This window comes from Rhodoferax sp. (assembly GCF_028688795.1).
Taxonomy (GTDB): domain Bacteria; phylum Pseudomonadota; class Gammaproteobacteria; order Burkholderiales; family Burkholderiaceae_C; genus Rhodoferax.
On the sequence record NZ_JAQTXM010000021.1, the window covers coordinates 1 to 57,671 of the forward strand.

50 protein-coding genes, 1 tRNA gene and 1 pseudogene (1 of these 52 running past the window's edge) are annotated in these 57,671 nt (G+C 59.8%); 20 read left to right on the top strand and 32 right to left on the bottom strand.

Translation table 11 applies throughout. From position 1 onward, the window contains the following. The 5 genes and pseudogenes from rpsL to PHQ58_RS15280 all read right to left on the bottom strand — a co-directional run. Positions 1–126, bottom strand: a pseudogene (gene rpsL / locus PHQ58_RS15260) (30S ribosomal protein S12); the annotation flags it as partial. Between the two features lie 121 nt (positions 127–247). Further along, positions 248–1,432: a D-alanyl-D-alanine carboxypeptidase family protein gene (locus PHQ58_RS15265; RefSeq protein ID WP_300112332.1), complete on the bottom strand. Its 1,185-nt coding sequence runs from the start codon at positions 1,430–1,432 to the stop codon at positions 248–250. Between the two features lie 106 nt (positions 1,433–1,538). Then, positions 1,539–1,922, bottom strand: a complete 384-nt coding sequence (locus PHQ58_RS15270) for a (2Fe-2S) ferredoxin domain-containing protein (RefSeq protein WP_300112334.1) — start codon at positions 1,920–1,922, stop codon at positions 1,539–1,541. Between the two features lie 10 nt (positions 1,923–1,932). Continuing rightward, entirely contained in the window at positions 1,933–3,027 is a 1,095-nt protein-coding gene (locus PHQ58_RS15275) for a VanZ family protein (RefSeq protein ID WP_300112336.1), read from the bottom strand. Between the two features lie 13 nt (positions 3,028–3,040). Then, a complete protein-coding gene (locus tag PHQ58_RS15280) occupies positions 3,041–3,469 on the bottom strand; it encodes a CopD family protein (RefSeq protein WP_300112337.1) in 429 nt (142 codons plus the stop codon). Between the two features lie 332 nt (positions 3,470–3,801). Between PHQ58_RS15280 and hemB the strand changes: the two genes are divergently transcribed. The 4 genes from hemB (at position 3,802) to groL (ending at position 8,436) form a co-directional block, all read left to right on the top strand. Beyond that, entirely contained in the window at positions 3,802–4,815 is a 1,014-nt protein-coding gene (gene hemB, locus PHQ58_RS15285; protein ID WP_300112339.1) for a porphobilinogen synthase, read from the top strand. 71 nt (positions 4,816–4,886) lie between these two features. Continuing rightward, positions 4,887–6,047 carry a magnesium transporter CorA family protein gene (locus tag PHQ58_RS15290; RefSeq protein ID WP_300112340.1) on the top strand — a complete coding sequence of 387 codons (1,161 nt, stop codon included), beginning with the start codon at positions 4,887–4,889 and terminating at the stop codon, positions 6,045–6,047. Between the two features lie 51 nt (positions 6,048–6,098). Beyond that, positions 6,099–6,719, top strand: coding sequence for a MarC family protein (locus PHQ58_RS15295; protein WP_300112341.1), 621 nt, complete (start codon positions 6,099–6,101; stop codon positions 6,717–6,719). A gap of 79 nt (positions 6,720–6,798) precedes the next feature. Beyond that, on the top strand, positions 6,799–8,436 hold the full coding sequence (gene groL / locus PHQ58_RS15300) for a chaperonin GroEL (protein WP_300112343.1): 1,638 nt from the start codon (positions 6,799–6,801) through the stop codon (positions 8,434–8,436). Here the strand turns inward: groL and PHQ58_RS15305 are convergent. The 3 genes from PHQ58_RS15305 to PHQ58_RS15315 all read right to left on the bottom strand — a co-directional run bounded on the left by PHQ58_RS15305 (position 8,433) and on the right by PHQ58_RS15315 (position 11,042). Next, complete coding sequence (locus PHQ58_RS15305) at positions 8,433–10,226, bottom strand: adenosylcobalamin-dependent ribonucleoside-diphosphate reductase (protein ID WP_300112344.1); 1,794 nt, start codon at positions 10,224–10,226, stop codon at positions 8,433–8,435. The two genes, groL and PHQ58_RS15305, sit on opposite strands and share 4 nt — an antisense overlap. Before the next feature lie 41 nt (positions 10,227–10,267). After that, positions 10,268–10,777, bottom strand: coding sequence for an Hsp20/alpha crystallin family protein (locus PHQ58_RS15310; RefSeq protein ID WP_300112346.1), 510 nt, complete (start codon positions 10,775–10,777; stop codon positions 10,268–10,270). A 175-nt stretch (positions 10,778–10,952) separates the two neighbouring features. Next, positions 10,953–11,042 (bottom strand) — tRNA-Ser (locus PHQ58_RS15315). A 102-nt stretch (positions 11,043–11,144) separates the two neighbouring features. Between PHQ58_RS15315 and PHQ58_RS15320 the strand changes: the two genes are divergently transcribed. Then, positions 11,145–11,528 carry a PilZ domain-containing protein gene (locus PHQ58_RS15320; RefSeq protein ID WP_300112348.1) on the top strand — a complete coding sequence of 128 codons (384 nt, stop codon included), beginning with the start codon at positions 11,145–11,147 and terminating at the stop codon, positions 11,526–11,528. Between the two features lie 8 nt (positions 11,529–11,536). Here the strand turns inward: PHQ58_RS15320 and PHQ58_RS15325 are convergent, their stop codons facing one another. The 8 genes from PHQ58_RS15325 to PHQ58_RS15360 form a co-directional block, all read right to left on the bottom strand. Further along, complete coding sequence (locus PHQ58_RS15325) at positions 11,537–12,754, bottom strand: hypothetical protein (RefSeq protein ID WP_300112350.1); 1,218 nt, start codon at positions 12,752–12,754, stop codon at positions 11,537–11,539. A gap of 26 nt (positions 12,755–12,780) precedes the next feature. Beyond that, complete coding sequence (locus tag PHQ58_RS15330; RefSeq protein WP_300112352.1) at positions 12,781–13,524, bottom strand: hypothetical protein; 744 nt, start codon at positions 13,522–13,524, stop codon at positions 12,781–12,783. Positions 13,525–13,575: 51 nt separating this feature from the next. Beyond that, positions 13,576–14,157 carry a hypothetical protein gene (locus PHQ58_RS15335; protein ID WP_300112353.1) on the bottom strand — a complete coding sequence of 194 codons (582 nt, stop codon included), beginning with the start codon at positions 14,155–14,157 and terminating at the stop codon, positions 13,576–13,578. Positions 14,158–14,184: 27 nt separating this feature from the next. Then, a complete protein-coding gene (locus PHQ58_RS15340) occupies positions 14,185–14,460 on the bottom strand; it encodes a DnaJ domain-containing protein (RefSeq protein ID WP_300112459.1) in 276 nt (91 codons plus the stop codon). An 80-nt stretch (positions 14,461–14,540) separates the two neighbouring features. Continuing rightward, entirely contained in the window at positions 14,541–15,077 is a 537-nt protein-coding gene (gene hemG / locus PHQ58_RS15345; RefSeq protein ID WP_300112354.1) for a menaquinone-dependent protoporphyrinogen IX dehydrogenase, read from the bottom strand. A 20-nt stretch (positions 15,078–15,097) separates the two neighbouring features. Next, positions 15,098–17,149 (bottom strand): elongation factor G, encoded by a 2,052-nt coding sequence (gene fusA / locus PHQ58_RS15350; protein WP_300112355.1) that lies wholly within the window; start codon positions 17,147–17,149, stop codon positions 15,098–15,100. A gap of 113 nt (positions 17,150–17,262) precedes the next feature. Further along, positions 17,263–18,609, bottom strand: coding sequence for an HD-GYP domain-containing protein (locus PHQ58_RS15355; protein WP_300112356.1), 1,347 nt, complete (start codon positions 18,607–18,609; stop codon positions 17,263–17,265). A gap of 128 nt (positions 18,610–18,737) precedes the next feature. Next, entirely contained in the window at positions 18,738–19,256 is a 519-nt protein-coding gene (locus PHQ58_RS15360; protein WP_300112358.1) for a flavin reductase family protein, read from the bottom strand. Positions 19,257–19,339: 83 nt separating this feature from the next. Here PHQ58_RS15360 and PHQ58_RS15365 point away from each other — a divergent pair, with 83 nt between their 5' ends. Next, entirely contained in the window at positions 19,340–20,155 is an 816-nt protein-coding gene (locus PHQ58_RS15365; protein WP_300112360.1) for a DUF2817 domain-containing protein, read from the top strand. Positions 20,156–20,374: 219 nt separating this feature from the next. On the opposite strand, the gene PHQ58_RS15370 is transcribed toward PHQ58_RS15365, so the two are convergent. Continuing rightward, positions 20,375–21,727: a chloride channel protein gene (locus tag PHQ58_RS15370; RefSeq protein WP_300112361.1), complete on the bottom strand. Its 1,353-nt coding sequence runs from the start codon at positions 21,725–21,727 to the stop codon at positions 20,375–20,377. A gap of 153 nt (positions 21,728–21,880) precedes the next feature. Here PHQ58_RS15370 and PHQ58_RS15375 point away from each other — a divergent pair, with 153 nt between their 5' ends. After that, positions 21,881–22,636, top strand: a complete 756-nt coding sequence (locus PHQ58_RS15375) for a dihydrodipicolinate reductase C-terminal domain-containing protein (protein ID WP_300112363.1) — start codon at positions 21,881–21,883, stop codon at positions 22,634–22,636. Positions 22,637–22,733: 97 nt separating this feature from the next. Further along, the gene (locus PHQ58_RS15380) at positions 22,734–23,195 is read left to right on the top strand and encodes a MarR family transcriptional regulator (RefSeq protein WP_300112365.1); all 462 of its coding nucleotides are present in this window, start codon (positions 22,734–22,736) and stop codon (positions 23,193–23,195) included. A 6-nt stretch (positions 23,196–23,201) separates the two neighbouring features. On the opposite strand, the gene PHQ58_RS15385 is transcribed toward PHQ58_RS15380, so the two are convergent. From PHQ58_RS15385 to PHQ58_RS15420, 8 genes are all read right to left on the bottom strand, one after another. After that, complete coding sequence (locus PHQ58_RS15385; RefSeq protein ID WP_300112367.1) at positions 23,202–25,190, bottom strand: bifunctional diguanylate cyclase/phosphodiesterase; 1,989 nt, start codon at positions 25,188–25,190, stop codon at positions 23,202–23,204. A 139-nt stretch (positions 25,191–25,329) separates the two neighbouring features. Further along, the gene (locus tag PHQ58_RS15390; RefSeq protein WP_300112369.1) at positions 25,330–27,306 is read right to left on the bottom strand and encodes an ATP-binding cassette domain-containing protein; all 1,977 of its coding nucleotides are present in this window, start codon (positions 27,304–27,306) and stop codon (positions 25,330–25,332) included. A gap of 44 nt (positions 27,307–27,350) precedes the next feature. Then, positions 27,351–28,523 carry a GGDEF domain-containing protein gene (locus PHQ58_RS15395; protein WP_300112371.1) on the bottom strand — a complete coding sequence of 391 codons (1,173 nt, stop codon included), beginning with the start codon at positions 28,521–28,523 and terminating at the stop codon, positions 27,351–27,353. 105 nt (positions 28,524–28,628) lie between these two features. Further along, positions 28,629–29,744, bottom strand: a complete 1,116-nt coding sequence (gene ald / locus PHQ58_RS15400; protein WP_300112373.1) for an alanine dehydrogenase — start codon at positions 29,742–29,744, stop codon at positions 28,629–28,631. Positions 29,745–29,881: 137 nt separating this feature from the next. Then, a complete protein-coding gene (locus PHQ58_RS15405; protein ID WP_300112375.1) occupies positions 29,882–30,775 on the bottom strand; it encodes a universal stress protein in 894 nt (297 codons plus the stop codon). Positions 30,776–30,789: 14 nt separating this feature from the next. Further along, on the bottom strand, positions 30,790–32,271 hold the full coding sequence (locus PHQ58_RS15410; RefSeq protein ID WP_300112376.1) for a SulP family inorganic anion transporter: 1,482 nt from the start codon (positions 32,269–32,271) through the stop codon (positions 30,790–30,792). Between the two features lie 193 nt (positions 32,272–32,464). Next, complete coding sequence (locus tag PHQ58_RS15415) at positions 32,465–33,172, bottom strand: class I SAM-dependent methyltransferase (RefSeq protein WP_300112377.1); 708 nt, start codon at positions 33,170–33,172, stop codon at positions 32,465–32,467. A 47-nt stretch (positions 33,173–33,219) separates the two neighbouring features. Continuing rightward, positions 33,220–33,360 carry a hypothetical protein gene (locus PHQ58_RS15420; RefSeq protein ID WP_300112378.1) on the bottom strand — a complete coding sequence of 47 codons (141 nt, stop codon included), beginning with the start codon at positions 33,358–33,360 and terminating at the stop codon, positions 33,220–33,222. Between the two features lie 191 nt (positions 33,361–33,551). Here PHQ58_RS15420 and PHQ58_RS15425 point away from each other — a divergent pair, with 191 nt between their 5' ends. From PHQ58_RS15425 to katG, 9 genes are all read left to right on the top strand, one after another. Beyond that, positions 33,552–35,837 carry a TonB-dependent receptor gene (locus PHQ58_RS15425; protein ID WP_367187332.1) on the top strand — a complete coding sequence of 762 codons (2,286 nt, stop codon included), beginning with the start codon at positions 33,552–33,554 and terminating at the stop codon, positions 35,835–35,837. Between the two features lie 76 nt (positions 35,838–35,913). Continuing rightward, the gene (locus PHQ58_RS15430) at positions 35,914–36,594 is read left to right on the top strand and encodes a Fe2+-dependent dioxygenase (protein ID WP_300112380.1); all 681 of its coding nucleotides are present in this window, start codon (positions 35,914–35,916) and stop codon (positions 36,592–36,594) included. Positions 36,595–36,623: 29 nt separating this feature from the next. Beyond that, positions 36,624–37,823, top strand: coding sequence for an alpha-hydroxy acid oxidase (locus PHQ58_RS15435; protein WP_300112461.1), 1,200 nt, complete (start codon positions 36,624–36,626; stop codon positions 37,821–37,823). A 141-nt stretch (positions 37,824–37,964) separates the two neighbouring features. Further along, on the top strand, positions 37,965–38,624 hold the full coding sequence (locus tag PHQ58_RS15440; protein WP_300112382.1) for an energy transducer TonB: 660 nt from the start codon (positions 37,965–37,967) through the stop codon (positions 38,622–38,624). 21 nt (positions 38,625–38,645) lie between these two features. Continuing rightward, the gene (locus PHQ58_RS15445) at positions 38,646–39,362 is read left to right on the top strand and encodes a MotA/TolQ/ExbB proton channel family protein (protein WP_300112384.1); all 717 of its coding nucleotides are present in this window, start codon (positions 38,646–38,648) and stop codon (positions 39,360–39,362) included. Between the two features lie 2 nt (positions 39,363–39,364). Further along, complete coding sequence (locus PHQ58_RS15450; protein WP_300112385.1) at positions 39,365–39,775, top strand: biopolymer transporter ExbD; 411 nt, start codon at positions 39,365–39,367, stop codon at positions 39,773–39,775. Continuing rightward, positions 39,772–39,981, top strand: a complete 210-nt coding sequence (gene hemP, locus PHQ58_RS15455; protein WP_300112387.1) for a hemin uptake protein HemP — start codon at positions 39,772–39,774, stop codon at positions 39,979–39,981. Before PHQ58_RS15450 ends, hemP begins: the two co-directional genes overlap by 4 nt. Positions 39,982–40,162: 181 nt before the next feature. Then, positions 40,163–40,666: a Dps family protein gene (locus tag PHQ58_RS15460; protein WP_300112389.1), complete on the top strand. Its 504-nt coding sequence runs from the start codon at positions 40,163–40,165 to the stop codon at positions 40,664–40,666. Positions 40,667–40,719: 53 nt separating this feature from the next. Further along, on the top strand, positions 40,720–42,900 hold the full coding sequence (gene katG, locus PHQ58_RS15465) for a catalase/peroxidase HPI (protein ID WP_300112391.1): 2,181 nt from the start codon (positions 40,720–40,722) through the stop codon (positions 42,898–42,900). 75 nt (positions 42,901–42,975) lie between these two features. Here the strand turns inward: katG and PHQ58_RS15470 are convergent, their stop codons facing one another. Both PHQ58_RS15470 and PHQ58_RS15475 read right to left on the bottom strand, forming a co-directional pair. After that, on the bottom strand, positions 42,976–44,502 hold the full coding sequence (locus PHQ58_RS15470) for a CoA-acylating methylmalonate-semialdehyde dehydrogenase (RefSeq protein ID WP_300112392.1): 1,527 nt from the start codon (positions 44,500–44,502) through the stop codon (positions 42,976–42,978). Positions 44,503–44,597: 95 nt separating this feature from the next. Continuing rightward, entirely contained in the window at positions 44,598–45,959 is a 1,362-nt protein-coding gene (locus PHQ58_RS15475) for an aspartate aminotransferase family protein (RefSeq protein WP_300112394.1), read from the bottom strand. Between the two features lie 92 nt (positions 45,960–46,051). Here PHQ58_RS15475 and PHQ58_RS15480 point away from each other — a divergent pair, with 92 nt between their 5' ends. Then, positions 46,052–47,023 (top strand): LysR family transcriptional regulator, encoded by a 972-nt coding sequence (locus PHQ58_RS15480; RefSeq protein WP_300112396.1) that lies wholly within the window; start codon positions 46,052–46,054, stop codon positions 47,021–47,023. On the opposite strand, the gene PHQ58_RS15485 is transcribed toward PHQ58_RS15480, so the two are convergent. Then, on the bottom strand, positions 47,004–47,210 hold the full coding sequence (locus tag PHQ58_RS15485; protein WP_300112398.1) for a hypothetical protein: 207 nt from the start codon (positions 47,208–47,210) through the stop codon (positions 47,004–47,006). The genes PHQ58_RS15480 and PHQ58_RS15485 overlap by 20 nt on opposite strands. A gap of 147 nt (positions 47,211–47,357) precedes the next feature. On the opposite strand from PHQ58_RS15485, the gene PHQ58_RS15490 reads away from it, so the two are divergent. Both PHQ58_RS15490 and PHQ58_RS15495 read left to right on the top strand, forming a co-directional pair. Continuing rightward, positions 47,358–50,621 (top strand): EAL domain-containing protein, encoded by a 3,264-nt coding sequence (locus PHQ58_RS15490; RefSeq protein ID WP_300112400.1) that lies wholly within the window; start codon positions 47,358–47,360, stop codon positions 50,619–50,621. Further along, positions 50,597–51,865, top strand: a complete 1,269-nt coding sequence (locus PHQ58_RS15495; protein WP_300112402.1) for an anion transporter — start codon at positions 50,597–50,599, stop codon at positions 51,863–51,865. Before PHQ58_RS15490 ends, PHQ58_RS15495 begins: the two co-directional genes overlap by 25 nt. Before the next feature lie 54 nt (positions 51,866–51,919). On the opposite strand, the gene PHQ58_RS15500 is transcribed toward PHQ58_RS15495, so the two are convergent. The 4 genes from PHQ58_RS15500 to PHQ58_RS15515 form a co-directional block, all read right to left on the bottom strand. After that, positions 51,920–52,312 carry a hypothetical protein gene (locus PHQ58_RS15500; RefSeq protein ID WP_300112404.1) on the bottom strand — a complete coding sequence of 131 codons (393 nt, stop codon included), beginning with the start codon at positions 52,310–52,312 and terminating at the stop codon, positions 51,920–51,922. 216 nt (positions 52,313–52,528) lie between these two features. Beyond that, the gene (locus tag PHQ58_RS15505; protein ID WP_300112406.1) at positions 52,529–54,850 is read right to left on the bottom strand and encodes a PAS domain S-box protein; all 2,322 of its coding nucleotides are present in this window, start codon (positions 54,848–54,850) and stop codon (positions 52,529–52,531) included. A 90-nt stretch (positions 54,851–54,940) separates the two neighbouring features. Next, entirely contained in the window at positions 54,941–57,100 is a 2,160-nt protein-coding gene (locus PHQ58_RS15510) for an ATP-binding protein (protein ID WP_300112408.1), read from the bottom strand. A gap of 26 nt (positions 57,101–57,126) precedes the next feature. Next, positions 57,127–57,671, bottom strand: the final stretch of a protein-coding gene (locus PHQ58_RS15515) for a two-component system response regulator (RefSeq protein WP_300112410.1). 643 nt of this gene lie beyond the right edge of the window; the window shows 545 of its 1,188 coding nt (coding positions 644–1,188); its start codon lies beyond the right edge, outside the window; its stop codon occupies positions 57,127–57,129.

The window sequence follows — 57,671 nt, forward strand, 5'->3', positions numbered from 1 at the left end:
CGGGGTTGTGGTGTAAACGCGGGTGCAAACACCGAGTCGTTGTGGATAATTTTCCATCGCAGGGCTCTTGCACTTGACGGTCTCAACCGCACGCCCCTGACGGATTAACTGATTGATGGTTGGCATTGAGCCTCCTAAAAACTAAACGTCCCTAAACGTTTGAAAAACAAAAAACGACGAAAACGTGACTCTCTCCGGAAATTCCGAAAAGCCCATGACTATATCAGGTCAATGACCGATCCACAAATCATTTGATCCAAAGGCGCAGCGCGTCCCATGCGCGACCCAGGATGCCAGCCTGCTCAACCGCTTGCAATGCCACCAGTGGCACCTCTGTCAACACCTGGCCGTTGTGGCTGATTTTGAGTGCGCCCACGGCTTGCCCCTTGGTAAAGGGGGCAACCAAAGGCTCTGGCCGAGCCACTTGCGTGGTGATTTTGGCGCCAGTGCCGACGGGCACAGCCACAACAATGGCGTGGGGTTGCCCGAGCGCCAGGGTAGGCGCCTTGCCTTTCCAGACCGCTGGCGACACCACGGGCTGATTGGCATCAAACAGCTTGACGACCTCAAACGCGGTGTAGCCCCAATTCAGCAGCTTTTGCGACTCATTGGCACGCGCGTTCTCGCTGGTGGTACCCAAAACAATCGACATCAGGCGCCTGGCACCCATCGACTCGGGCGAGCCTGGTACCGCGCCAGTTTTACCCAGTCCCGGCACATCCCGCTTGGCAGTGGCCACCAGGCAGTAGCCGGCGGCATTGGTATGACCTGTTTTTAGACCATCAACACTGGGATCGCGGAAAAGCAACAAATTTCGGTTGCTGTCGTTGGCTGCTGGCGTGCCCTCAAAGCGGTATTTCTTGATGGCGTAATACGCTACGTAGTCTGGAAAGTCTTGCATCAGGCGTGTCGCCAGAATGCTCAGATCACGGGCCGTGGTGGTGTGGCCGGCTTCCGTGAGGCCTTCCGGGTTCTTGTAGCCCGTGGACTTCATCCCCAACAATTTGGCCTGATCATTCATCATTTGCACAAACCGCTCTGCTGAGCCGCCAACACCTTCGGCCAAGGCCATCGTGGCGTCATTGCCACTTTGCACAATCATGCCTTTGATCAGATCTTCCACTGGTACTTTCATCTTGGGGTCGATGAACATGCGCGAGCCCGGCATCTTCCAAGCACGCTCGCTGACCGGAAAGGTTTGCTTGAGGTCGATTTTTTTGCTGCGCAATGCGTCAAACACCAGGTACGCCGTCATCAACTTGGTCAATGAGGCGGGCTCCACTGGCACATCAATGTCTTTTTGCGCGAGGATTTGGTTGGCAGTGACATCCAACAACAGGTACGAGCGCGCGGCTACTTCAGGGGGCAGCGGCACTTGTGCGGCGGCCGACAGACAGGCGGCAGTCGCCAAAAATAAAAGGATTTTTTTCATGAGTGATGCGTCCACCTAAGTCGGCAGACGACGCAAAGAATGCTACTTTATATATAGCTGCTAGCGCTTTATTTATAAGGGCTAGAGCACGAAAAGACGTTTAAAATTACCGACCTAGATGTTCTGGCGTCAGCAAGCGCTGAACCACTTGACCGTTTTTCAGATGCGACTCGACGATTTCATCAATGTCGCCGGCATCCACGTAGCTGTACCACACCGCGTCGGGGTAGACCACTGCCACTGGGCCTGCTGCGCAGCGGTCCAGGCAACCGGCTTTGTTGACCCGAACCTGACCGGGCCCAGCCAGGCCTGCCGCCTTGACCAGAGACTTGCACCGCTCGAACGCCGCCTGCGCATCATGCTGGGCACAGCATGCCTCGCCATTTGGGCGCTCATTCAGGCAAAAAAAGATGTGCCGCTGGAAGTAGCTGGCAGGTGCGGCAGCGGGCGGCCCACTGGCCAAAGGAGAAATAGGTATTGAATCAGTCATGCAAGGGATTTTAGTTTTTTACCTCTCTATCCCAGAGCAAACTCAATACATAAACCAGCGTTGAAAAAGGCCACAGCCAGCCTAGCCACTGTGCCAACCCGTGAAAGCGGATGAATTGCCCCTGTTCCCACGAAAAAAGAGTTTGCTCAAAATACGGGCCCATCGGGGTCTGGTTGATCAGACTCACGTCAATCCCCAGGGCCAGCAAAGCCAAAGCGGCACTGGCCCGGCGCGGCGTCCAGATCAACGCACCGGCCAACAGCACGGCACTGATCAGCGCGGCTTTCACCGGGACACTCAACCACACCCAAGCATGCTGCGGCCCAAAGCTCAAGGCGCTGCTGAGTGCCGTGGTGCCCATGCCCAACACCACCACCCAGCCCAAAAACCAGGCCCGCCTGGCTTTGGTGCGAATGATGCAATAACCGAGCAGGCACGGTATCAACACACCCAAAAACACACATAACCACTCGACGGCGGGCAACATGGGTTGCAACTCAAGGTCGCGTAGCGGCAACCATTCCAAAAACGGGCTGTCAGCAAGTGCGTCGGCCAACGCCACCTCCAGCCGCTCCAGAACCTGCCCCAAACCGAAAGGTACCACCGCCGGAAACAGCAAGGCCAGCGGCCATAAGGCCAACAGCACCAAGCCACCCCGTGCCTCCTCCACGAACCATTGGGCGCGAAAACGGCTCCAGCGCTGCAAAACCCCCAGTCGCTCCAGACTCCAGGCACTGCCGGCGCCCAGCGCAGCTCCGGCAATGTTCAACAACAAATCTAAATTGGAGGGAACCCGGCGGGGCAAATAAACCTGCAGCGTCTCCATGGCCAGCGACAGCAGCGATGCCGTCAGGATCGCCCAACGCAGTGCCAAGCGCTCACGGCCACTGCGCAGGGCACTCAGCGCCAGCAGAAAACCCAAAGGCATGTAGCCCAGCACGTTGGACACCACATCAAAGCCGGTCCAATACTTAGGCAACGGGGCACTCAGGTACCACCAGAAATCGACGCCTTGGTCGCGCCAATAGGTAAACGGGTACAGGCTGGCGTAGACGATCAGCCCGACGTATACCAGTGCCAAGGGCCATGCCGAGGTTTTATGCATCGGCATGCCAACGTCAGAATGGTTTCAGCACCACCAAGCACACAATGATCAGCATCAAAATCACAGGCGCTTCATTGAACCAGCGATACCAGACATGGCTGTGACGTTGCTCACCGCGAACAAACTTCTTCAGCATCACACTGCAGGCATGGTGATAACCAATGACCAGCACCACGCCAAACAACTTGGCATGCATCCAGCCGTTGCCCGGCCCCCAGCCAATGCCATAACCGGCCCAAAGCCAGATGCCCAATGCCAAGGCGGGAATGGCAATGATGGTCATGAAGCGCAGCAGCTTGCGCGCCATCAGCAACAAGCGATCGCGCTCTGCTACAGATCCCGCAGGCACCATGGCCAGGTTGACAAAAATGCGGGGTAAATAAAACAAGCCGGCGAACCAGCTGGCGACGAAAACAATATGAAGTGATTTGATCCAGAGCATGGTGTCAGTTTAGGTGAACCCATCAAAGGATGCACGCAACAAGGGTTCAGCAAACCCATAAGGCCCAAGCAGCCAACCACCAAACCTCAGCCAAAACGTCAAAATAACGGTATTGCGCAAATCTTGAGACAAATTTGGGACAAAAAAACCCCAGCACAAGGGCTGGGGTGGTAAGCCTATTTGCTGTCACACATCAAGGCCCCGCTCAGGGAGGAAAAGCGGGGAGCAGTAAACTGCCCGGGCGTAATTTAACAAATTAATTTCACTTTTACAACCCATTCCAAAAAAATTTGTCATTACGATGACAAATCTCAACTCTACCAAACGCAGTTATGACTAGTTATGCACCTTATCCCATGGGCCGCCCGCGCCGCCTGCGCCGCGACACCTTCACCCGCAACTTGGTGCGCGAACATGCGCTGACGCCCCATGATTTGATCTACCCGGTGTTTGTGGTGGACGGCAAGCAACAGCGCCAAGTTGTGTCATCCATGCCGGGCGTGGAGCGTCTGAGCCTGGACTTGCTGCTGCCGATGGCGCAAGACTGCGTCAAGCTGGGCATTCCGGTGATGGCGCTGTTTCCGGTGATTGACCAATCTCTGAAAACCCCGGACGGCCGCGAAGCCCTGAACCCCGAGGGCTTGGTGCCGCGCGTGGTGCAGGCCCTGAAAAAGGAATTTCCCGAGCTCGGCATCATGTGCGACGTGGCGCTTGACCCGTTCACCAGCCACGGTCAGGACGGCCTGCCCGACCCCGACCCGGCGCAAGACGGCTACATCATGAATGACGTCACCATTGAGGTGCTGGTGAAGCAAGCACTCACCCAAGCCGGTGCTGGCGCCGACATCGTTGCCCCCAGCGACATGATGGACGGGCGCATTGGTGCCATTCGCCAGGCGCTTGAGGCCAACCACTTTGTGCACACCCGCATCATGGCCTACAGCGCCAAATACGCGAGCGCTTTCTACGGCCCGTTCCGTGATGCCGTGGGGTCATCAGGCAACCTGGGAAAAAGCAATAAAAAGGTCTACCAGATGGACCCCGGCAACTCAGACGAAGCCTTGCGTGAAGTGGCGATGGACATTGCTGAAGGCGCGGACATGGTCATGGTCAAGCCTGGCATGCCCTACCTGGACATTGTTCGCCGCGTCAAGGATGAATTCAAGGTGCCGACCTTTGCCTACCAGGTATCGGGCGAATACGCCATGCTCAAAGCCGCTGCACAAAACGGCTGGCTCGACCACGACGCGGTCATGATGGAAAGCCTGCTGGCTTTCAAGCGCGCTGGGGCCGATGGCGTGCTGACCTACTTCGCCCTCGATGCCGCCAGATTACTACAAAAATAGTAGCTACTTGCGCTTATTAATAAAGGTCTAGAGGCCAATTACTCATATAAGTAGAGACGACCCAACCCGTCATGCGAATTTTCTCTATCCAGGGCACCAGCGTCAGTGAAGCAAAGGCTGATGCGCTGCCACAGTCGCTTGACAGCGTTCAACTGCCGGCCCAAGGCTACCTGTGGCTGAGTTGCACCCGCCAGGAGTTCGAGCAGCATCACTTGCCGATTCAAACCACGCTGCAGCGCCTGTGCACGCTGCAACTGGTTGACCTGCACGTGTCAGACTTGCTCAACGTGCAGCTGCCCTCGCGTTATGACTTCACCTCGCAGTACGACCTGCTGGTGTTTCGAAGGCTGGCCACGCGCAGCCTGGACAGCGACGCCTCAACCGCTCAGGGCTTGTCGACCAAACCGCGCGGAGGGCCGCCGATCTTGCGGCGCATTGACACCAGCCCGGTGGGGTTTGTGGTGTTTGACCGCGTGCTGCTGAGCGTGCACCCGCAAGATTGCAGCTTGCGTGACAGCTTTGCCCAGCGTTTGCTGGCATCCGGCAACCACACGGCGCAAGCCACTGTGGACGATACAACAGGCGACAACCGTTCAGCGGGTGCGCGTGGCGTGGCGAGTGACCCCGCTGACCTGATGCTGCGCATCATCAACCACGTGGTGGACGGCTTTTTGGCCCTGCGCCGTGACCTCACGCACCAGCTTGACCATTGGCAAGCCGAGTTGCTCAACCCCAAAACCCGCTTCAGCAATTGGGGCGCCCTGCTGGATGCCCGGCTGGCCTTGCACCAGCTCGATGAAATTTGTGACGACCAACGCAGTGCCATGCAAGACTGGCTGGAAGCCCTGAAAACCTGGCCGGAATCTGGCAGCTTGTCAGACCAGCACGCCCGCGACATGCTGCAAGTGCGCAGCCGTGACGTGTTGGAGCACATTGAGCGCGTGGTGCACCACGTGCGCCGGCTTGAGCAAAATGCAGAAACCGCAGTGCAAATGCACTTCAACGCGCAAAGCCACCGCACCAATGAGATCATGCGCACCCTCACGGTGCTGACCGCCATCTTTTTACCGCTGAACCTGATTGCGGGCATTTTCGGCATGAATTTTGAGTTCATTCCGCTGCTGCACCGCTCCAACGGGTTCTGGCTGGCCATGATGGCCATGCTGTCGATCGCCGCCGGGCTGGTGGCATTTTTCTGGCGTAAGCGTTATCTGGAACGCTCGGCCCACTGATTATTTATATAAAAACAGGCTCTAGCCCAATAAAATAAAGCGTAAGCTGCTATGGATTTTAAACCACTCGTCACCCTACTGGCCATCGTTAACCCCTTGGCGATCGTGCCATTTTTTATCCACTACACGCAAGATTTCTCGCCAGAGCAACTGCGCCGCACGATCTGGATTTCGTCCTTCAGCACCTTTGTGGTCATTGCCACCAGCGCGCTGATGGGCCTGCACATTTTGCAGTTTTTCGGTATTTCACTGGCCAGCTTTCAGGTCGGCGGTGGCATGCTGCTGCTCACCTCTTCCTTGTCCATGCTCAATGCACGACCCGTGGAAAGCAGAACCACTGAAGAAGAAGTGCACGATGCCGCCGCCCGCGCCAGCATTGCCGTGGTGCCCCTGACCATTCCGCTGCTGACCGGACCGGCCACCATGTCCACCGTGGTGATCTATGCAGAAAAGGCCAAGACCTTTCTGCAACTGGGCACGCTGGTTGGCTATGGCGTGGTGGTGGCACTGGCGACTGCAATGTGTTTTTCGTTGGCGCAACCGATTGCCCGCGGGCTGGGCAAAACCGGCATCAACGTCATGACCCGGCTGATGGGTCTGATTTTGGCGGCGTTGGCCGTCGAAGTGATGTCCGACGGACTGGTCAAGCTGTTCCCCATTTTGGGCAAATAGAGCGGGCTTGCGATTTCTCATCTCTGCCGCCGCATGACGTGCCTAGCATGTGCCCCAGTCACACATCAGGGCATGAACCATGGCAGCCAAACAACTCCTGTTCCACGATGCCGCCAGGGCAAAAATTCGCAGCGGGGTGGATGCGCTGGCCGAGGCCGTTAAAGTCACCTTGGGCCCACGCGGGCGCACTGTGATTCTGGAGCGCGAGTTCGGCCCGCCGCAAATCGTGAATTCGGGTGTGCTGGTGGCCAAATCCATCGAACTTGAAGACCGCTTCGAGAACATGGGCGCGCAACTGCTGCGCGAGGTGGCGGCACGCACCAGTGAAATGGCAGGTGACGGCACCACCACGGCCACGGTGCTGGCCCACGGCATGATTCAGGAAGGCCTGCGTTACCTGGCCGGTGGCATGAACCCAATGGACCTCAAGCGCGGCATTGAGCTGGCCATCGACACCGTGGTGGCCGAACTCAAGGCCATGGCCAAACCCTGCGCCACGTCACAAGAGATAGCGCATGTGGCAGCGATCTCGGCCAACAATGACCGCTCCATTGGTGACCTGCTCGCCAGCGCCATCGACAAGGTCGGGCGCGAAGGCGCTATTTCGATCGAAGACGGCTCAGGCCTGGTGAGCGTGCTGGAAGTGGTGGAAGGCATGCAGTTTGACCGGGGCTTTTTGTCGCCCTACTTCATCAACAACGCCGAACGGCAAAGCGCCGTGCTGGAAGACGTGGCCATTTTGATCTGTGAGGGCCGGCTGTCATCCCTGAAAGACCTGCTGCCCTTGCTGGAAGAAATTGTGAAGGAAGGCCGGCCCCTGCTGGTCATCGCCGAAGACATGGACAACGACTCTCTGGCGGCGCTGGTGATCAACACCATGCGTGGCACCTTACGCACCTGCGCCGTCAAGGCACCCGGATTTGGTGACCGCCGCAAAGCCATGGTGCAGGACATTGCGACGTTGACAGGCGGCACGGTGGTGAGCGATGAAGTTGGGCTGACGCTGGGCAAGGTCAAGTTGGCTGACCTGGGGCGAGCTACACGGGCGGAAATCACCAAGGAAGCCACCACGCTGATCGGTGGCGCCGGAAGCGCCCAAGCCATCAAGGACCGGATTGCCACCATCCGCAAGGAGCGCGAATTGGCCACCAGCGACTATGACCGCGAGAAACTTGACGAGCGTGCCGCCAAACTGTCTGGTGGCGTAGCCCTGATCAAGGTCGGCGCCGCCACCGAAACCGAGCTGAAAGAGCGCAAGCTGCGTGTGGAAGATGCCCTGCACGCCACACGTGCGGCCGTGGAAGAAGGCATTGTTCCCGGTGGCGGCGTGGCCTTGTTGCGCGCGCGTCGGGCGCTGCGCAACTTGACCGGCAAAACACTCGACGAAACCTCGGGCATTCAACTGGTGTCGCGTGCCCTTGAGGAGCCGTTGCGGCGCATTGTCAGCAACGCCGGTGACGAGCCTTCGGTGATTCTCAACCGGGTCGATGAATCGCCTGATCTCGCCTTTGGCTTCAACGCGGCCACCCGAACTTATGGCGACCTGCTACAGATGGGCGTGATCGACCCAGCCAAGGTGACCCGATTGGCGCTGCAAAACGCTGCGTCGATTGCCAGCCTGATCCTGACCACCGATTGCATGATTGCCACGGCACCAAAACCATCGTCCGAGGTACCAGCATCAGGCCCGATGACTGGTGCAGCGCCCATGTTTTAACGCTGAAATGCCAATACCGTCTCGCATCCGCGGCGGCCCGCACTGTAAACGGCAAAGCCCTTGAGACCAAGCTCCCAGGCCTGCAGCACGACCAGTTCCAGATCCAGCGGGCCGGCGTCTGGCGGTAAATGCACGGGTTTGGAGATGGCGTTGTCCACGCAGGTCTGCACCTGCGCCATCATTCGCAATTGCGCGTCAGTGCTGGTTTCGTCCCGCGTCATCAGTTGCGCTGGCAAAGCAGCTTTGGCACCGTGCAACTTTCGGTAGTGGCGCACAGCAGCGTCTTCGACCTCAATCGTCACGGTCTGCCCGTCCACACCGCGTACGACACGCGTGGCCTTAACAGCAAAGATGGGTTCAATGCCGCTCGACACATTGTTGGCCAGAAGGCTGATGGCACCGGCAGGCGCCACCGCCAGCAGGTGGCTGTTGCGAATGCCGTGCTGGGCGATGGCATCCTGGAGCTCGTGCGACAGGCCCAGCACAAACGGGCTTGCGCCATATTTGACCTTGTCAAACGCCGGAAAAGCGCCCTTCTCTTTCGCCGTTTCTATGGAGGTGAAGTAGGCCGTGTCGCGGATGGTACTCATAACCTCACGTGTCAGGTCAAGGCTGGCCTGCGACCCATAACGCAGGCCCAGCATGAGCAGCATATCGGCCAGACCGGTCACGCCAAGACCGATTCTTCGGCTGGCATGCACCGCCTTTTCCTGCGCCTTGAGCGCAAACCAGGAGATGTCATGCACATCGTCCAGAAACCGTGTGGCCACGGCGGCCACCGCTTTCAGGCCAGCCCAGTCCACCTTGGGATGTGCGGCAAAAGGATCCTGCACAAACCGGGACAAGTTGATGGAACCCAGGCTGCAACCACCGTACGGGGGCAGCGGCACTTCACCACAGGGGTTGGTGGTGGCGATGCACTCGTCGTACCAAAGGTTGTTGTCACGGTTGATACGGTCAATGAACAGAATGCCAGGCTCGGCGCTGGCAAGCTGTGCCGCCAGCAATTTGTCCCACAAGACACGCGCCGGAATGCGCCGGTGCACCAGGCAAAGCTGGGGCGTGGTGTCGCCAGACCAGACGCGCTCGCACACCTCGCCGCCCACGGGCACCGGGTGTTGGCCCAAGGGGAAAACCAGCGGCCAGGTGCTGCCTTGCTCAACCGCACGCATGAAGTCATCCGTTAACGCCACCGACAGGTTGACATGCGACAACGCACCCGGCACGAGTTTGGATTCGATGAAGGCTTCAATGTCAGGGTGATCGCAGCGCAGCGTGGCCATCATGGCGCCCCGACGCAGGTTGTTCGATGCCAGCACGCTGCTGGCCACCTCCCAGGTGCCCATGAACGACACCGGGCCCGAGGCCACACCAACACTGGCATGCGCCAGCGCGCCCATGGGCCGCAGCGTTGAGAAATCAAGCCCGACACCGCCCCCGGCTTGCAGTGTCAGTATGGTTTCGCGCAGGGCATTGAAAATGCCATTGATCGAATCTTCCAGCGGGCCCATCACAAAGCAGTTGAGCAGCGTGGTGTGCTGTGAGGTACCAGCACCAGCCAGAATGCGGCCACCCGGCAAAAAACGAAAGTCGCTCAAAATCGCCCGAAACCGCTCGCGCCAGTCATCGCGGTGATGTGCCTCGGCACCAGACACGGCCAGCGCCACCCGGTCAAAAATCGCCTCAATCGAGGGTTCTGGCACACGGCCTGGCTCGCACCAGCCATACCGGGTGCGCCAGACATGGTCTGAAATGGCCTCAGAGATGTGCGTGGTTTGCGTGGTAAACATGGTGCGTTGGATGATGTGGATGTCAGGGCAAGTGACCTCACTCATGTCACCGGAATGGACTTCCCCGCTTCGCCGTCTTCCTTGGGCAGACGAACCGTCAACACGCCGTTCTTGAAACTCGCTTCAGCTTTACCAAGGGCCACGTTGCGGGGCAGCGGAATGGCGCGCTCAAAGGCACCATAAGCGCGCTCCATGACGTGGTAGGTGCTGTCCTTGGTTTCACGCTCAAAATGCTTTTCGCCGCTCAGATAGAGCACATTGTCAGCAATCTCGATCTGGCAATCATTCTTATCCAGGCCAGGCAACTCAACCCGCACGATCAGGTCCTTTTCAGTCTCCTCCATCTCCCCGGCAAGCAGGCTCCAGCCCGGAAACCCGGTGAGTTCGGCGCTGCGCTCCTGATCGTCGTCTTTGTGTCGGGTGAAGTGCGTCAAGGCATGGCTGCTGCGATTCAACAATTCACGCCAACCTTCAGAGAGCGACTCCCAGGCGTGGCTGATCTCACTGCCAATGGTTTGACCGGTTTGTTTCAGGGAATTGAGCATGTCCATGATGTTTGTACAAGTAGTTCAACTTGAACCACACTTTATGGCGCGGCTCAAGTTGCATATTGACAATTCTCACGGGGCTGATCAGCGGCCAGCCAAACGACCAGGGTTAAGGCGTGGGTAGATATTTTCAGACAAGAAAAAACCCTAAGCAAATCAATTACTTAGGGTCAAATTCTGGCGGAAGCTGTGAGATTCGAACTCACGGAGGACTCACATCCTCGCCGGTTTTCAAGACCGGTGCCTTAAACCGCTCGGCCAAGCTTCCAAGCGTGAGATTCTAACCCGACGTTGCAGGCCTGCGCTTGGCCGGCCTTATCATTCAAGCATCGGTATTTGATCTTGTGAATGCACACCAAAGGAACCCACCATGAGCACCCCAGCGGCCGAAGGCCATCGTCTTTTTTCACGTGTCCCGTTTTCTGCCCAGGTCTCACTGCAGTTGGCAGATCAGACACTGAAAGTGGATTTGCTCGACATTGCCCTGAAAGGCGCCTTGGTGCGCACGCCAACACCCATGGCGGTGGCCTTGGGCGCCCCGTGTCACCTGGTCTTGCCCCTGACCGATGGCGGCGAATCGATTGAAATGAATGGCAAGGTCGCCCATTTGGAAAACCGCAACATCGGCGTGGCGTGTGACGAGATTGACTTGCAAAGCCTGACACGCCTGCGTCGACTGCTGGAACTGAACACGGGCGACGCTGACCTGATGGACCGTGAGCTTTCCCACCTGTTCACCAAACGCACCGAATAACGCTACAGTCAGCTGACGTTGCACTCCCGGCGCAGCAGTGCCAGCGCATCATTGAGCTTTGGGTCATGGTCACTGAGCAAGGTGCTGCGCGCCTCGCCCACAAAGTCTTGCCAAAGAGCGGCAAAGTCATCCTGATGCTGCTCAGGCGCATGCGCAACGAGGTAATCCGTTGCCGCGCTAGCTTGCAGACCATGTTTGCGGATTTTCCGCACCAACGCTGCCGCTGCTTTTTCTGACAACAAGGTTTTGGGGCTGCTGCCAGCGGCCACGCAAAGGCACAGCGTGAGCACCGTGCCGTCGTCACTGTGGCCTTGGGTGAGCTTGTTCCATGCGGCCGAGCGATTGTGGTCATGCTGGCTGACCTCACTTAACGCATCTTCTATCCAGAAATAGCGCCCCATGAAGGCGGGGGTCTGGTCAAACAGTTTGCGAGGGGGCAGGCGCACATCGAGCAGCTTGGGCCAATCGGCAATCACCGACTGGCGTACCGACTCCACCACCTGCTGGTAGTCTGCAGGCAGGTTCTTCGGCAGCTTCAAGGTGTCCGGCGCTGGCTGTTTCTGGCGCAATACCGTGATCAGTTTTTCAAAAGCCACCCAATCGGGCAACTCTTTACGCCGCATCGCGCCCAACAGCAGCGCGGTACGAATGACGGCTTCGGCATCAGGCTCAGCGTCTTGCAGCTCATCTGCAGAAAGACCCAACTGATCCGCCAACCAGAGTGCCGCCTCTACTGCCTGCACAGCGTGTTGGCGAGCGGCAAACTCGGCTTGATAATCAGCATAACTAGCCAGAGACCAGCGCGCCAGTTGTGGAATGTGCCGGTCGCTGAAACCGCCGCGCTCGTTCATGCCAAAGTGCGTGTTTTGCGGCATGACGATCAGGGCCTTGAGCATGTCTGAGCCCGCTTTGGAGCGTGACAGCAGCGAGTGGTCGCGCAGCAATTCGGCCGCCACGCGCAGATCGCCGCCACTGGCGTCTTCCAAATGCAGGCTGATGAGGTTAACCAGACGGTCACGGGCTTTTTCGAGCTCGGGGCGCAAATACTCGCTACCAAAGTAGCGGGCAATTTGCACCATGCCTTTGGGCGCCTCCTGCGCCATGGCGTCTCGCCTGGCGGCATCAATCAGACCATGCTGCAGGCCATAGATCAGGGCTTTTTCAAAGAACGGTCGCGCGTCGAACAGCGAGACGACGTGAACAGAGGCTGGCGCAGCTTGGGTCATGCGAGGGGCTTGCGGTTCGAGCGATATCAGATCGCAGACTCTTCGTCTGGGTCGATCGCGGCGGGTGTCGCCTTGCCGCGGTCGGTGTCACCGGTTTCGACCTTGTTGTCGTCATCAAGCATGTCGTCTTCATCCAGGCCCAACTCAAAGGCACGGGCTTTGGCGCGCAACACCAGCAGCATTTCAATGAACAGGTCGGGCAACTGGTAGCGCAGCAGCCAGGCCAGTTGCATCCAATCCGAATCTGCCACCTCGTCTTCATCCAGCCGCGCAGAGGCATAGGCGTTGGCGCGCAAGTCGTCTTCAGACAACATGTCGCCATCGTCTTCAACCGTGTCAAAGGTGCCGGTGCGGGCAAAGGCCTCGATGCGGCTCCACTTTTCTTCAAAATAGTCAGCCAGTGCTTCACTGCCTCCTTCCAAGTCGCCAATGGCTTCCAGAAACTCAAGCGGCTTGGCGCCATCCCGAAAAATCACCGAGTTCATCATGCCGCGCAAATGGGCGCGCGTCAGGTCACGGTATTGTTTTTCAATCACCACGGCGCGGGCAAATTGTTCGGGCGTGAGCATCAGATTGATGATGGACGCGCGCGAGTCGTCGTACTCCCGAATGATCGCCAACACGTCTTTGGGTGGCAATTGCTCCAGCACCTCCATCAACGCACCGTCACCCTCACGGTCAGCGAGCTCCACCAAGGCGTGTTCAGCGCCCACAATATCACCCGCCGCGATCAACGACTGGGTTTTTTCAATCAATGCCAAATGCTGCATGTAAGGTGGGCTCCTGTGTCACAAAAAAAGTCTGGGCAAGGCGCTTGCGCGTCATTCCTTGCGGTCAAAGCCTTGGCCTTCCAGCCATTGCCCGCTGGTTTCGTCATGGTCGGTGTCATGGTTGCGCTCGTCGTCCTTGTCGAAATCATGGCCGTGGTCATGGTCACGCCGATTGCCCGTGCGGTGTGCGTCGTCCGCGTGCTCGTCATGGCCTTCATGCGCGCCACCTTCATGGTGATGTGATGACGGTCGCTGGTACATGAATTCAAGCGCCGCGGCCACTGTCATGAACCACTCGCCCTGAGGCTCAGCCAGGAAACCATCGGCCAGCTCTTGTGCCCAGGGCGTGAGTTGCACGGCTTCATGCAGACTGGCCCAGTCGGGGAACTCATCGGATTCAAGGGTGAGCACATGCTCCATCACCGCCGGCAATTCAAAATGAAAGCCGCCGTGGAACACCACCGCCACCATTTCGGGGCTGAGCTCCATCATTTGGCGCAAGAAAACGATTTGCCCACGCTTTTCGAGCAGGCGCTGGCGCAGCACGTTGCGGCCTTCCGAGTCAAAGGTGAGGTCGTCGATCTCCGCCTGATAAGAGGTGCGCAAAGTGCGAAAAAAAGCAGACATGCTCATAGTGTTCTCTTGTGTGGTGGGGGGCATTCAAGCCAAACGATTGAAGTACTCAAGCCAGATGGCACGGGCGGTGTCGATCGGGCTGTCAAGCAGGTTGCGTTGGCGGTTGTCGTCATAAGCCTTGCGTTTGGCGGCATCCGACAGCACATCATAGGCCTCCTGCACCGCCCTGAACCGTGCTGCAGCGTCCAGCGCCGCATTGCGATCCGGGTGGTGAATGGACGCCTGCTGGCGGAATGCTTTTTTGATGTCCGCCAGTGTGGCCGAACTGCGCAGGTTCAATACAGCGTAATGGTCTTTCATACTACTCACAGTCAGTACATGGGGGCGCAGCCGCAAAATGGCAAGCGATTTGATTATCGGTGAAGCAACGCCTGTGCACTTCACGCCTTCAGGGCACACATCTCGCGGCCAAAGGCTTCCACTTTTGCCCAATCGGTGAACTCCACCACGGCTTTTGTGTCAGTCGGGCCGTGGCTCATCCACATGATCAGGCGGATCATGTGGCGATCAAAAAAACCATACCGCGGGTAATCCAGCTTACCGGCAAACACAGCCGCCAGTTGCGGCTTCCAGGCAATGCCTTGCAAAAACTTGCGCGCATACGGGTTGGTCTCAGGCGTGTTTTTGTCGGGCTTGCGGGCCACAACGTTGACACTGAAAAACGCGCTGGGGCGGCTTTCCAGCACCGCTTGGTGCTTGGCAATGAACTGCGCCACCTGCGGCTGATGGTGACCGTAACGGATGCTGGCACCAATCACGATGCGCTCAAAGTTTGCCAGGTTCAGCGCACTGGCCTGCTCAATAGGCACCAGCGTCACCCGCTGGCCCTGTGCCGTCATGAGGAACTTCAACCGCTCACAAATGTGCAGCGTGTGGCCATCGGTGGTGGCATAGATCAGCAGAAGGCGTTCAGCCATGACCACGCTCCCTCAAAAAGTCAGTCATCCAGGTTGGCGGGTTTGAACGCGCTGGCCAGCCGCACCTGGGTCTCAGCGTTAACCTGCGCGTAATGCGAAAACGCCAGACTGTAAGACCCCTGGCCGCCGGTCAGCGACTTCAAACGGCTCTGGTAATCACCCAACTCGGCCAGCGGCATCTGCCCGGTAATAGCCACTGCACCTGCCGGACGGGGTTGTGTGCCGGTGATGTGGCCGCGCTTGGCGGCCAAGTCGCCCGTCAAATCACCAATGGCGGCCTCGGGAGCCACCACTTCAACATTAACCAGCGGCTCCAGCACGATCGGGCTGGCCGCGCGCACCGCATCCAGCGTGGCTTTGCGGGCAGCGGCCACAAAAGCCACCTCTTTGCCGTCGACCGCGTGGGTCTTGCCGTCATACACCGTCACGCGCAGGTCATGCAGCGGGAAACCGGCCACAGCACCCTCGGCCAAGGCTTGGTGCACGCCCTTTTCTACCGCCGCCATGAACACGCCCGGAATCGCGCCGCCCTTGACCACGTCAACAAATTCAAAGCCAGCCCCACGCGCCAGCGGCTCCACACGCAGCATCACCTCGCCAAACTGGCCCGCCCCGCCGCTTTGTTTCTTGTGGCGGCAATGGCCCTCAGCCTTGCCCAAAATAGTCTCAATATAGGCAATTTGGGGGGTGCTGGTGTCAAGCTCCAGCTTGAACTGCTGCTGCATGCGCAGCAACTTGGCGCGCAGGTGCATGTCGCCTAGGCCGCGAATCACCGTCTCATTGGTGCCGGGGTGGCGCTCGACCTTGAAGCACGGGTCTTCAATTTCGAGCTTGTGCAAAATCTCGAACAGGCGCTGCTCGTCACCCTTGCGCTGGGTCTGCACCGCCAGGCCTTGCATGGGCTGCGGCAGCGTCAGGGGTTTGAGGTGAATCTGGTCTTCATCGTGCGAGTCATGCAGCACGCAGTCAAATTCAATTTCGTCGACCTTGGCCACCGCACCAATGTCGCCCGGCACCAGCGCGTCCACCTCCAGATAGTCCTTGCCCTGCAACTGGTAAAGGTGCGCCACCTTGAACGGGCGTTTGCCAGAGCCGACAAACAGCTGCGCGTCTTTGCGCACGGTGCCTTGGTGCACCTTGAAAACGCCCAGTTTGCCGATAAAGGGGTCCATCACCACCTTGAACACATGGGCCAGCACATGCAGACTGGCGTCAGGCTGGGCGACAAACGCTTGCGCCTCTGCCAGGGTGTCACCTTTGTAGAAGGGCGGCGGGTTGCCTTCTGCCGGGTTCGGGGCCAATTTGACCAGCACGTCAATGAGTTGCGGCACACCGGCACCGGTTTTGGCCGACACAAACAGAATTGGAATCAAGTGCCCGGCACGCAGGGCCGCCTCAAATGGCGCATGCAGCTCGGCGGCACTGGGCTCCACACCGTCTTCCAGGTAACGCGCCAGCAGCTGCTCATCTTCTTCAATCAACTGGTCCAACAAGGCCCGGTGCGCCGTGGCCACCGAGGCAAAGTCGCTCTCGCCGTCGTCATGCCCGAGCAGTTCTACCACGCCTTGCCCGTGCGCGGTGGGCAGGTCCAGCAACAGGCACTGCGGGCCAAAGCGGGCGCGAATGTCGTCGACCAAGGCACCGAGGTCGGTGTTGTCGGCGTCAATCTTGTTGATGACAATCATGCGGCACAGGCCACGCTCACCGGCCTGCGCAAACATGCGCTCGGTGTTGAGCTCAATGCCGGTTTGCGCGCTGATCACAATCAGCGCCGTGTCGGCACCCGCCAGCGCGCCCAGCGCTTGCCCGGCAAAGTCGGGGTAGCCGGGGGTGTCGATCAGGTAAATGTGGGTGTCGGCCGTTTGCAAGCTCACCACCGCGCTCTGCAGGGAATGGCCCAGTTGCTTTTCAACTGGGTCAAAGTCGCACACGGTGTTGCCTTTTTCGACCGCGCCGCGGCTGGCAATGGCACCGGTGGCGGCCAGCAGGCTCTCGGCCAGGGTGGTTTTACCCACCGCCCCGTGGCCTACCAAAGCGACGCTGCGGATGTGTTCAGATGCGTTGTTGTTCATGACAATCCCTTGGAATGAAGACAGTGACATCAAGTCTACGTCGACGCCGAACGCAAATATTGACGCATGTCATACATCCGCGCCAAGCGGCAAGCCTTACGTCGGCTCACGCTTCACCCAGGAAACAGCTCCGGGCTTTGGGCAATGATCTGCTTCAGGTGCTCAAAACAGGCAGCGTCAATCGCCGTGCCCACGGTGTCGGCCATGATGGCCAGGGTTTTGTCCACCGGCACGGCGCCACGGTAAGGCCGCTCGGCCGTGATGGCGTCAAAAATGTCGGCCGTGGTGATGATGCGGGTTTCCAGCGTGATGTCGGCCGCCATCAGGCCTTTGGGGTAGCCCTTGCCGTCCAGGCGCTCGTGGTGCGCAGCCGCGACCAGCGCCAGTTCGTCAAAAATGCGCACCCGCCCCAAAATGGCTTCGGTGTAGCTGGCGTGGCGCTGCACGGCTTGCCACTCGGCATCATCAAGCTTGCCGGGTTTGTCCAAAATGCTGTTGCTGACACCCAATTTGCCCACGTCGTGCAAGAGCGCGCCGCGCTTGAGCCAGCGCCGGCGTGCCTCAGGCACGTTCATGGATTCGCCCAGCAAAGCGGTGTACAACCCAACCCGCGCGCTGTGTCCCGCCGTGAAGGGGCTTTTGGCGTCCACCACCTGACCAAAAGCTTCGGCGATGTCGTCGAGGTAGTCCTCGTCCACCATCACCTCATGGCCGCCCGGCTCCAGCGCATACACCGCAGGCTCCAGTTGGGCCGAGCCAAGCATTTCCCAAAACACGGGTGTCTGGCTGACCGCAGCAAACGCATCGACCAGTTCCGGGTCAAACCAGCTACCCCGGCGCGCCAGCACTTCGGCCAGCGCAGTGGCCTCGCCACTGGCGGCGTGGTGCACGTCAATCACCTGGGCCAGCAGGGCAATGCGGGCGTTGATGGGAATGGCGGTACCAGCCAGCTGGTCGGGGCGACCTTGGCCGTTCCAGTGCTCATCGAGCGCATGAACCCCCAGCGCCACGCTTTCCGGAAAGCGCAGCTGGCGGGCAATGTCAGCACCCCGCGTGCAACGCGTCTGGATCAGTTCCTGGGCAATGTTGTCGCCGTTTTTCAGAATGCCGCCAAGCGCTTTCAGCCGTTCCATCAGACCGACCTGAGGTCCGGTGTGGCGCAGCACAAACCGCAGCACCTGCGGCAAGCTGCCGTCGACCCATTTGAAGTCGCGCTTGAAACTTAAATCGTCCCCGACATAGAGTTCGCAAATGCGAGCGGCATTGCTGGAGCACCCCAGGTCTTTGAGCAGCAGCGTGTAGTACAGCGTCCAGAGGTCATCGTTGTCCAAACCGATGCGTTGGCCAATGTGCATGCCAATCCAGCAGCAACGCACGCAGTGACCTTCAGGCTGGCCTTCGGTGATGTCGAGCGCGTGGCTCAAGGCGCCCATGAGTTCGGAGAGTTTCAGGGACTGCACGCTAGGCTCCTGTCTGGCGGGCACATGACTGCACGCGTTGATGCGACTTCGGGCATGGTTCAATATTTATATGGAAAATAAGCCTCTAGCCCTTATAAAACAAGCGTAACCAGCTATAAATAATAGAGCTATAACGGATGTTCTGTGTAGAACTTGCCGCCATGGTAGAGCAGCGGTGCGGCCCCCACGCGGTGCATGCAGTGCTCAACTTCACCGACAAAAATCACGTGGTCACCTTCCACATAACGGCTGCGGTTAAAGCACTCAAACGTGGCCACCGCACCCGCCAGCAGCGGCGCCCCACAGGGGCCTTCGACAAAATCCACATCGGCAAAGCGATCCACCCCGCGGGTAGCAAAACGCTGTGCCAGCAGCTGTTGGTCGGCACCCAGAATGTTGATGGCGTAGTGGCTGCCGGTGCGAAACGCGTCCATGGACGTGGCCGCCTGGGACAGGCTCCACAGCACCAATGGTGGTGTCAGAGACACCGAGTTGAATGAGTTGGCGGTCAGACCAACCAGGGTGCCGTCGCTGGCGCGCGCGGTGACGATGGTCACCCCGGTGGCGAACATGCCAAGGGCGGTGCGAAATTCAGTGGCAGAAAAATGGGGTGGGCGAGCACGCGCGCTGGTGGGGATCAAAGACATAGCAAGAAATTTAACCGATATTGCGCAGGCGCAGGCAACAGCGGGATAAAAGACCAAGGCACACACCCTTCTAAAATTGGCCGATGCGTCATTCGATTTTGTCCATCTTCTTTTTTGCTACATATTTAGCAGCTACTAGCGCCTATGCAAAAAGGGCTTGCGACGAGTTTTATAAAAAACTTCCCAACGTGTCACAAGCTTTTTGCGAGCAGGCCCAACTCAAACCGAGCGGCGCCCGCAGTGTGCAGGGCCGCCCGCTGCTGGTGCGAGACATTCGCCCACAAGCGCCCAAGCTGCGCGTACTGGTAGTGGCTGCCATGCACGGCGACGAGTTTTCCGCCGCATCGGTGGCGCTGCACTGGCTAAATTTGGCGCAGAACTCGCCAGAAGCCACACACTGGCGCTTCATTCCTGTGCTTAACCCGGACGGCTTGCTGCGCCAACCGGCGCGACGCATGAACGCCAACGGCGTGGACTTGAACCGCAACTTCCCTACCCCCAATTGGCAACGCGAGACCAAAAACTACTGGGAAAAACTGACCAGCAAGGACCCGCGCCGCTGGCCCGGAAAAGCGCCACTGAGCGAGCCAGAGTCTAAGTTTTTGTTTGACCAGATGGCCAGCTTCAAACCGGATGTGATCGTCAGCATTCACGCCCCCTACGGCGTGCTGGACTTTGACGGCCCGGTGCTGCCGCCCACCAAGCTGGGCCGCCTGTACCTGGACCAGGTGGGGGTGTTTCCGGGCTCGCTGGGCAATTACGGCGGTGTGCAAAGCGCCATGCCAGTGATCACGGTGGAGTTATCCAGCGCGCTGCGCACCCCCACCGATGCCGAGATGCTCAAAATGTGGCGGGATTTGCGCAGCTGGATGGACCAGACGCAACTGGCACGGCAGTAGCCGGGTAATGCAGAGCGCTTGATTGCCCAAACCATGGCCGGCCAGGCCAGCGTGCTGCTGCGCTGACGGAGACAGAAATGGCATGAGCACCAAGAGAAATGCCAACTTAGGGGTAATCCCTGAGCCTGCATTGCATTTGCTCAAATACAATGCAGGCTTGCAGTTCTTATTTAGCGATCAGAGCAGCAAGCGAGTTCGGAGCCCTTCGGGGCTCCTTTTTTATGCCCGATCGCCCGGGGAAGGTGCAGCCACTTTTGGCAGGCGCTGCAACTGCAGCTGGGCCAGTGCACTGTAAAGCGGCACACACAGCAGGCGCGACACGCCGCTGGCGACCATGGCCGTGGCCATCAGGCTCAGCACCAGGCCATGGCCATCGACCATTTCCATCACGATGATGAAAGCCGTGAGCGGCGCTTGCGTCACCGCCGCCAAAAACCCCGCCATTCCCAGCGCAATCAGGGTCGGCGCATTCGGGTAACTGATGAGCAGGGCAATGTCGTTGCCCAAGGCACCACCAATCGACAAGGCCGGCGCAAAAATACCGCCGGGCACCCCGGCCCAGGCAGTGATCCAGGTGGCCATGAATTTCAGCAACACATACAGCGGCTGGGTTTCGTTGTTGCCTTCCAGCATGGCACGGCTATGGGCATACCCCGTGCCAAAGGTGTGACCGTGGCTCACCAATCCGATCACCGCCACGGCCAAACCGCAGGCCGCAGCAAACGCCACCGGGCTACGCAGGCGCCAGCGACTGAAGCGGTCGGCTGACTGGCCCCGCATCGACACCAGAAACACGCGTGCAAACAAGCCACCCGCCAAGCCACTGAGCACTGCCACTAGCAAACCCGGCAACAACAACGCCATGCCCAGGTTCTCGACACGAATCACACCAAAATACGTTGAATTGCCATAGATCGACACGGCCATCAAGCCACTCAAGACAATCGCCGCCAGCAGCAAACCGCTGGAGCGCTGCTCGGGCTTGCGTGACAGCTCTTCAATGGCAAACATCACGCCGCCCAGCGGAGTATTGAAGGCCGCCGCTATACCAGCTGCGCCACCCGCCATCATCAGACCGTGCTCGGATACCTGGGATTTGTCGGGCAACCAACGCCGGGCGTGGTGCATCACCCCTGCTGCAATTTGCACCGAAGGCCCCTCGCGCCCCAACGACAGGCCAGCCAGCAGACCCCAGGTGGACAACGCCATTTTGGCCACGGTGAGCTTGAGCGACACATACAAATTGCGGTTGCTAGGTGCCACACTGGGGTCCAGCGCAGCCATGACCTGCGGAATGCCAGAGCCCGCGCTGCCCATGGCATAACGCCGCGTGACCCACACAATGGCACCGGTGCACAGCGGAGTCCACAGCAGCGGCGACCACCAGTAAAGCTGCTGCACATGCTCAAACGCGCCAAACGCCAGTTCGGTCATCCAGGTGAAGGCCACCACGGTCAAGCCCGCCAGTGCGGCAAAGGCCATGACCAGCACACGACCAGCCCAGGCCCGCCAATCCACCACCTGCTTATGGATAGCATGCAGGATCTCGTCGCTGTTCAGGTTGGAATTCATGGACTGGGTATGGCGTATTGGCACGCGCTGAGCAATGGTATGTCAGGGTAGATTGTGAGGATTAAATACATTTAATCAAATATATTGCGGATAATGCCCACACGTGGATGCCGTGTTGGACAGACACCACAGTCAACAAAAAGGGGACGCATCATGATCAAAGTCGGTTTGGTGGGGTTTGGCAAGGCCGGCCAAGCGGTGGCACAAGTGTTACAGGACGACCCACGCTACGAATTGTGCTGGATTGCCCGGCGCTCTGCTTCAGCGCCAGTACAAATCAGTCCCGAGGTCAGCGTGCCGGTGGCGGCACTGGCCACCCCCGATGACTGGAACGCCTGGCTGGACGCCCACCCGGTGGACGCGTTGGTGGACTTCTCCAACCCCGAAAGCCTGCATCTTTATGGCGAGGCCATGCGCGCTCGGCGACTCATGCTGGTCAGCGCCATCTCGGCTTACAGCCCGGCTGATCTGGACTACGCGCACGGCCTGGCAGCCGACACGCGCGTGCTGTGTTCGCCCAACATCACGGTGGGCATCAACTTTTTAATCATGGCGGCGCGTTTGCTACGCAAAATTGCACCGTTTGCCGATGTCGAAATTGTCGAGCAGCACTTTCGCGACAAGCCAGAGGTGTCGGGCACCGCCCGCAAGATTGCCCAAAGCATCAATGTCGATGAAGACCGCATCACCTCGCTGCGGTTGGGCGGCATTGTGGGGCACCATGAGGTGATTTTTGGCTTTCCGTACCAAACCGTGCGGCTGATCCACAACTCGATCGAACGCCGCGCCTTTGGCACCGGCGCCGCCTTTGCGCTGGCAGAGCTGCAAAAATGCGAGAACGGTTTTTACACATTTGACGACCTGATGATGCGCATGGTGCGCCATGAGTTGCTGACCGAGCAGGCCTGAACCCGGCCGCCAAGGCCAGTCGTGGCATTCGGCTCTATGATTCGGTACCTCTTCCCAGCCTGCCACCCATATGCCGCGCAACAAATCAAACACCGCCTTGCAAACCCAACCCAGCCTGGTGCTGCGACGTTTTCGCGTGGTGTTTAACGCGGTGCGCAGCCATTTCAAGGAAATCGAAAAGCAGGTTGGACTGGGCGGCGCGCAGGTGTGGGCGTTGAGCGTGATTCGCGACCAGCCCGGCATTGGCATGGGGGAACTGGCCAAGTGCATGGACGTGCACCAGTCCACCGCCAGCAACCTGGTACGCAGCTTGCAAAAAAAAGAGCTGATCCGTATGGCAAAAGACACCGCTGACAAACGCCATGTGCATTTGCACATTACCGACCAGGCCGTGTTACTGCTGGCCGATGTGCCAGGGCCGTTTGAGGGCGTGCTGCCGGCTGCGTTGGCAGAGCTTGACCCCGCCACACTGCAGCGGCTGGATCAAGACTTGTTTGCACTGATTGGCCTGCTCAAGGTCGATGAGTCCGCGGCCACCATTCCGCTGGCCCAGTTATAGCGCGGTTTAGCTGGAAAACTGGCTGGCGACAAGCGCGCCATGCCGGGACACCACCAGGGTTTCAAGCTCGGCACATTCGATTGGCCGGGCGATCAGGTAGCCCTGCAGCAGGGTGCAGCCCATGGACAACAAGCGGTCTTTTTGCGCCCGGGTTTCCACCCCTTCCGAGACCACGATGATGCCCATGCTGTGTCCCAGCGAAATGATGGCTTTCACAATCGCCTCAGACCGGTGGCTGGTGGTGAGGTCGTTGACAAACGCCTTGTCAATTTTCAACTCGGCCAGCGGCAGCATTTGCATGTAAGACAGCGACGAGTAACCGGTGCCGAAGTCATCAATCGAAAAGCTCAGCCCCAGGGCACACAGTTCGCTCATTTTGGCGATCACCTCCTGCGTGTCCTGCATCACGATGCCCTCGGTGACCTCCAGTCGCAGGTATTTTGGCCGCGCGCCAGTCTCAGCCAGAATGCCCGCCACGCGCGCCACAAAATCTGACTCGGCAAACTGGCGCGGGCTCACATTCACACTCAGGGTGAGCTGGCACAAGGCGCGGTCACAGGCCCAGCGCGCCAGCGTGATACAGGCACTTCGCATCACCCAGTCACCCATGGCCACAATCGCACCCGATTCTTCGGCCAGCGGGATGAACTCAACCGGCGACACCGTACCGCGGCGCGGATGCTGCCAGCGCAGCAGGCACTCGGCGCCCACAGCCTGATCATGGGCGTCAACCTGCAGCTGGTAAAGCAGCTTAAGCTGGCCGTCGTGCAAGGCCACATTCAGGTCGTGACTCAGAGCCATGCGGTCATTGAGGGACTTTTGCGCCACCGGGTCGTATTGGCGAATCAGGTTGCGCCCGTCTTGCTTGGACTGGTACATGGCGACATCGGCGCGTTTGAGCACCTCCGTCAGCGGCTCGTCAACCAGGCCAAACAGCGCCACGCCAATGCTGCCGCTGCAGGTGTAGCGCAACGCCTGCGCGTGAATGCCAAAGTTGCTCGGGGTGTCCAGCTCAAAAGGCGCCAGCAGCGCCTGGTGAATGCGCTCCGCCAACAGCATGGTTTGGGCCATGGCGCGTTCTTCACCCGTGTCGAGGTGGGGCAACATGACCACAAATTCGTCGCCACCCAAACGCGCCGCCAAGTCATCCGGGCCCACCAGCAGTTGCAAACGCTGGGCCATCAGGGTCAACAGCTGGTCCCCCACCGAGTGGCCATGCGCGTCATTGAGGTTCTTGAAGTGGTCAAGGTCGATGAACATGACACCTGCCAACGTGCCGTTTTGCAGCGCTGTGCGCATGGTGGTGCGCAAAGCTTCCAGAAACATGCGCCGGTTGGGCAACAGCGTCAGGGGGTCGTAGTAGGCCAGTTGCCGGATTTCCTCCTGCGCTTTCTTCTGCCTGGAGATGTCTGCGAATGAGCCCACATAGCCGTGCAAGCCAATCGCCGGGTTGCGCACCGAGGCCACCGTGACCATGCAAGGCACGTCGTGTCCGTCGCGATGGCGGCACGTCAGTTCACCCTGCCAGCGGCCATGGGATCGCACCTCGGCCCAGATCGCGCGCAGGGTGCCTTTTTCTATCGCTGCGCTGCGCAGCAACAGGGTGGATTGGCCGACCAACTCGTTTTGGGTGTAGCCCAGCAACGTGGCCATGGCCGAGTTGGCACGCCGGATGCGGGTGAACTCGTCGGTGACGACCATGCCCACTTCGCTGTTGAAGGCGGCGGCTGCAAGCTCCAATGAGGTTTGGGCCTCGCCGCTGAGTTGTGTCAGATGGCGCAATCGGCGGTTGGTACGCCACAAATAAACCACAAAGCTCAGGCCAAGCAGCAGCAACGCCAGCGCGATGACAGCAATCTCGGATGACCAGTTTTGCCAGATGGCACGCCAAATTTGCGGCCGGTCTGCGGACAACAACACTGCAACGTCCTGCGCCTGCTCGGCCCATGCACTGCGGGTGCAGCCCAGGCCACACAAAAAGATGATTTGTCTCAAGTTTTTCAGCATTGACCGCATTAAATCACGTGTGCTTACATTTCCAGATCACGCCGGAGCGGTTGAGCTGTGCGGCAGTGCAACAAGGCCTTGCGACAACAACAGGAATGATTTGGGCAGTAAGACAACGCGCATGAGGTCAAGGGGTGGGTGAACCCAGTGTTTCCCAGCGCTCCAGTGCCAGCAGCAGTTCGTCGTCAATCTGCGCACTGCGGGTGGCCAGCTTGAGGGCGCGAGCGTTGTCAATGGCGTACAGGCTGCCGTCAGCAAGCAGGTCGCTGATGTCTTTTTGCTCGCTCTCCAGCCGGGCGATCAGGTCGGGCAGACCATCAAGCTCGCGCTGTTCCTTGAAGCTGAGCTTGCGGGTCTTGGCAGGCGCAACAGAAGCGATGGCAGGTGCCACAGCGTCTTGCACGGGGCTTGATGACTGCTGTGTTTTTAATAGCTGCTCACGCTCATATTTAAAGGGCTGAGCGCCTTTTTGACCACTATTTTTGGCGATTTCATTGGCACGCTTGGTTTGCGTCAGCCAGTCTTGCACGCCGCCTTCAAACTCGCGCCAGCGGGCGTTGCCCTCGTAGGCAATGGTGCTGGTGACCACGTTGTCCAAAAAGGTGCGGTCGTGACTGACCAGAAACACCGTGCCGTCAAAGTTTTGCAGCAGTTCTTCGAGCAGCTCCAGCGTGTCGATGTCCAGATCGTTGGTCGGCTCGTCGAGCACCAGCACATTGGCGGGGCGGGCAAACAGGCGCGCCAGCAGCAAGCGGTTGCGCTCGCCACCACTCAGCGACCGCACCGGCGAATTGGCGCGCGCGGGACTAAACAAAAAGTCGCCTAGATAGCTTTTGACGTGCTGGCGGCGGTTGCCGATTTCGATCCACTCGCTGCCCGGGCTGATGAAGTCTTCAAGCGTGGCGTCCAGATCGAGCGCGTTGCGCATCTGGTCAAAGTAGGCCACGGTGATGTTGGAGCCCTGACGCACCGTGCCCCAGGCGCTTTCGCCTGGGCCGGGCTTGGGTGCATTGGCGGGAGCTGGGTCGGCCTTGAGCTCACCCAAGATGAGTTTGAGCAGCGTGGTTTTGCCTGCGCCATTGGGGCCGAGCAGGCCAACCTTGTCGCCGCGCAGGATCACGGTCGAGAAGTCGTCCACAATTTTGTGGTCGCCAAAACTCTTGCTGACATGCGTCAGCTCGGCCACCAGCTTGCCGCTGACACCACCACTGGCCACGTCCAGCTTGACGCTACCCAGCGCGTCGCGGCGGGCTTCGCGGTTGGCGCGCAACACGTCCAGCTGGTTGATGCGCCCTTGCGCCTTGGTGCGGCGCGCTTCCACGCCGCGGCGAATCCAAATTTCTTCTTGCGCCAGCAGCTTGTCAGCGCGGGCATTGATCACAGCTTCTTGCGCGGCTTGCTCTTCTTTTTGCACCAGGTAGGCGGCAAAGTTGCCTGGGTAGCTCAGCAGGCGGCCACGGTCAAGCTCAACGATGCGGGTGGCCACGTTGTCCAGAAAACTGCGGTCGTGGGTGACGGTAACGATGCTGCCCTTGAAGTCGCACAACAAGCCCTCCAGCCACTCGATGCTGTCCAAATCGAGGTGATTGGTGGGCTCGTCAAGCAGCAGCACATCGGGTGCAGCCACCAGCGCCTGGGCCAGTGCCACGCGTTTTTTGTTGCCGCCTGAGAGGGCGCCAACCTGCACATCAGGCTCCAGGTGCAGGCGGTGCAGGGTTTCCCCCACGCGCTGCTCCCAGGTCCAGCCATCCAATGCCTCGATCTCGCTTTGCATGGCATCCAGGTCGCCATGGCCCAATGAATATTCATCAATTAGGGCTCTAGCCCTTGCCATACCTGCGCTAACAGCTACAAATACTGTAGCATCAGGATCAAGCTGAGGCTCTTGCGCCACGTAGGCGATGCGGATGTTGCCCTGGACTTGCAGAATGCCGTCGTCGGGCTTTTCAAGCCCACCGAGGATTTTGAGCAGCGAGGATTTGCCCGCGCCGTTGCGGCCAATCAGGCCCACGCGTTCTTGCGATTCCAGGGAAAAAGTGGTGTGGTCAAGCAGCGGTACGTGTCCGTAAGCCAGCTGCGCGTCAAGTAGTGTGATAAGTGCCATGTGGCGCGGATTATCCCTTGCGGGCCGCCCAAACTGGCCGCCGGCTAGACCACCCGGTTGCGCCCAAGGGCTTTGGCGCTATAGAGCGCCTTGTCGGCCGTGCCGTACAGGTGGTCAAAGTCATGCTGCTGCGCCGCCGTGGTGCTGGCCACCCCGATGCTGACCGTGGTGGTGATGCTGCTTTTCTCCCAGGGTGTGGGGCTTTGCTGCATGTGGGCGCGCAGTTTTTCTGCCAAGCGGCGCGCGGCGTCCAGCGAGGTATTGGGCAGCAAAATGATGAACTCTTCACCCCCCAGGCGGCCCACCAGGTCGGTGGCGCGCACCGCGCTATTGGCCACCGTGGCCACGTTTTTCAGCACCGCATCGCCAGCCGGGTGGCCCCAGGTGTCGTTGACGTGTTTGAAAAGGTCCAGGTCAAGCAGGAGGATGGCGGTGGCTGAGCCCTGGCGCTGCGCCCGCGCCAGCTCTTGGCGGGTGAGCTCGGCAAAGGTGCTGCGGTTGTACAGGCCGGTCAGGCCGTCAAGCCGGGTCAGACGCTGCAGCTCACGCTGTTTGGTTTCAAGATCGACGTTGATTTTTTCAAGCAAGGTCTGCTGGCGTGTGATCACGGTGAACTTGCGCCAGAGCAGCACCGACAGCGCCCACGCCATGGCCACCGCCGCCAGACCGTTCAAGCGGTTCGACAGCAGCAGTGCCGCATCTTGCTGCGTGTGTCCGATGGCATAGGCAAACAAACCGTAGGCGCTGGCAAACAGCACGGCCGAGGTGCCCGGGCGCAGGTAAAGCACCAGACTGGTGGCCATGGCACCGGTTAAAAAAGGCGTGATATTGGGACTGACCCATTGATCGAAAGTGACAAAACCGACGACAAACACCAAGCTCAGGCAGGCCATCAGCAGGGGCAGGCTTGCGCCCATCCAGTGGTCACGGGCATAGCGCAAATGCCAGGCGCCCCAAGCCATCAGCCCAAAACTCAGGCCCATCAGCAGGTGCGTCAAAAACAGGCCCAGCTTCCATTGCGTCACCAGATCGCTGTCCTGGCGACTGAGCAGGCTGACCGCCAGCCACAAGACAAACACCCCGTTGATGACCGCCACCAGCGGCGCCACGGTGCGGGTGCGCGACAAATTTACTTGGTGCGCCGCGGACGCCACTTCGGCATGCTCGACACGCCAGAGGGCGACGCGGCGTTGGAGGTCAGAGATGAGGGCGTGCATGGATGCTGGAGACTTTAACGCGAAAAAACGCCGTCATTGCCAACAAAATGAAGCCATCCGTGACTTCCGGACGGCCTGGACTGCCGCGCTTGGGGCTCGAAGAAGTTAGCCCAGCAGCGCGTCGGCGTTCACATACGCGTAACCCAGCGTGTTGGCCACGGCTTCATAAGTGACGTGGCCCAGCGCCACATTCAGGCCGTGCTTCAAATGCTCGTTGTCTTTCAAGGCCTGCTGCCAGCCCTTGTCGGCCAGCGCCAAGGCGTGGCCAATGGTGGCATTGTTCAGCGCGAATGTTGACGTGCGAGCCACGGCACCGGGCATGTTGGCCACGCAGTAGTGCACCACGCCGTCCACCAAGAAGGTCGGCTCGGCGTGTGTGGTGGCGTGGCTGGTCTCAAAACATCCACCCTGGTCTATCGCTACGTCCACCACCACCGCGCCTTGCTTCATGCGCGAGATCATGCTGCGGGTCACCAGCTTGGGCGCAGCCGCACCCGGAATCAACACGCCCCCCACCACCAGGTCAGCGTCCAACACGGCGTCTTCGACACTTTGCGCGTTGGAGAACACGGTGTGGATGCGGTTGCCAAAAATCAAATCCAGCTGGCGCAGGCGGTCCACGTTTTTGTCCAGCACGCTGACCCGTGCGCCCATGCCCACCGCAATTTGCAGCGCGTGCGTGCCGACCACGCCAGCGCCCAAAATCACCACGTGCGCCGCTGGCACCCCGGGCACACCACCCAGCAAAATACCCATGCCGCCCTTGGATTTCTCCAGGTGAGCGGCACCGGCTTGCACTGCCATGCGGCCTGCCACCTCACTCATCGGCGCCAGCAGCGGCAAGCCGCCACCGGGTCCGGTGATGGTTTCATAGGCAATGCACACTGCGCCCGACTTGACCAGTGCCGCCGTTTGCTCAGGGTCGGGCGCCAGGTGCAAATAGGTGTAAAGAATTTGGCCGGGGCGCAGCATGGCGCATTCCTGCGGCTGTGGCTCCTTCACCTTGACGATCATCTCCGCCTGGGAAAACACCTGCGCCGCATCGTTGGCCAACTGTGCACCAGCGGCCAGATAGTGCTCATCAAGCAAGCCAATGCCGACACCGGCGCCACGTTGCACCAGCACCTGGTGCCCGTGGTGCGTGAGCTCGCGCACGCTGGCCGGGGTCAGGCCCACACGAAATTCATTATTCTTGATTTCTTTGGGTAGACCGATCAGCATGGCGTGTCTCCAGTGGTGTTTTGAAGATCGGCAGTGTGTGCCAAGGCGCGCTGCCTGGCTACAAAGATCAGTGTTTTCAGCGGATCATTCTTGCGGCTAATCCACAGACCGGCCAAGCTTCAATCACACGTTAACCCTCAACGCAGTAGCAGCATGGCGAGGCTGGCGCTTTTCAGCAACTCTGAGGTCTTGCTGCCCAAAAACAGCTGGCGCAGTGGTGAGTGGCTGTAGGCGCCCATCACCAGCAGGTCATGGGCGCGCGTTTTCAGAACCTCCGCTATCACCTCTTGCGGTTGGCCGGGCTGCAGGGCTGACGAGACGACCATGCCGGCCTGTGTCAGGGTTTGCACCGCCCACGCCAGTGGCCGCTGGTTTTGCGGGGTGGCGTCACCCGACATCAGCAGATGGATGGGCAAACCTTTGAGCAAGGGGCTGGCCGCCAGCATCTCGACGCCCTTGCGCGTGACCGCGCTGCCGTCAAAGGCAAAAAGCACCCGGCTGGGCTCGGTGTAGGCCTTGGTCACCACCAGCACCGGCCGTTTCACCGAGCGAATCACCCAGGTCAGGTGTTTGCCCAAGCCGGGCTCGCCCGTGGTGGAGACGTTGGCAGAGGCGTTGGCGGAGGTGGTGCCAGCGCCTGCGCGGCCCAGCACCAGAAGCCGTGTGCCCTCTTGTTGCTCAGCCAAGGTTTCTTCCACGTCGCCATGGCGCAGCCGGGTGTCGACCGTGGCAACACCTGCTGCCAGCGCGCGCTCACGCCAGCGGTTCAGAAAGACCCGGCCCGTCTCGCGTGCGGTCCGGGTGCGCAGCGCGTCTTCCTGGCTAAGTTGGGTCAGCAGCTTTTCTTGCGCGTCCAGCCCGATGGCCCCGCTGTGGTCCTGCCCTTGAGGCAGCGCAGCGTGCCGGTCCAGCACATGCAGAAACTCCAAGGGCGCCGCAAGCCTGCGTGCAGCCCAGGCGGCGTAATCAGCCACCACTTCGGCCACCGGGGAGGCGTCCACACAGGCCAGGATTTTTGGTTCGTTGGTCATGGCAAGTATCTCCTTCAGTGGCCCAACAGCACGTCGTCAGCGCCGTCTTTGTCGTGCACGGCAAATTTGTCCACCAGGGTGGCACTGGCCTCATTCAAGCCCAGCACCTCCACCTCGGTGCCTTCGCGGCGGAACTTCAGCACCACCTTGTCGAGCGCGCTGATGGCCGTGATGTCCCAGAAATGGGCGCGGCTGACGTCAATGCGCACCTTGTCCAGCACCTCCTTGTAGTCAAAGGCGTTGGCAAACCGGTCGGCCGACGCAAAAAACACCTGGCCTGCCACAAAGTAGGTGCGCATGCGCCCCTCATCGCCAGACTGGGAGCGCATGTGCAAAATCTTGCCTACCTTCTGCGCAAAGAAAAAGCCCGACAGCAACACCCCGGTCAACACGCCCTTGGCCAGGTCATGGGTGGCCACGGTCACGATCACCGTGGCGATCATGACCACGCTGGAACTCTTGGGGTGCTCACGCAAGTTGCGGATCGACCCCCAGTTGAAGGTGCCGATCGACACCATGACCATCACTGCCACCAGCGCCGCCATGGGAATTTGCTTGACCCAGTCGCCCAGAAACACCACCAGAATCAGCAGCACCACACCCGCCACCAGGGTCGACAGGCGCCCGCGCCCACCCGACTTCACGTTGATCACGCTCTGGCCAATCATGGCGCAGCCCGCCATGCCGCCAATGAAACCGGTGGCCATGTTGGCCACGCCTTGGCCCACACATTCACGCTGCTTGTCGCTTTTGGTGTCGGTCAGGTCGTCCACGATAGTGGCGGTCATCAGCGATTCGAGCAGACCCACCACCATCAGGGTCAGCGAGTACGGCAGGATGATCCACAAGGTCGCCAGGTTGAAGGGCACGTTGGGGATAAGGAACGCGGGCAAGCTGTCAGGCAACTCACCCATGTCGCCCACGGTGCGAATCTCCAGGCCCAGCGCGATCGACACCCCGGTCAGCACCACGATGGTCACCAGCGGTGACGGCACGGCTTTGGTCAGGTAAGGCAGGCCGTAAATGATGCCCAGGCCAGCCGCCGTCATGGCGTACACATGCCAAGTCACGTTGGTGAGCTCGGGCAATTGCGCCATGAAGATCAAAATGGCCAGGGCGTTGACAAACCCGGTGACCACCGAGCGCGACACAAACTGCATCAGGGTGTCGAGCCTGACCCAGCCCGCCAGCACCTGAAACACCCCGGTGAGCACCGTGGCGGCCAGCAAATAGTCCAGCCCATGCGACTTGACCAGCGACACCATGACCAGCGCCATGGCGCCGGTGGCCGCTGAAATCATGCCGGGCCGGCCGCCCACAAAGGCCATCAAGGTGGCGATGGAGAACGAGGCGTACAGGCCCACTTTGGGGTCAACACCGGCGATGATGGAAAAAGCAATGGCCTCGGGGATCAGCGCCAGCGCCACCACAAGGCCCGCCAGCACGTCGTTTCGGACATTGGAAAGCCAGTCCTGGCGAATAGAATTTATTGACATTAGTTTCGTCCCGTCGGTTGACGGAATGCTTTTAAAAATGGAGGGGCGTGCGGCCACTTGTGGGGCGCACAGGTATGGTGAGAACGGTCCGAGGGTTTACAAGCAGCGTCGCAACCCTGGCCCAGATTGATGGCCGTTTGAGCTTCGGCCATGCGTCGCAGTGGCTAATGAATCCAGCCGCCAATATTGCCGTTCAAATCGCTGCCCCACGGGGCTTGTGCAACAAGCGCACATGCATGGGCCGCGTCAAGCTCACCCCTTGCGGGCCCATGAGTGCATCAAAGCGCTGGCGAATGATGTGGCGGGTTGGCTCATCCATGCGACGGTCGGCGTAAGTGACTTGCAGCATGCGTTGCTCAAAATTGGCAAAGTCGGCAAAGTGCACCGGCATCTCAAACCGGTGTTCGCCCGCAGCTTCCCATGTGCCTTGGGCCAGGGCAATGTCCAGCGCCTGTTGCGCCGCCAAACGCACCTCGCCTTCGTCATGGACCAGGCGCATGATGTCGTTCAGCGGGCCGGCGTACACCGGTTCAGACACATAAAACCAGCCACCCGGGCGCAGCACGCGGGCCACTTCACACAAGGCCTGGTCCATCAGGGGCAAGGGCACGTGGTGCAGCGTTTTCAGCATCATCGCACCGTCAAAACACCCATCAGCAAACGGAATGGCCTGTGCGCCGGCCTGCACAAAGTTCAGCCGGGGCTGCGGCGCCGCCAGGTTTTTGGCATGCTGGCGTTCGTCCACTTCAAGGGCAGTGACCTCGGTTTGTGGATATCGCGTCAGCAGCGCACTGGCCAGCCGGGCCTTGCCGCAGCCCAGTTCAATCAGGCGGATGCCTTGCAAGGGCACAAGTGTGGCAAGCAGGTCAAGTTCATCGTGAATCAGGGGGGTGTCGGACATGGGCATTCAGGCAAGTTGGATGGAGGGCTTGAGCGGGTTGCAATTGGCTAACCCTGAGATCGTAGCGGGTAGACCCGCTTGGCGCACTGCGCCACCAAGGCGGCGTGCGTGACCGCAGCTTGGTGAGTTGCAGATGCTGGCTTGGCTTGGTCTGAGCCCTGACTGATGGACTGGGAATGAAGTTTCAAGGAGCGCCCAAATAGGTTGATGCGTGTTTCACCACCCAACAAATAAGAATGATTCGCATTTGATGCTAAACTAAAGTCTCTGCCAAGCGCCACCCGTACGCTCAGCAACACGCAGCCAGTCAAGTCACGCAGCCGTTCGCGGTGGCCGTGTCGTAGCCAGCCAATGTCCTCCCAAGCCCATTCCGCACGCCATGACACATTCACGCCAAAAATTTACAATAAATACGCCTCTAGCCCATATATCAATTGCGCAAGTAGCTACTAACAAAATAGCAAGCAGCCGCCTGCTCCCAATCGGTGCCATGTTGCTGGCGGGCTCCATGAGTGCACTGGCGCAACAAGCCACACCCGCCGCCGACAAAACCCTCAAAGCCGTGGTGGTGAAGGAAAAAGCCGAGGCGCCCGAAGGCCGCGATGCGGTGCGGGCGGTGGACACCTCCATCGGCAAGGGCAAGCAGCAGTTGCGCGACATTCCCCAGTCGATCACCGTGGTGACCGAGCGGCTCATGGACGACCGCAACCTCGACACCGTGAAAGAAGCTCTGAAGGCCACCGCCGGCATCTCGTTTCAGGCCGCCGAGGGCGGCGAGGAAGACATCAAACTGCGCGGCTTTTCATTGACTGCCACCGGCGATATTTTTGTAGACAGTATGCGCGACCCGGCGTTTTACGAGCGTGACACCTTCAGCCTGGACCGCATGGAAGTGCTGCGCGGCTCGGCCTCGATGTTGTTTGGCCGGGGTTCCACCGGCGGTGCGGTCAACCTCGTGACCAAGGTGCCGCGTTTGATGGACGAGCACCAGGTGGACGTGACTGTGGGCAGCCACAGCTACACACGCGTGGTGGGTGACTTCAACCTCAAAACCGGTGAGAGTGCGGCCCTGCGCATCAACGCCATGGCGACGGACGCCGACAACAACGGTGCGGGCAGCAGCCTGGACAAAAAAGGGGTGGCAGCCACGTACCGCTGGGGCATTGGCGAGCGCGATGAGTTTTCTGTGGGCATCAACCACCTGGACAACAACAATGGCATGAACTACGGCATGCCGTGGATTCGCCCGACGGCGGCGCAGTCTGCCACCAACCCGAACGGGTCTCCCGCCAGCGCGACGACAACCTTGCCACTTGATCCGACGGCCTACTATGGCATGGCCAGCGATTTCAACGCGGGCACCGCCACCACGGCCACCTTGTCGCACCTGCACCGCTTTGGCGATGGCAGCGAACTCAAGACCCAGATTCGCCAGGGTCAATACACGCGTGACCAACGCGCCGGCACGGTGCGCCTGGCCACCGGCACATCTCTGAGCAACTTCGGCAACAGCAGCGCGGTCAACCGTGGCACGCAACTGAAGATTCAGGACATGGACACCTTGTACGTCCAGAGCGACTACCAGACCAAGTTCAAGGCCTGGGGGCTGCAGCATGAAGTGTTGGCGGGCGTGGACATCGCCAACGAGAAAAAAACCGTTTATGGCGCACGCACCGCCACTCAGGGCGGTGTGGTGCCGGTTAAGCCGACCACCACCATTGGCACACCAAACGATGGGGCTTCCATCGACGAGGCATCACGTGTGCTTCGCACCACCAGCGACTACGAGTCCACGGGTTGGGGCACCTACATTCAAGACATGGTGCAAGTGGCGCCGCACTGGAAACTGCTGGCCGGGTTGCGTTATGACAACCTGAGCGGTGACTACACCAGCTACGGCCTCTCCAACACCAATGTGGCCTCAAATGCCAGCTACCAGATGAAGGTGTCGGAGCTGAGCAAACGTCTGGGTGTTTTGTACCAACCCAACGAGCTGCGTTCGTACCACTTCTCGGCCGCCACCTCGTTCAACACCTCGGGTGATGCGTATTCGCTGGGGGCCAGCAATGCAGACACGCCGCCCGAGCAAAGCATCAACATTGAACTGGGTGCCAAGCTGGACTCTGCCGACAAGCGCTTCACCACCCGCGTGGCGCTGTTCCAGTCGACCAAGCTGCACGAGCGCAACACCGACCCGCTGGTGAACCTGGTGACCTTGTCGGGCAAACGCCATGTGGTGGGGGCCGAGATTGACATCTCGGGTCGCTTGACGCCCAAGTGGGAAATCTACGGCTCTTACATGTGGATGCCCGAGGCCAACATTGACATCGGCGTGGCAGGTTCCGAGGGCGAAGGCACACGCCCGTCCAACACGCCCTGCCACAGCGGCTCGCTCTGGAACACTTACCAGCTCACACAGCAATGGCGCATTGGCGCCGGCATTAACTTCCGTGGCCGCCAAACGCCCATCCGCAACCCTGGTTGGGAAGTGCCCGCCTGGGTTACGGCAGACGTGATGGCCGAGTACCAGATGAACGACAAGTTCACCCTGAAGGCCAACGTGAGCAACATCACCAATGAGCTTTATGCCGACCAGCTGTATTCGGGGCATTACATCCCTGGTGCAGGCCGCGTGGTGCAGCTCACAGGCAGCCTCAAGTTTTGATCTTTCCCCAGGTTGGTCACCTCTGCCCAGAGGTGGCTTTTTGGGCCCTTGCGGGCCGACTTCACCCACACGTTCCATGCTGCTGACCCTGCCCCACCTTTTAACGCCCGACGATGTGCTGGCCGCCCGCCGCCTGCTGGCCAACGCGCCCTGGACCGATGGCCGCGCCAGTGCCGGCGAGCAGGCGGTGCGGGTCAAGAACAACGAACAACTGCCGCACGACTGTGACGCCGCCGGGCACATCCGCGCCATGGTGTTGCGCGGGCTGGACAACAGCCCCACGTTCTTTTCTGCAGCCTTGCCCAAACGTGTGTTCACACCCCGCGTGAACCGCTACGGCGGCGACAGCAATTTTTATGGCAAGCACATCGACAACGCGGTGCGTTCCCTGCCCAACGGCCAGCGCGTGCGCACCGACATCTCCTGCACGGTGTTTCTGAACGACCCCGCTGATTACGAGGGTGGCGAACTCACCGTGGCAGACACCTATGGCGAGCAAACCGTCAAACTGCCCGCAGGCCACGCCGTGCTGTACCCCGGCACCAGCCTGCATCAGGTGAAACCGGTCACGCGCGGGCAACGCATCGCCTGCTTCTTCTGGGTTGAGAGCATGGTGCGCAGTGACGAGCAGCGTCGCCTGTTGTTGGAGCTGGACATGAACCTGCTGGCCCTGCGCCAGCAGCGCGGCGAAAGCGACGAGACCACGGCACTCACCGGCGTCTACCACAACCTGTTGCGCATGTGGGCCGACACATGAGCACGTCCGCCAAACCACCTGAGCCAACGATGGTTGTGCCGCCTGCACCTACCCATGCACAAATTCCCGCCGGTGTGGTCACGCTGGCCGACCACGAAGCCTGCGCCCAAGCCCGCCTTGATGCCAACGCCTGGGCCTATTTCAGCGGCGGTGCGGCAGACGAGATCACGCTGCGCGGCAATCACAGCGCCTGGCAGCAATGGCAACTGCACCCCCGTGTGTTGCGCAACCTCTCGGGCGGGCACACCTGCACATCACTGCTCGGCCGCAAGCTGGCGCACCCCATTTTTCTGGCTCCGGTGGCCTACCAATGCATGGCCCACCCGGACGGTGAGCTGGCCACCGCCTGCGCTGCCTCGGCACAAGAGGCGGGCATGGTGCTCAGCACGCAATCCAGCACACTGCTGGAAACCGTGGCGAAAGCGGTGACGGGCGACGCCGACCGTGGGCCGTTGTGGTTTCAGCTTTACATGACGCATGACCGCGGCTTTACCCGTGAGCTGGTGCAGCGCGCCGAGCGCGCCGGCTTTGAAGCGCTGGTGGTCACGGTGGACGCCCCAGTGAACGGCGCCCGTGACCGTGAACGGCGCGCCGGGTTTTGCCTGCCACCAGGCGTGTCTGCCGTCAACCTGGCAGGCCTGCCACCGGCACCGGCCAGGGCACTATCACAGGGGCAAAGTGCGTTGTGTGACGGCTTGTTACACAGCGCCATCACCTGGGCAGACATCGCGTGGCTGTTGTCACAGACCCGGCTGCCGGTGTTGCTCAAAGGTGTCATGCACCCGGACGATGCACTTCAGGCGGTGCAGTTGGGCATGGCGGGGCTGATCGTGTCCAACCACGGCGGCCGCACGCTCGACACCGCTCCCAGCAGCGCCGCCGTGTTGCCACGCATCCGCCAGGCTGTGGGGGCGGACTTGCCGCTGCTGGTGGACGGCGGCATCCGCCGCGGTACCGATGTGCTGAAAGCCGTCGCCCTGGGTGCCAACGCGGTGCTGATTGGCCGACCCTACATCTACGGACTGGCCAACGCTGGCGCCCTGGGTGTGGCGCATGTGCTGCGTTTGCTGCGTGACGAGCTTGAAATCGCCATGGCCTTGTGCGGCTGCTCCACCTTGGCGGACGTGACATCCGATTGTTTGTTTGATGGTGGTCCTGAATTCAAGCCGAATTTCCACCAGCAATCACTGCGGACTCATGCAAATAAGAATTATTCGCATTTACAATAACACCATCTTTCTTCTCAATAAGGCAACACACATGATCGCATTCTGGGTACTTGGCACAAGCATGGCGCTGGTGGTTGGCTCTGCCATCTGGGTGTGTCGCAAGTGACTTCGTCGGATCTTCAACCTGGTAGGCCTTTCCACATGGCACCTGAAACCCGGCGCAAGTTGACCGTCGTCAGTGCGGTGCTGCTGTTTCATGTGGCCCTGCTGTGGGCCATGCAAAGTGGCTTGCTCAGAAAAGCTGTGGAACTGGTGGTGCCGGTACAAATGCTCAGCGAGTTCATTGAACCGCCCGCGCCCAAGGTGGTGCCACCGCCTCCAGCGCCACCGGTGCCAGTGGAACAGCCCACGCCAAAAAACAAGACCCCCAGCGTGCCACCCACACCGCAACCACTTGCGATTGTGGACAACACGCCAGCGCCCGATGCCCGCCAAGTGGAAGCGGCGCCGCCAACACCTGTGGCACCCGTCGCTGCGCCGGTGCAGCAAACCGCTGCGGCGTCGCCCGCGCCACCCCGAATGGAGTTGCCGTCCAGCGATGCCACCTACCTGCAAAACCCCAAGCCCGTCTACCCGCCCTTGAGCAAGCGCATGGGTGAGCAGGGCCAAGTGATCTACAGCGTGCTGATTGGCACGGATGGCCTGCCAGTCAGCGCGCGACTGGTGAAGTCAAGCGGGTTCGACCGCCTCGATGTTGCCTCTTTCAATGCCGTGATGCGCTGGCGCTACACGCCGGGCAAACGCAATGGCGTACCCACAGCCATGTCTTTTAACGTGCCCATCAACTGGGTGCTTGAGTAATTTTTATCTAGGAGTTTTTCAATGGAATCGCAATTCGGAATCGTCAACGTCTGGACCCAGGGCGACCTCGTCACCAAAGGGGTGGCTGTGCTGCTGCTGATCATGTCCCTGGCCAGCTGGATCGTCATCGCGCTCAAGGCGCTGGACATCGTTAAACACAAAAAACAGGCCAAAAACGCCGCCAATTTCTGGCACAGCGAGGACTTTGCCAGTGGCCTGGAAAAACTAGGCAGTGACGCCACTGACCCTTTTCGCCAAATCGCGCTGGAAGGCTGCGAGGCCACCGCCCACCACCGCAACACCAAGGTGCACCTGCATGACACACTGGATGTGAGCGACTGGGTGACGCGCTGCCTGCGCAACGCCCTGGACGAGTTCACCGCCCGGCTGCAGTCTGGCCTAGCGATTTTGGCCTCGGTAGGCTCTACGGCCCCGTTTGTGGGGCTGTTTGGGACGGTTTGGGGCATTTACCACGCGCTGCTCGCCATTGGCTTGTCGGGGCAATCGACCATCGACAAAGTGGCCGGCCCGGTGGGTGAGGCCCTGATCATGACGGCGCTGGGCCTGGCCGTGGCGATACCGGCGGTGCTGGGCTACAACGCGCTGGTGCGCGGCAACAAATACATCCTGTCCAAGCTGGGCAGCTTTACCCACGACATGCACGCCTACTTTGTCACCGGTGCCCGGGTGAACCCAAAAAACACGGCACAGGTGCTGGTGATGAAGAAAGGCGGCTGAACATGTCTTTTGGAACGAGCAATGACCCGGATGACGTCATGAGCGAGATCAACATGACGCCTCTGGTGGATGTGATGCTGGTGCTGCTGATCATCTTCATCATCACCATTCCGGTGATGAAACACGCGGTGAACGTGGACTTGCCCGTGGCAACCAACACGCCGCAAGTCATCAAGCCGGAAACCATACGCCTGAGCGTCGATGCGCAAGGGCTCTATTACTGGAACGATGCGGCCGTGGACGAATCTGCGCTGACCGGCATGCTGAAGGCAGAGGCGGCCCGCGAGCCGCAACCCGAACTGCACATCCGTGGCGACAAAGCGGTGCGCTACGAGCATGTGGCCAAGGTCATGGCCAGCGCCCAGCAGGCCGGCCTGCGCAAAATTGGTTTTGTGACCGAGCCTGGTCGATGATGGCACTCACCAAGATCAGTAAACATGGCACAGCCACTGCACCAGCACCTGCAGTGCAGCGCCCCACGCCAGAGGACGGCTCAATGGCATCCCCCTTGCCAAGCTCGGTGCTGCTCAAGGGGCAGAAGTCAATCGCCATTGAGCACCAAGGCAGCGTTTACCGATTGCAGGTCACCAAATTGGGCAAGTTGATATTGACAAAATGACCCACAAAAATAGCCTTTGTCTATCACGTTGATTCCTTTAATAAACTAGTCAAACCGCTGGTTTCTTCCTAAACTGACGCTGTACTTGGGTATGTCAACAGGCTGCCTAGTCATATGTTGGCCACGGTTCGGTTATTTTTGTGTCGTGGCTTCCTTCGTTCACTTTACTCAAGGAGTCATCATGTCCAAAAACACTGCAAAATCAACAGCGCCCGCCATCAACATCGGCATCAACGACAAAGACCGGGCCGCCATCGCCAAGGGCCTGAGCCACTTGCTGGCCGACACCTACACGCTGTACCTGACCACGCACAACTTCCACTGGAACGTGACTGGCCCGATGTTCAACACCCTGCACAACATGTTCATGCTGCAATACACCGAGCTGTGGAACGCAGTTGACCCGGTGGCCGAGCGCATCCGCGCGCTGGGGCACGCGGCACCGGGCTCATACGCCCAGTTTGGCAAGCTGGCGTCAGTGCCTGATGCGCCCAGCACGCCCCCGAAGGCGTTGGAGATGGTGCGCATTCTGGTGGAAGGGCATGAAGCCGTGGCGCGCACAGCGCGCAACCTTTTCCCGTTGGCCAACAAGGCGGACGACCAGCCCACGGCCGACCTGCTGACACAGCGCCTGACAGTGCATGAGCAAACTGCCTGGATGCTGCGCTCACTGCTTGAGGAATGAGACGGCGGCGGCCCGCTGAATTCTGAGAACTTTTTACAACCAAGCCAAGGGAAATGAACATGAACCAAAACGTAACTGGCACTTCTGGAAAGTGCCCTGTCATGCACGGCGGCAACACGTCTGCCGGCAAATCAAACATGGCGTGGTGGCCCAATGCACTTAACCTGGACATCTTGCACCAGCACGACAGCAAGACCAACCCAATGGGCCAAGACTTCAATTACCGCGAAGAAGTCCAGAAACTCGATGTCAATGCACTCAAAAATGACCTGCATGCGCTGATGACCGACAGCCAGGACTGGTGGCCGGCAGACTGGGGCCATTACGGTGGCCTGATGATCCGCATGGCCTGGCACTCGGCGGGCAGCTACCGCATTGCCGATGGCCGGGGCGGCGGCGGCAAGGGCAACCAGCGCTTTGCGCCACTGAACTCCTGGCCCGACAACGTGAACCTGGACAAGGCTCGCCGACTGCTTTGGCCGATCAAGAAGAAATACGGCAACAAGCTCAGCTGGGCTGACCTGATCTTGCTGGCAGGCACTGTGGCCTATGAATCGATGGGGCTGAAGACCTACGGCTTCGCCTTTGGCCGCGAGGACATCTGGCACCCTGAGCAAGACACCTACTGGGGCTCTGAGAAAGAATGGCTGGCCCCCAGCGGCAGCGAAGGCAGCCGCTACTCAGGCGAGCGCGACCTGGACAACCCGCTGGCCGCCGTGATGATGGGGCTGATCTATGTGAACCCGGAAGGCGTGGACGGCCAACCCGACCCACTGAAGACCGCCCAGGACGTGCGCGAGACCTTTTTGCGCATGGCCATGAACGACGAAGAAACTGTGGCCCTGACGGCGGGTGGTCATACGGTAGGCAAATGCCACGGCAATGGCAGCGCCGCCAATCTCGGCCCAGCGCCGGAGGCGGCTGATCTGAATGAACAGGGGCTGGGCTGGATCAACCACACCAGCCGTGGTATTGGGCGTGACACCGTGACCAGCGGCATCGAAGGCGCATGGACCACCCACCCGACCCAGTGGGACAACGGCTACTTCGACATGTTGCTCAACCATGAATGGGCGCTGAAGAAGAGCCCTGCCGGCGCTTGGCAGTGGGAGCCCATCAACATCAAGGAGGAAGACAAGCCGGCCGATGTGGAAGACGCCAGCATCCGCCTCAACCCGATCATGACCGACGCCGACATGGCCATGAAGATGGACCCGGCCTACCGGGCGATTGCCGAGCGTTTTGCCAAAGACCAAGCGTATTTCTCGGAAACCTTTGCCCGCGCCTGGTACAAGCTGACCCACCGCGACATGGGCCCAAAAGCGCGCTACATCGGCCCAGACGTGCCCCAGGAAGACCTGATCTGGCAAGACCCGGTGCCCACAGGCCGTGCCGACTATGACGTGGCTGCGGTCAAGGCGAAGATCGTCGCCAGTGGTTTGAGCATCAGTGACCGGGTGTCAACAGCCTGGGACAGCGCCCGCACCTTCCGGGGTTCGGACAAGCGAGGAGGCGCCAACGGCGCGCGCATCCGGTTGGCCCCGCAAAAGGACTGGGAAGGTAACGAGCCAGCGCGTCTGGCCAAGGTGCTGGCGGTCCTTGAGAAGATCGCAGCCGAGTCCAGTGTCAGCCTGGCCGATGTCATCGTGTTGGCCGGCAACACCGGCATTGAGCAGGCCGCCAAGGCCGCAGGTTTTGACGTCACCGTGCCCTTTGCACCGGGCCGAGGTGATGCCACGCCAGCCATGACCGATGCCGAATCCTTTGACGTGCTGGAGCCGGTGGCGGACGGTTTTCGCAACTGGATGAAAAAGGATTACGTTGTCACTGCTGAAGAACTGCTGCTTGATCGCACCCAGCTCATGGGCCTGACCGCGTATGAAATGACAGCCCTGGTAGGCGGCATGCGTGTTTTGGGCACCAATTACGGTGGCACCAAACACGGTGTGTTCACCGACCGTGAGGGGGTTTTAAGCACCGACTTCTTCGTCAACCTGACCGACATGACCTACGACTGGAAGCCCACCGGCCGCAACAGTTACAACATCGTTGACCGTAAGAGCGGCGCGCCTAAGTGGACGGCCACCCGCGTGGACCTGGTGTTTGGCTCCAATGCGATCCTGCGGGCATATGCCGAGGTTTATGCGCAGGATGACAACCGTGAGAAGTTCGTAATAGACTTCGTCGCGGCCTGGACCAAAGTGATGAACGCAGACCGCTTTGATCTGAAGTAATCGCATTGCACATTGCAGCATGCAACCCGCATGCTGCAATGTGGCTGGCGGTTGCTAGGGCCTCCAGCGGATTGTTTACCGGCTACTCGGAAAGCTGAACACCGCTCCCTCGCGCACACCCGCACTCGGCCAGCGCTGGGTAATGGTCTTGCGCTTGGTATAAAAGCGCACGGCATCCGGGCCGTAGGCGTGCAGGTCGCCGAACAGGCTGCGTTTCCAGCCGCCAAACGAGTGGTAAGCCACCGGCACTGGCAGCGGCACGTTCACACCGACCATGCCGACCTGGATGTTGTCAGTAAAGTAGCGCGCCGCCTCGCCGTCGCGGGTGAAGATGCAGGTGCCGTTGCCGTATTCGTGCGCGTCGATCAGGTCCATGGCATCTTGCAGGGTCTTGACGCGCACCACGCCAAGCACCGGGCCAAAAATCTCGTCCTGGTAAATCACCATGCCGCGCTGCACATGGTCAAACAGGCAGGCGCCCATGAAGTAACCGCCCTCATGGCCGTCCACCTTCACGCCACGGCCATCAACCACCAGCGTGGCGCCCTCTTTCACACCCTGATCCACATACGCCTTGACCTTCTCGAAGTGCGCCTTGGTCACCAACGGGCCCATGTCGCAGCTGGACTCGGTGCCGGGGCCGACCTTCATCTTGGCAATCTCGACCTTCAGGCCTTCAACCACGGCATCTGCCGTGGCGTCGCCCACCGCCACCACCAGCGGAATCGCCATGCAGCGCTCGCCACATGAGCCGTAGGCCGCGCCCATCAGGGCGCTCACGGCGTTGGCAATGTCGGCATCAGGCATGACCACCGCGTGGTTTTTGGCGCCACCCAGCGCCTGCACCCTTTTGCCATGGGCGCAACCGGTGGCATAGATGTATTCGGCAATCGGCGTGGAGCCGACAAAGCTGATGGCTTTGACGCGCGGATCCGTCAGCAAGGTGTCGACCGCTTCCTTGTCGCCATGCACCACGTTCAACACGCCCGGTGGCAGGCCAGCCTGCAGGGCCAGCTCAGCCACCAGCAAGGCGCTTGACGGGTCGCGCTCAGACGGTTTCAAAATGAAGGTGTTGCCACAGGCCACCGCCATGGGCCACATCCACAGCGGCACCATCACGGGAAAGTTGAATGGCGTGATGCCGGCGCACACGCCCAGCGCCTGGAATTCGCTCCACGAGTCAATCGCAGGCCCCACGTTTTTGCTGTGTTCGCCCTTCAGCAGCTCGGGTGCATAACTGGCGTATTCGACGTTTTCAATGCCGCGCTGCAACTCACCCATCGAGTCGCTCAGCACCTTGCCGTGTTCGGCGGTGACCAGCGCGCAAATGGCATCGGCGTTGTCTTCCAGCAGATTTTTCAGCTTGCTCATGACCCGTGCGCGTTTCAAAGGCGGCGTGGCACGCCAGGCTGGGAAAGCGGCTTGAGCGCTGGCAATGGCTTGCTCCACAGTGAGCTTGTCTGCCAGCAGCACACGCTTTTCAGCCTGGCCGGTGGCGGGGTTGAACACGTCGGCTGTGCGCGTGCCGCCGCTGACCCGTTGACCGTCAATGAGGTGCAGAACGGTGGGAAGGGCTTGAATCATTGGGAGTGTGCTGGTCATGGTTTTATTTCAAAAGAGTAAATTTATAATAAATAGGCCTCTAGCGCTTATATTTATTGCGCTAGTAGCTATTTATTAAATAGCAAATTTTGCCGTCAATCGGTTGCATTACAAGTCTCGCCCAGCGCATTGATCAGGCTGTCGATCTGCGCCGGGGTTGAAATAAAGGGTGGCGCGAGCTGGATGGTGTCGCCACCGTAGCGCACATAAAAACCCTTGGCCAACATCGTTTTGGCAATCTCATACGGACGCTTGGCGGGCTCGCCTGGCAGCGACGCAATGGTGAAACCAGCGGCCAGGCCAAAGTTGCGAATGTCGGCAACGTGCTTGACGCCTTTGAGGCTGTGCACCGCATTCTCAAAATACGGGCTGAGGGTTTTCACACGCTCAACCATGTCTTCGCGCACCAAAATGTCCAGCACTGCCAGGCCCACCGCGCACGGCACCGGGTGCGCCGAGTAGGTGTAGCCGTGGGCAAATTCCAGCATATAGTCCGGCCCGCCCACGGCCATGAAGGTGTCGTAAATGTCCTTGCTGGCCAGCACCGCGCCCAAGGGTTGCGCGCCGTTGGTGATTTGTTTGGCCACGTTCATGATGTCAGGTGTCACGCCAAACGCCTCCGCCCCGGTGTAGGCACCCATGCGGCCAAAACCAGTGATCACTTCGTCAAAAATCAGCAAGATGTTGTGCGCCGTGCAAATCTCGCGGATGCGCTGCAAATAGCCCACCGGCGGCACAATGACGCCAGCCGAACCTGACATGGGTTCGATGATGACGGCAGCAATGTTGCTTGCGTCATGCAGGGCGATCAGCTTGAGCAAGTCTTCGGCCAGCACCGCGCCGTGTGGGCCATCAGCGGGCGGCATGCCCCGATAAAACGAGCCGACCGGCGGCTGGGTGTGGGGCAGGTGGTCCGCCGCAATGCCTTGGCCAAAGGCTTTGCGATTGGCACCAATGCCACCGACTGAGATGCCGCCAAAGTTGACGCCGTGGTAGCCTTTTTCGCGGCCAATCAGCAGGCTTTTGCTGCTTTGGCCCTTGGCGCGCCAGTAGGCCCGCGCCATCTTCAATGACGTGTCGGCAGACTCAGAACCCGAGCCGGTGAAAAACACATAGTCAAGCCCCTCGGGGGTGAGTTCCTTCAGCTTGTTGGCCAGCGCAAATGACAGCGGGTGACCGAACTGGAAGGCCGGCGAGTAGTCCAGGCTGGCCAGTTGCTTGGCGGCGGCATCGACAATTTCTTGCCGACCATGGCCCAAGCCGCAGGTCCACAAGCCAGAGAGGCCGTCAAAAATCTTGCGGCCGTCCACATCGGTGTAATAACAACCCGAGGCGCTGGCCATCATGCGCGGGTTCGCCTTGAAGTCGCGGTTGCCGGTGTAGGGCATCCAGTGGGCGTCGAGCCAGGCCGCATCCGTGCGCGGGCGGTTCAGAATTTGGGCGTCGGTCATGTTCATGGGGCATCCTTGGTGATTGAGGACAAAGCGCGATTGTCTGAAGTCCTGTTACTCTTATAAATGCTCAAGTATCACCATACAGTTGCCAATTTATGCAAGTAAACACCCCAACCAAGGCCACACGCGCCGCTTTAGGTCAGCTGAGCGACATGGACATCCGTTTGCTGCGGGTATTCAAAACCGTGGTGGACTGCGGTGGCATGGCCGCGGCCGAGCTGGCGCTCAACATTGGCACCAGCACGGTCAGCCGCCACATCAAAGACCTGGAAACCCGCATTGGCCTGACCCTGTGTCGGCGTGGCCGGGCCGGCTTTTCCCTGACAACTGAAGGTGAGCAGATTTACGCCGAGACCTTGCGCCTGCTCAGCAGCGTTGACGCGTTTCGCAGCCAGGTCGACGAGATTCACCAGCGCATGGGCGGCGAACTGCACATGGCCGTGTTTGACAAAACCGCCAGCAACCCGGCTGCCCACATTGGCCAGGCCATTGCACTGTTTGGTGCCCAGGCCCCTGACGTGCGCCTGCACCTGCATGTGGCGCCGCTTAACACCATTGAGCGCGGCGTGCTCGACGGCCAGTTTCAGGTCGGCATCATTCCCGGCCACCGCACCACCAGCACGCTGGCCTATGACGCGCTGTTTACCGAGACCATGTACCTGTATTGCAGCACCGCGCACCCGCTGTTTGCGGCCCCAGCAGTAGCAGAGCCTGCGGATTGGAACGCCCTGCGCACCTATGCCTTTGCCGGTCTGGGCTACCACTCACCCAACATGGAGTTGACCCAGCAAGTGCAGTTGGCCCGCGCCGCCACCGGTTATGACCAGGAATCGATCGCCACGTTGATTTTGTCGGGCTGCTTTTTGGGGTTTTTACCCGACCACTATGCCGAGGGTTTTGTGCACCACGGCCAGATGCGTGCCGTGCGCCCTGAGGTGTTTAACTACGGTTGTGGCTTTTTCAGCATTGTGCGCAGCTCACCACAAGCCACCCGTGTGACGCAAGCGATTCAGGCTTGTTTGCGCCAGGCACATCAGGGCCCAAAACTCAGGGTTTCTTCGCCTTGATCTTCAACCAAAGCATGCGCCCAGCGGCCACCAGGTTCACGGCAATCACCGCCAGTGCCGGCCACAGCGGCAGCGCATGGCCTGACATCGCCGAATAAACCAGCAGGCCGCCCAGCGCTGCGCCGCCAATCAGCAAGGCCACGCCGTTGCCGTCAATGGCACCACGCTGTGTGTTTCTGAAATTCATGGTGAGGTAGAGGGTGAGCAACAAAGATGCGACCAATTTTACCGTGCAGTGGTGCCCACGCCGTGCGTAGAATCGCCCGACGCGGCCCGCGTTGGAAACCTTGGGCCCCGCGCCTATATAACAAGCAGGAAAACACCCATGCCACCCATGCGTTTTGCTGCAAACGAGCAAACACTGCCACGCCTGCAACTGGTCGGTACCCTGGCGATCATCCTTCTGCTCACGCTCGCTCTGGGTGGGTATTTCTCATGGCGCAGCACGCAAGAGCACCGCGCGTCCCTGATGCGGGTGGCAGAAACCGTGCAAGCCCAGCAGTTGGCCCGACTCACCGCAGAGCTGGATTCGGCCGCCAGTTTTCTAGAATTTACCCGCCAACGCACCGAAGACGTGTTGCGCAAAAGCCTGCGCGAGCAAGTGGACACGGCCCTGCACATGGCACAGGCCATCTACCAGCAAGAAGCACCCATTCGCGGCACCGGCGACGTCAAACGACTGATCACCGAAGCCCTGCGACCGGCCCGTTTTTATGACGGCCGAGGCTACTTCTTCATCGATGACATGCAGGGAAAGTTCATTTTGCTGCCCATCGCACCCCAGCTTGAGGGCACAACCAACCTGGACAACCGCGACGACAACGGCCACTACATCATGCGTGGCTTGACTGAGGCAGCGCGCAAGCCCGAGGGCCAAGGTTATTCACGCTACCGCTGGTACATGCCCGACAACCCCAAGGTGATGGCCGACAAGCTGGCCTATGTGCGCTACTTTGCCCCGTATGACTGGTTGATTGGCACCGGCGATTACACCTACAAATGGGAAGAGCGGCAAAAACAAGAGGTGATTGCCCGCCTGCGCAGCCTTAGATTTGGCGAAAGCGGTTACATCGGCTTGCTGGACCGCAGCGGCCATTCGCTGCTGTCACCGTCGGATGCCAGCCTGGAGGGCAAACGCATACAGGACATGCCGACCCTGCAAAGCGCCGCCTTATTGCAGTTGCAGGCCAAAGCTCAGGCTGGCGGCGGCGTGGTGCATTACCAGTGGCCTGATCGCGCCAGCGGAACCGTTGTCGCAAAGACGGCGCTGGTGCGCTTGGTGGAGCCCTGGGGCTGGGTGCTGGTGGCAGCCATGCAGGACAACGAATTGCAGGCGGCGGTGCAGCGTGAGCTCTTGCAGGAAAACATCACGCCTTCGCAGCGCTGGCGCGACCTGCTGTGGCCATTGCTGCTGGCGCTGACCTTGGGCCTGGCCGCCTCTTACGTGTTTTCCCGCTGGTCGCGCCAGCTGTTTCAAAATTACCACGCCAACATGCTGGCCAACAACCAGGCGGTGGCTGACAGCGAGGCCATGTTCCGTGCCGTGTTTGACAACGCCGCCATTGGCATTGCACAGCTAGCGCCAGACGGCAGCTTCATGCAGGTCAACCAGCAGTTTTGCGAGCTGATTGGCTACACCCGTGAGGAGCTTCTGAGCCCTGGTTTTGATTTTAAAAAAATCACCTACCCGCAAGACTTGCCAAACCAATGGCTTCACATACAACGGCTGTTCGAGCACCAGGAAGACCATTACAGCCTGGAAAAGCGCTACGTCCATAAAAACGGCCAGTTGGTTTGGGCCCATCTGGCGGCCAAACTTGTGCGTGATGCACTGGGCCAGCCACGCTACTTTATTGCTGCCGTCACCGACATCAGCCAGCGCAAAGCCGCGGACCAAGCCCAGCAGCTCGCCGCCAGCGTGTTCAGCCATGCGCGCGAGGGCATCATGATCACCGACGTGGATGGCACCATCATCGACGTCAACGCGGCGTTTACCCGCATCACCGGCTACAGCCACAAGGAGGCCGTTGGCCAAACCCCGCACCTACTCGACTCAGGCCGACAGACCCCAACCTATTACGCGGTGATGTGGGAGAACATCAAGACACACGGCCACTGGTACGGTGAAATCTGGAACCGGCGCAAAAACGGCGAGGTGTTTGCCGAGATGCAAACCATCAGCGCCGTGCGTGATGAGCAGGGCGAGGTCAAGCACTTTGTGGCCCTGTTCTCAGACATCACCGCCCTCAAACTGCACGAACAACAGCTTGAGCGCCTGGCCCACTTTGATGCCCTCACCGGCCTGCCCAACCGGGTGCTGCTGGCCGACCGGCTCAAGCAAGCCATGCACAACGTGCAGCGGCGTGGCGAACTGCTGGCGGTGGTGTACCTCGACCTGGACGGCTTCAAACTCATCAACGACACCCATGGTCATGGTGCCGGCGATCAGATGCTGATGGCCCTGGCCGGGCGCATGAAACAAATCCTGCGTGAAGGCGACACGCTGGCCCGCATCGGCGGCGACGAGTTTGTGGCGGTGCTGGTGGATTTGCCCGACTCGGGCGCCTGCGCCCCGCTCTTGAGCCGCCTGCTGGCCGCCGCCCATGAGCCGCTGATGCTGGACAACAAAACCCTGCAGGTCTCAGCCAGCCTGGGGGTCACCTTTTACCCGCAGGCAGACGACATCGATGCCGACCAGCTGCAACGCCAGGCCGACCAGGCCATGTACCAGGCCAAGTTGTCGGGCAAAAACCGTTTTCATGTGTTTGACGCCGAGCAAGACCGCAGCGCGCGCGGCCACCACGAAAGCCTGGCGCAACTGCGCTACGCCTTGCAGCATGGCGAGCTGGTGCTGTACTACCAGCCCAAGGTCAACATGCGCACCGGCCAGGTGGTGGGCGCCGAGGCCCTGATCCGCTGGCAACACCCGCAGCAGGGCCTACTGGCGCCGGCCGCGTTCCTGCCGGTGATTGAAAACCACGCGCTCGCCATCGAGGTGGGCGAGTGGGTGATGCACACCGCTTTGAGCCAGATGCAGGCCTGGCAGGCGCAGGGGCTGGCCATGCCGTTGAGCGTCAATGTGGGCGCGCGCCAGTTGCAACAACGTGATTTTGTGCCCCGCTTGCAAGGTATTTTGGCCGCGCACCCTGGCGTCGAGCCCAGCAGCCTGGAGCTTGAGGTGCTGGAAACCAGCGCGCTGGAAGACATGGCCGGGGTGTCACAAGTGATTGAGGCCTGCCGCCAGCTCGGCGTGCTGTTTGCCATGGACGACTTTGGCACCGGCTACTCGTCCCTGACCTACCTGAAACGCCTGCCCGTGGCCGCCCTCAAGATCGACCAGAGCTTTGTGCGCGACATGCTTGACGACGCCGATGACCTGGCCATTTTGCAAGGCGTGATTGGCCTGGCACGGGCCTTCAAGCGCGAGGTGATTGCCGAAGGTGTCGAAACCGTGGCGCACGGCACGGCCTTGCTGCAGCTGGGCTGCGAACTGGCGCAAGGCTACGGCATTGCCCGCCCGATGCCCGCCGCAGACTTGCCTGCGTGGGTGCAGCACTGGCGGCCGGATGCGGCGTGGACCGCGTTGCCCGCACCATGACCAGCCATGACCTGACCGACTGGAGCATCGTCGCCATCTTCGTCCTGGTCTATCTGGGCATGATTCTGGGCGGCCTGCCGCGCCTGAAGCTCGACCGCTCGGGCGTCGCCCTGTTGGGGGCCATTGGCGTCATGGGCCTGGGCGCCATGAGCACCGAGCAAGCCGCGCGTGCGGTGGATTGGCCCACCGTGCTGCTGCTGTTTTCCTTCATGGTGGTGTCGGCGCAAATGCGTCTGGGCGGTTTTTACACCTTTGTCACGCGACAAGTGGCAGCGCTGCCGCTGGGGCGCAACGCCTTGCTGGGCGCGATCATTGCCACGGCTGGCGCTCTGTCAGCGGTTTTTTCTAACGACATCATCTGCCTGGCCATGACCCCGGTGGTGGCGCAACTGTGCCTGCAGCGTCGCCTGAACCCGGTGCCATTTCTGCTCGGGCTGGCCTGCGCCGCCAACATTGGCTCGGCCGCCACACTGATTGGCAACCCGCAAAACATGCTGATTGGCTCGGTGCTGCAGCTGCCGTTTGGTGGCTACATGCGCCAGGCGCTGCCGCCCGTCGCACTCAGTCTGCTGGTGCTATGGGCCTGGCTGGCATGGGGCCCGGGTGCACGCGCGCAAGCCCGGGCCGACCAGCCGGCTGACTCAGGCAACCACTTGCCACCAAGCGATGACCGGCCTTTTGACGCCTGGCAAACCACCAAGGGCCTGGTGGTAGCGGCAACGCTGATGGCGGTGTTTATGTTCACCGACTGGCCGCGCGAGGTGGCTGCGCTGGTAGGCGCCGGCGTGCTGCTGCTGAGCCGGCGCTTGCATTCGTCGCACGTCATGGGTTTTGTGGACTGGCCCTTGCTTGTGCTTTTCATGGGCTTGTTTGTGGTCAACCACGCGTTCGGGTCCACCGGGCTGGCAGCGCAAGCGGTGGCACTGTTGGCGGCGCAGGGGGTGCATTTGGCCGACCCCGGGCCGCTGTTTGTGGCCGGCGTGGGCTTGTCCAATTTGGTGTCGAATGTGCCCGCCGTGATGCTGCTGTTGCCGCACCTCAAGGGTTTTGAGGCCGGCCTGACGCTGGCACTGGTCAGCACCCTGGCCGGCAACTTGCTATTGGTCGGCTCGATTGCCAATTTGATCGTGGTCGACCTGGCGCAAAAAAGTGGCGTGATGATCGACTGGCGCCTGCACGCCCGGGTGGGTGTGCCTGTGACACTGCTCTCGTTGGCACTGGTATGGGTCTGGTTGAATTTATGACAAATCAGCCTGCAGCCCTTACAAAACAAGCGTAAGCAGCTATTTATTTAATAGCTAATGCGTGGCGCCTTGAGCACTGCCTGCGGTGCGCCCCAAGCGCTTGCCGTGTGGCAACTCATGCAGCCGGGTGTACATGTCGCGGCAATAGCCGTCAATCTTCAGGCACTTGTTGATCTCGTCCACCGGCAGCGGGCCCGACACCACTACGATGTCATTGGCGCTGGCCAGGGCGCCACTGGCCCGCAGGCGCCGCCGTGTGTTGTTGGCCCAGCAGTGGATGCGCACGGGGCTGCCGTGCTCACGCAGCGCGCCGGTGCTGACCTCAAAGGCAATCGCCACGGTGTCGGTTTTCAGCCGCAGGCGATGCTCCCCGGTGACCTTACTGGCCGGGGTGCTGAGGTCATAAAGGTGATAGTTGCCTTCTTTGAGTTGGTATTGCAGTGTCATGTGGGCATCCTTTGATGGTCCGATTTTGCAAGACAGCAACAGTCGTAAAAGACCGAAAAGCCTGCAAATACCTGTTTTCCAGATCAATTCAAGGGTAAACCCTGATCAAGTTTTTGAACAATGCTCAAACACGGGCTGGCGCACACACTGCCCTGCATTCCAGACACCATGAGCGATAGCCATTAGCTTTGTTTTCTATTTTGGACGCTATTGCCCCTACTTAAAAACCATTGGGAACAACAGTGTCACGGTTGTTCCCCGCCCAAGCACGCTTTCAACCGCCACACTGCCTTGATGCAACGCCAGGATTTCATTGACGATGCTCATGCCCAAGCCTGTGCCCGAGACCTTGCCTGAGGTGTCGGCACGGTAAAACCGCTCACCTACGCGGCAGACTTGCCCGGATGTCATGCCAATGCCCTGGTCAGAAATTTGAATCGCCACCATGGCGGCTCGCGGTTCAATAAGGATGCTCACCTGACCCTGCAAGCTGGAGTACTTATAAGCGTTTGACAGCACATTCAAGACCGCCTGCATGGCTTTCTTACGGTCAGCAGCAATGAACAACGGTGACTCCGGTGCAGCCAGGGCGGGCGCTGTTCGCCCTGCCGGCCATTTGAAACTGCCCACCACATCCGCCACCAGGCGTTGCACGGGCGTAGTCTCAATGACGAAATCTTTGCCCTGACGCGCCTCAATTCGAGCCAGGTCCAACAGCTCATTCAAAATGGACGACATCAATTCGGACTGACTGAAGATGATGTTCAAAAACTCCATCCTCTCAGCCGCATTGACCTTCTGCTTCAGTAGCACCTCGGCAAAACCATAAATACTGGCCATGGGGGTGCGCAGCTCATGCGCTGCCGTGCTCAGAAATTCGGATTTCAGGCGGTCCACCTCGATCTCGTGGGTGATATCCCGCAAATACAGGATTTGCGAAACACCCTCTGCTGCTGATTCACGCAGCCCCAATTCAAGTACCCGTTTGCTGGCATCCGCCAGTTCAATTACTTGGCGCTGTGCATGGTTTGGCCGGCTTGACGCGGTCTCGCCAACCAATGCTGGTGCAGCAACCCCCACCAGGAGGTTGGCACGCAGCGCGGCCAGGCCAGGAAATCTGGCTTGAGGCAAGCAAAGCAGCGCCAGCTTGTTTGAAAAATTGGCCTCGTCAACACCCATCACTTCATGCATAGGCAGCCCCGTCAAATCAGTGAAGGCCGGGCTGACATATTTAACGCGTTTGGCGCTATCAAAGGTCACGAAACCATCGGGGCTCAGGTCAAAAATAGCGTTGAGCTGCTCAACGTGCTCACGCAAATGCAGCTCGCGTTGGCTCAACGCCTGGGCCGTCGCCTTGAGTTCGGTGATGTCAAGACGGTTGCCCACAATGAACCCACTGGGTGTGCGGTACTCCACCACCAACAGCCAACGGCCATCGGCCAATTGCTGCTCTATCAGCTCGCCATTGGCAGATTGGTGTTTTGCCACGCGCTGCCTGACCCAAGCGTCCACATCCGGCATGGCATCTTTGTACTGACCGCGTTCAGCACCCTGACGAACAATCTCCTCAAACGTGGCACCCGGCACAATCAGATCGCAGCTGGTTTCGTAAAAATTCAGAAAGGCATCGTTGCACAGGTAAAGCCTGTCTTGCGCGTCAAAAATGGAGAACCCCTGGTCAATGCTGTTGACCGCCTCATGCAGCAAGTTGCTGGACCGCTCAGCCGCCAGCTCGGCCGCTTTGCGTTCACTGATGTCCACAAAACTGCCCACCATGCGCAACGCAGCGCCCTGAGCATCGCGCTCCACCACATCGCCCCGGTCCAGCACCCACACCACCTGGCCATCCTTCAAGCGCATGCGGTGCTCGCTTTGGTAACGTGGCTTGCCCGCCAGGCATGCCTGCAATTTTTCCATCACCTGGGGCTTGTCATCGGGATGCAGCAGCGCCGCAAAGACAGGCAGCGGGTGTTGCAGGTAAGCGTCATCCAGCCCGGCAATCTGGCACCAGCGCCGGTTGTGGGTGACGATGCCAGTGGCAATGTCCCAATCCCAAACCCCTTCACCAGTGGCATCAAGCACATAGCGCAGGCGTCGCTCGCTTTCTTCAAGCTTTTGCTGTGTTCGCTTGAGCTCCGAGACATCGTTGGCAATCACCAAAATCTGCTTTTTGCCCTCAGGCGTGGTCAGCGGGATTTTGATTGACTGGTAGTACTGGGTCTCGCCGGTGGCAGCATTGGTGGACGCTTCCATCACCACCTGGGTCTTGCCGCCCGCCATGACATCGCGCACGTTTTGCAGGTAAAAGGCCACCTGTTCGGCGTTCGGGTTAAAGGCCCCGTCGTCCTTGCCCACCAGCCCATCTGGGGTGGTGCCGTACAAGCCAGCCAGGGCCCGGTTGCCCAGCAGAAACTTGCCGTCCCAATCTTTCATCAGGATGATGTTGGGATTCTCATCAATCACCATGCGCAGCAGCGCATTGGCCTCCATCAATCCGCCATCGGGATGATCGGCACGGCGGCGGGCAGGGTTTGTCATGGGTTCAATCACTGTAAAAATAGTAGCTTCTTGCGCTTATGTATCAAGCGCTTGAGGCATAAAGAGCATAAATAATTTAACACCTAAACATCACTTCAGCCAGCACCCCAATGCGGCTTCAAGCTTGCCAATGTCCAGCGGTTTGGCCAGGAAATCATCCATGCCCACGGCGAAACAATTTTGGCGATCTTCTTCATAAGCATTGGCGGTCAGCGCAATGATGGGCAAACGCGCCTTGCCCTGCGCGGCTTCCCATTGGCGAATTTGCGCGACCGCAGTCAGGCCATCCATGACCGGCATTTGCACATCCATCAGCGCCACGTCGGGCGCGCCGCCCTGGATGATGAAGTCCAGCGCTTGCTGGCCGTTCTCCACCATATTGAGTGTCAAGTCAAAATGCGCCAAATTTCGCAACACAGCATTGATCACCAGGCGATTCACCGCATTGTCCTCAGCCACCAAAATTTTGGCGCTCCTTTTTCGCGCTGGCAACATCGGCTCGGGGTCAGCCCCCGTTGTCGCACAGGGTGCAAGTTCCATCGGCTGCGGCAAGGTGGCGGCCACGGCGAGCCGAATGCGAAACCAAAAGCGTGCGCCCTGGCCTGCCTCGCTTTCAATGCCCGCTTCGCCCCCCATCAACTCAGCCAAGCGGCTCACAATCGACAACCCCAACCCGGTGCCACCAAAATTGCGGGTGATGGAGTTGTCTGCCTGGCGAAACGACTGAAACAACATGCCCTGTTGCTCGGTTGTCAAACCAATGCCCGAGTCTGTCACGGAAAACACCAGTTCGGCAAAGCCATCCTGCCGCGCTAGCTCGGTCGCTAGTACCCGCACGCCACCTTGCGCCGTGAATTTGATGGCATTTCCCACCAGGTTAGAGACCATCTGCCTCAACCTTGAGGGGTCGCCCAAATAGCGAACGCCAGCAGGCCCTTGCCACTTTGCTTCCAACTGCAATCCTTTGGCATGTGCGACCTCGGCAAACAAGGTATTGATGTCATCGACCACGGATGCGGGCGCAAAGGCCATGGTCTCCAACGCGAGCTTGCCCGCCTCCACCGTGGAGAAGTCCAGAATGTCGTTCAGCAGCATCAGCAGCCCGCGCCCGGAGTCAAGAATGGTTTGTGCGTACTGCATGCGGTCAGACTCGGGCACCTGCGGCTTCACCAGCAATTGCGCCATGCCCAAAATACCGTTCATCGGGGTGCGAAGCTCATGGTTCATGGTGGCCAGAAACTGGCTTTTGGCAAGCGACGCGGCTTCAGCGGTCTGTTTGGCCTGTTGCAGGTCAGACACATCAAACACAATGGTGTAAAAGCCCTGCACTTCGCCCGCCACCAGTTGAGGCACATATTGCGTTAAGGTTTGACGCTGGCACTTGCCGTAGGGGTCTGGGATGGTGCGCTCGAAATGTTGCGCCTGCCCTGTAAGCACACGCTCAATGTAAGGCAGATTGCGCTGATACAGGTCTTCACCAACCACCTCGCGAAAGTGCTTGCCAGGCATGGTGGCAGGGTCAACCGCAAACCACTGCGCATAGGCCATGTTGCCAAAGCGGTTGATCAAATGCTTGTCCCACGAGCCGATGATGGCCGGCACATGGTCAATGATGGTTTGAAGCACTTGCTCTTGTTCGCGCAGGCGTTCATCGGCCAGCAAGCGGTGTTGGGCTTCGCGCTGCGCTTGGGACAACAATTTTTGTCCACGGTACTGGGTGAAGTAAACAGCGCCTGCCGCCATGACAAACGAGATCGTGGAAACGATCCATTGCGTCACACCCACGGTGTAATTTGGCGCGGGCAACACACCCGAATTCTCAGCCAGGATCAAGCCCAGAATCGCCAGCGAACTCGCCACGGTGGCCATCACAATGCCACGCACCTGATACAAACTGCCGACCAGAATCACCCAGAATATAAAGAACGACGCCGTTGGCGTGCGGATAGTTCCCAGGCTGATGCTGGCCAAAATGATCACGACAAAAAGGAGCGCGCCCAGGGTCGCAGAGACCAGCGCCAGTTTGCCTGCATGTACCATGCGCCTCGCCAGCAACAGCGCCACAAACCACACCACCGTCACCAACCGCGCGCCGGCGGGTGTGTTGTTTCCCACCAAACCACCGGCAATCACGACCAAGGTCGTCGACAGACACAAAAGAATGAGCCCGTTAAGCAAGCTGGCACGTTGAGTTTTGGCTTCATCGCCCTCAAAAACAGGCGGCGCCAGCCAGCGCGTGGCTGCACTCATGAGGTTTGTATCTGCGGGATTTTTCATCAAAGACGCCCTGCACTCGCAATATATTTGTCGAACACATCGCCAGTGGCAGTATCTAAAAAAGCGGCTTTTGTCTGCAACTCTGAATCGCTGTCGGCAAAGCGACTTGCAATGTCCTGAAACTCAGCGCCCAGCGTCAAAAATGCATCCACCACATCGGGGTCAAAGTGCTTGCCACGCCCTTGCACAATGATGTCCGTTGCTTGTTCATGGCTCATGCCGGGCTTGTAAACACGCTTACTGATGAGTGCGTCATACACATCAGCAATAGCCATCAACCGCGCCGGAATCGGTATGGCATCGCCGGCCAAACCCTGCGGGTAGCCTGAACCATCCCATTTTTCGTGATGCGAATAGACTATTTGCTTGGCAATTTCCAAAAATTCGATGCTCGCCCCTGCCGCCTCTTGCGCATGACTGAGCGCATCAAAACCCAGCCGGGGGTGGGCTTTCATGATCTCAAACTCGTGCGGCTCATAGCGACCGGGTTTGAGCAAAATGCGGTCTGGTATGCCCACCTTGCCTATGTCGTGCAGCGGCGCGC

Coding starts and splice junctions, on each gene's coding strand:
- PHQ58_RS15265 (WP_300112332.1), bottom strand. CDS start 1,432: ATGAAAAAAATCCTTTTATTTTTGGCGACTGCCGCCTGTCTGTCGGCC.
- PHQ58_RS15270 (WP_300112334.1), bottom strand. CDS start 1,922: ATGACTGATTCAATACCTATTTCTCCTTTGGCCAGTGGGCCGCCCGCT.
- PHQ58_RS15275 (WP_300112336.1), bottom strand. CDS start 3,027: ATGCATAAAACCTCGGCATGGCCCTTGGCACTGGTATACGTCGGGCTG.
- PHQ58_RS15280 (WP_300112337.1), bottom strand. CDS start 3,469: ATGCTCTGGATCAAATCACTTCATATTGTTTTCGTCGCCAGCTGGTTC.
- hemB (WP_300112339.1), top strand. CDS start 3,802: ATGACTAGTTATGCACCTTATCCCATGGGCCGCCCGCGCCGCCTGCGC.
- PHQ58_RS15290 (WP_300112340.1), top strand. CDS start 4,887: ATGCGAATTTTCTCTATCCAGGGCACCAGCGTCAGTGAAGCAAAGGCT.
- PHQ58_RS15295 (WP_300112341.1), top strand. CDS start 6,099: ATGGATTTTAAACCACTCGTCACCCTACTGGCCATCGTTAACCCCTTG.
- groL (WP_300112343.1), top strand. CDS start 6,799: ATGGCAGCCAAACAACTCCTGTTCCACGATGCCGCCAGGGCAAAAATT.
- PHQ58_RS15305 (WP_300112344.1), bottom strand. CDS start 10,226: ATGTTTACCACGCAAACCACGCACATCTCTGAGGCCATTTCAGACCAT.
- PHQ58_RS15310 (WP_300112346.1), bottom strand. CDS start 10,777: ATGGACATGCTCAATTCCCTGAAACAAACCGGTCAAACCATTGGCAGT.
- PHQ58_RS15320 (WP_300112348.1), top strand. CDS start 11,145: ATGAGCACCCCAGCGGCCGAAGGCCATCGTCTTTTTTCACGTGTCCCG.
- PHQ58_RS15325 (WP_300112350.1), bottom strand. CDS start 12,754: ATGACCCAAGCTGCGCCAGCCTCTGTTCACGTCGTCTCGCTGTTCGAC.
- PHQ58_RS15330 (WP_300112352.1), bottom strand. CDS start 13,524: ATGCAGCATTTGGCATTGATTGAAAAAACCCAGTCGTTGATCGCGGCG.
- PHQ58_RS15335 (WP_300112353.1), bottom strand. CDS start 14,157: ATGAGCATGTCTGCTTTTTTTCGCACTTTGCGCACCTCTTATCAGGCG.
- PHQ58_RS15340 (WP_300112459.1), bottom strand. CDS start 14,460: ATGAAAGACCATTACGCTGTATTGAACCTGCGCAGTTCGGCCACACTG.
- hemG (WP_300112354.1), bottom strand. CDS start 15,077: ATGGCTGAACGCCTTCTGCTGATCTATGCCACCACCGATGGCCACACG.
- fusA (WP_300112355.1), bottom strand. CDS start 17,149: ATGAACAACAACGCATCTGAACACATCCGCAGCGTCGCTTTGGTAGGC.
- PHQ58_RS15360 (WP_300112358.1), bottom strand. CDS start 19,256: ATGTCTTTGATCCCCACCAGCGCGCGTGCTCGCCCACCCCATTTTTCT.
- PHQ58_RS15365 (WP_300112360.1), top strand. CDS start 19,340: ATGCGTCATTCGATTTTGTCCATCTTCTTTTTTGCTACATATTTAGCA.
- PHQ58_RS15370 (WP_300112361.1), bottom strand. CDS start 21,727: ATGAATTCCAACCTGAACAGCGACGAGATCCTGCATGCTATCCATAAG.
- PHQ58_RS15375 (WP_300112363.1), top strand. CDS start 21,881: ATGATCAAAGTCGGTTTGGTGGGGTTTGGCAAGGCCGGCCAAGCGGTG.
- PHQ58_RS15390 (WP_300112369.1), bottom strand. CDS start 27,306: ATGGCACTTATCACACTACTTGACGCGCAGCTGGCTTACGGACACGTA.
- PHQ58_RS15395 (WP_300112371.1), bottom strand. CDS start 28,523: ATGCACGCCCTCATCTCTGACCTCCAACGCCGCGTCGCCCTCTGGCGT.
- ald (WP_300112373.1), bottom strand. CDS start 29,744: ATGCTGATCGGTCTACCCAAAGAAATCAAGAATAATGAATTTCGTGTG.
- PHQ58_RS15405 (WP_300112375.1), bottom strand. CDS start 30,775: ATGACCAACGAACCAAAAATCCTGGCCTGTGTGGACGCCTCCCCGGTG.
- PHQ58_RS15410 (WP_300112376.1), bottom strand. CDS start 32,271: ATGTCAATAAATTCTATTCGCCAGGACTGGCTTTCCAATGTCCGAAAC.
- PHQ58_RS15415 (WP_300112377.1), bottom strand. CDS start 33,172: ATGTCCGACACCCCCCTGATTCACGATGAACTTGACCTGCTTGCCACA.
- PHQ58_RS15425 (WP_367187332.1), top strand. CDS start 33,552: ATGACACATTCACGCCAAAAATTTACAATAAATACGCCTCTAGCCCAT.
- PHQ58_RS15430 (WP_300112380.1), top strand. CDS start 35,914: ATGCTGCTGACCCTGCCCCACCTTTTAACGCCCGACGATGTGCTGGCC.
- PHQ58_RS15435 (WP_300112461.1), top strand. CDS start 36,624: ATGGTTGTGCCGCCTGCACCTACCCATGCACAAATTCCCGCCGGTGTG.
- PHQ58_RS15440 (WP_300112382.1), top strand. CDS start 37,965: ATGGCACCTGAAACCCGGCGCAAGTTGACCGTCGTCAGTGCGGTGCTG.
- PHQ58_RS15445 (WP_300112384.1), top strand. CDS start 38,646: ATGGAATCGCAATTCGGAATCGTCAACGTCTGGACCCAGGGCGACCTC.
- PHQ58_RS15450 (WP_300112385.1), top strand. CDS start 39,365: ATGTCTTTTGGAACGAGCAATGACCCGGATGACGTCATGAGCGAGATC.
- hemP (WP_300112387.1), top strand. CDS start 39,772: ATGATGGCACTCACCAAGATCAGTAAACATGGCACAGCCACTGCACCA.
- PHQ58_RS15460 (WP_300112389.1), top strand. CDS start 40,163: ATGTCCAAAAACACTGCAAAATCAACAGCGCCCGCCATCAACATCGGC.
- katG (WP_300112391.1), top strand. CDS start 40,720: ATGAACATGAACCAAAACGTAACTGGCACTTCTGGAAAGTGCCCTGTC.
- PHQ58_RS15470 (WP_300112392.1), bottom strand. CDS start 44,502: ATGACCAGCACACTCCCAATGATTCAAGCCCTTCCCACCGTTCTGCAC.
- PHQ58_RS15475 (WP_300112394.1), bottom strand. CDS start 45,959: ATGAACATGACCGACGCCCAAATTCTGAACCGCCCGCGCACGGATGCG.
- PHQ58_RS15480 (WP_300112396.1), top strand. CDS start 46,052: ATGCAAGTAAACACCCCAACCAAGGCCACACGCGCCGCTTTAGGTCAG.
- PHQ58_RS15485 (WP_300112398.1), bottom strand. CDS start 47,210: ATGAATTTCAGAAACACACAGCGTGGTGCCATTGACGGCAACGGCGTG.
- PHQ58_RS15490 (WP_300112400.1), top strand. CDS start 47,358: ATGCGTTTTGCTGCAAACGAGCAAACACTGCCACGCCTGCAACTGGTC.
- PHQ58_RS15500 (WP_300112404.1), bottom strand. CDS start 52,312: ATGACACTGCAATACCAACTCAAAGAAGGCAACTATCACCTTTATGAC.
- PHQ58_RS15505 (WP_300112406.1), bottom strand. CDS start 54,850: ATGACAAACCCTGCCCGCCGCCGTGCCGATCATCCCGATGGCGGATTG.
- PHQ58_RS15510 (WP_300112408.1), bottom strand. CDS start 57,100: ATGAGTGCAGCCACGCGCTGGCTGGCGCCGCCTGTTTTTGAGGGCGAT.